70 protein-coding genes and 1 tRNA gene (1 of these 71 only partly in view) are annotated in these 53,165 nt (G+C 50.7%); 14 read left to right on the top strand and 57 right to left on the bottom strand.

The window, feature by feature from the left end; translation table 11 throughout:
• Nucleotides 1-164: 164 nt before the first annotated feature.
• The 49 genes from WMO44_RS04070 to prfB all read right to left on the bottom strand — a co-directional run bounded on the left by WMO44_RS04070 (nucleotide 165) and on the right by prfB (nucleotide 29,694).
• A complete protein-coding gene (locus WMO44_RS04070; RefSeq protein ID WP_349151837.1) occupies nucleotides 165-347 on the bottom strand; it encodes a hypothetical protein in 183 nt (60 codons plus the stop codon).
• A complete protein-coding gene (locus tag WMO44_RS04065; protein ID WP_349151836.1) occupies nucleotides 344-565 on the bottom strand; it encodes a hypothetical protein in 222 nt (73 codons plus the stop codon). Before WMO44_RS04065 ends, WMO44_RS04070 begins: the two co-directional genes overlap by 4 nt.
• 449 nt (nucleotides 566-1,014) lie before the next feature.
• A complete protein-coding gene (locus WMO44_RS04060) occupies nucleotides 1,015-1,215 on the bottom strand; it encodes a hypothetical protein (RefSeq protein WP_349151835.1) in 201 nt (66 codons plus the stop codon).
• Nucleotides 1,212-1,421 carry a hypothetical protein gene (locus tag WMO44_RS04055; protein WP_349151834.1) on the bottom strand — a complete coding sequence of 70 codons (210 nt, stop codon included), beginning with the start codon at nucleotides 1,419-1,421 and terminating at the stop codon, nucleotides 1,212-1,214. The genes WMO44_RS04060 and WMO44_RS04055 overlap by 4 nt, the downstream gene beginning before the upstream one ends.
• Nucleotides 1,402-1,779, bottom strand: coding sequence for a hypothetical protein (locus WMO44_RS04050; RefSeq protein WP_349151833.1), 378 nt, complete (start codon nucleotides 1,777-1,779; stop codon nucleotides 1,402-1,404). Before WMO44_RS04050 ends, WMO44_RS04055 begins: the two co-directional genes overlap by 20 nt.
• 545 nt (nucleotides 1,780-2,324) lie before the next feature.
• Nucleotides 2,325-2,804, bottom strand: coding sequence for an IS200/IS605 family transposase (gene tnpA, locus WMO44_RS04045; RefSeq protein ID WP_055185423.1), 480 nt, complete (start codon nucleotides 2,802-2,804; stop codon nucleotides 2,325-2,327).
• A 188-nt stretch (nucleotides 2,805-2,992) separates the two neighbouring features.
• Nucleotides 2,993-3,166 (bottom strand): hypothetical protein, encoded by a 174-nt coding sequence (locus WMO44_RS04040; protein WP_349151832.1) that lies wholly within the window; start codon nucleotides 3,164-3,166, stop codon nucleotides 2,993-2,995.
• A gap of 39 nt (nucleotides 3,167-3,205) precedes the next feature.
• Nucleotides 3,206-3,373 (bottom strand): hypothetical protein, encoded by a 168-nt coding sequence (locus tag WMO44_RS04035; RefSeq protein ID WP_349151831.1) that lies wholly within the window; start codon nucleotides 3,371-3,373, stop codon nucleotides 3,206-3,208.
• Nucleotides 3,370-4,089 (bottom strand): dATP/dGTP diphosphohydrolase domain-containing protein, encoded by a 720-nt coding sequence (locus tag WMO44_RS04030; RefSeq protein WP_349151830.1) that lies wholly within the window; start codon nucleotides 4,087-4,089, stop codon nucleotides 3,370-3,372. Before WMO44_RS04030 ends, WMO44_RS04035 begins: the two co-directional genes overlap by 4 nt.
• A 204-nt stretch (nucleotides 4,090-4,293) precedes the next feature.
• Nucleotides 4,294-4,602 carry a hypothetical protein gene (locus WMO44_RS04025; protein ID WP_349151829.1) on the bottom strand — a complete coding sequence of 103 codons (309 nt, stop codon included), beginning with the start codon at nucleotides 4,600-4,602 and terminating at the stop codon, nucleotides 4,294-4,296.
• Between the two features lie 5 nt (nucleotides 4,603-4,607).
• A complete protein-coding gene (locus tag WMO44_RS04020) occupies nucleotides 4,608-4,820 on the bottom strand; it encodes a hypothetical protein (RefSeq protein WP_349151828.1) in 213 nt (70 codons plus the stop codon).
• A 19-nt stretch (nucleotides 4,821-4,839) separates the two neighbouring features.
• On the bottom strand, nucleotides 4,840-5,088 hold the full coding sequence (locus WMO44_RS04015) for a hypothetical protein (protein WP_349151827.1): 249 nt from the start codon (nucleotides 5,086-5,088) through the stop codon (nucleotides 4,840-4,842).
• Nucleotides 5,088-5,342: a hypothetical protein gene (locus WMO44_RS04010; RefSeq protein WP_349151826.1), complete on the bottom strand. Its 255-nt coding sequence runs from the start codon at nucleotides 5,340-5,342 to the stop codon at nucleotides 5,088-5,090. Before WMO44_RS04010 ends, WMO44_RS04015 begins: the two co-directional genes overlap by 1 nt.
• On the bottom strand, nucleotides 5,332-6,546 hold the full coding sequence (locus WMO44_RS04005; RefSeq protein ID WP_349151825.1) for a hypothetical protein: 1,215 nt from the start codon (nucleotides 6,544-6,546) through the stop codon (nucleotides 5,332-5,334). The genes WMO44_RS04010 and WMO44_RS04005 overlap by 11 nt, the downstream gene beginning before the upstream one ends.
• An 8-nt stretch (nucleotides 6,547-6,554) precedes the next feature.
• Nucleotides 6,555-6,722, bottom strand: coding sequence for a hypothetical protein (locus tag WMO44_RS04000; protein WP_349151824.1), 168 nt, complete (start codon nucleotides 6,720-6,722; stop codon nucleotides 6,555-6,557).
• Between the two features lie 139 nt (nucleotides 6,723-6,861).
• On the bottom strand, nucleotides 6,862-7,236 hold the full coding sequence (locus WMO44_RS03995) for a DUF3846 domain-containing protein (protein ID WP_349151823.1): 375 nt from the start codon (nucleotides 7,234-7,236) through the stop codon (nucleotides 6,862-6,864).
• A gap of 124 nt (nucleotides 7,237-7,360) precedes the next feature.
• Nucleotides 7,361-7,744 carry a hypothetical protein gene (locus WMO44_RS03990; RefSeq protein ID WP_349151822.1) on the bottom strand — a complete coding sequence of 128 codons (384 nt, stop codon included), beginning with the start codon at nucleotides 7,742-7,744 and terminating at the stop codon, nucleotides 7,361-7,363.
• Between the two features lie 10 nt (nucleotides 7,745-7,754).
• Nucleotides 7,755-8,270: a hypothetical protein gene (locus tag WMO44_RS03985; RefSeq protein WP_349151821.1), complete on the bottom strand. Its 516-nt coding sequence runs from the start codon at nucleotides 8,268-8,270 to the stop codon at nucleotides 7,755-7,757.
• Nucleotides 8,271-8,296: 26 nt separating this feature from the next.
• The gene (locus tag WMO44_RS03980; RefSeq protein WP_349151820.1) at nucleotides 8,297-8,779 is read right to left on the bottom strand and encodes a hypothetical protein; all 483 of its coding nucleotides are present in this window, start codon (nucleotides 8,777-8,779) and stop codon (nucleotides 8,297-8,299) included.
• Nucleotides 8,780-12,781: a DUF5906 domain-containing protein gene (locus WMO44_RS03975; protein ID WP_349151819.1), complete on the bottom strand. Its 4,002-nt coding sequence runs from the start codon at nucleotides 12,779-12,781 to the stop codon at nucleotides 8,780-8,782.
• Between the two features lie 35 nt (nucleotides 12,782-12,816).
• Nucleotides 12,817-13,098, bottom strand: coding sequence for a hypothetical protein (locus WMO44_RS03970; protein ID WP_291010609.1), 282 nt, complete (start codon nucleotides 13,096-13,098; stop codon nucleotides 12,817-12,819).
• A 156-nt stretch (nucleotides 13,099-13,254) separates the two neighbouring features.
• A complete protein-coding gene (locus WMO44_RS03965) occupies nucleotides 13,255-13,806 on the bottom strand; it encodes a hypothetical protein (RefSeq protein WP_349151818.1) in 552 nt (183 codons plus the stop codon).
• Nucleotides 13,803-14,345, bottom strand: a complete 543-nt coding sequence (locus WMO44_RS03960; RefSeq protein ID WP_349151817.1) for a hypothetical protein — start codon at nucleotides 14,343-14,345, stop codon at nucleotides 13,803-13,805. The genes WMO44_RS03965 and WMO44_RS03960 overlap by 4 nt, the downstream gene beginning before the upstream one ends.
• On the bottom strand, nucleotides 14,326-14,496 hold the full coding sequence (locus tag WMO44_RS03955; RefSeq protein WP_291010616.1) for a histidine kinase: 171 nt from the start codon (nucleotides 14,494-14,496) through the stop codon (nucleotides 14,326-14,328). Before WMO44_RS03955 ends, WMO44_RS03960 begins: the two co-directional genes overlap by 20 nt.
• Before the next feature lie 347 nt (nucleotides 14,497-14,843).
• Nucleotides 14,844-15,812 (bottom strand): DUF6353 family protein, encoded by a 969-nt coding sequence (locus tag WMO44_RS03950; protein WP_349151816.1) that lies wholly within the window; start codon nucleotides 15,810-15,812, stop codon nucleotides 14,844-14,846.
• Between the two features lie 20 nt (nucleotides 15,813-15,832).
• A complete protein-coding gene (locus WMO44_RS03945) occupies nucleotides 15,833-16,438 on the bottom strand; it encodes a hypothetical protein (protein WP_349151815.1) in 606 nt (201 codons plus the stop codon).
• Nucleotides 16,431-16,757, bottom strand: a complete 327-nt coding sequence (locus WMO44_RS03940) for a hypothetical protein (RefSeq protein WP_349151814.1) — start codon at nucleotides 16,755-16,757, stop codon at nucleotides 16,431-16,433. The genes WMO44_RS03945 and WMO44_RS03940 overlap by 8 nt, the downstream gene beginning before the upstream one ends.
• Before the next feature lie 71 nt (nucleotides 16,758-16,828).
• Nucleotides 16,829-17,140, bottom strand: a complete 312-nt coding sequence (locus tag WMO44_RS03935; RefSeq protein WP_349151813.1) for a hypothetical protein — start codon at nucleotides 17,138-17,140, stop codon at nucleotides 16,829-16,831.
• Between the two features lie 71 nt (nucleotides 17,141-17,211).
• A complete protein-coding gene (locus WMO44_RS03930; RefSeq protein ID WP_349151812.1) occupies nucleotides 17,212-17,985 on the bottom strand; it encodes a DUF6353 family protein in 774 nt (257 codons plus the stop codon).
• Between the two features lie 62 nt (nucleotides 17,986-18,047).
• On the bottom strand, nucleotides 18,048-18,263 hold the full coding sequence (locus WMO44_RS03925; RefSeq protein WP_349151811.1) for a hypothetical protein: 216 nt from the start codon (nucleotides 18,261-18,263) through the stop codon (nucleotides 18,048-18,050).
• 58 nt (nucleotides 18,264-18,321) lie between these two features.
• Nucleotides 18,322-18,486 (bottom strand): hypothetical protein, encoded by a 165-nt coding sequence (locus WMO44_RS03920; protein WP_349151810.1) that lies wholly within the window; start codon nucleotides 18,484-18,486, stop codon nucleotides 18,322-18,324.
• Nucleotides 18,487-18,582: 96 nt separating this feature from the next.
• Nucleotides 18,583-19,014: a hypothetical protein gene (locus WMO44_RS03915; RefSeq protein WP_349151809.1), complete on the bottom strand. Its 432-nt coding sequence runs from the start codon at nucleotides 19,012-19,014 to the stop codon at nucleotides 18,583-18,585.
• 15 nt (nucleotides 19,015-19,029) lie between these two features.
• Complete coding sequence (locus WMO44_RS03910) at nucleotides 19,030-19,329, bottom strand: hypothetical protein (protein WP_349151808.1); 300 nt, start codon at nucleotides 19,327-19,329, stop codon at nucleotides 19,030-19,032.
• On the bottom strand, nucleotides 19,326-20,501 hold the full coding sequence (locus WMO44_RS03905; protein ID WP_349151807.1) for a hypothetical protein: 1,176 nt from the start codon (nucleotides 20,499-20,501) through the stop codon (nucleotides 19,326-19,328). The genes WMO44_RS03910 and WMO44_RS03905 overlap by 4 nt, the downstream gene beginning before the upstream one ends.
• A 151-nt stretch (nucleotides 20,502-20,652) precedes the next feature.
• Entirely contained in the window at nucleotides 20,653-21,420 is a 768-nt protein-coding gene (locus WMO44_RS03900) for a DUF6353 family protein (protein WP_349151806.1), read from the bottom strand.
• 65 nt (nucleotides 21,421-21,485) lie between these two features.
• Entirely contained in the window at nucleotides 21,486-21,734 is a 249-nt protein-coding gene (locus WMO44_RS03895; protein ID WP_349151805.1) for a hypothetical protein, read from the bottom strand.
• Between the two features lie 67 nt (nucleotides 21,735-21,801).
• Complete coding sequence (locus tag WMO44_RS03890; protein WP_349151804.1) at nucleotides 21,802-22,026, bottom strand: hypothetical protein; 225 nt, start codon at nucleotides 22,024-22,026, stop codon at nucleotides 21,802-21,804.
• Nucleotides 22,027-22,042: 16 nt separating this feature from the next.
• Nucleotides 22,043-22,309, bottom strand: coding sequence for a hypothetical protein (locus tag WMO44_RS03885; RefSeq protein WP_349151803.1), 267 nt, complete (start codon nucleotides 22,307-22,309; stop codon nucleotides 22,043-22,045).
• Between the two features lie 145 nt (nucleotides 22,310-22,454).
• The gene (locus WMO44_RS03880; protein ID WP_349151802.1) at nucleotides 22,455-22,880 is read right to left on the bottom strand and encodes a hypothetical protein; all 426 of its coding nucleotides are present in this window, start codon (nucleotides 22,878-22,880) and stop codon (nucleotides 22,455-22,457) included.
• 42 nt (nucleotides 22,881-22,922) lie between these two features.
• Nucleotides 22,923-23,177, bottom strand: coding sequence for a hypothetical protein (locus tag WMO44_RS03875; protein ID WP_349151801.1), 255 nt, complete (start codon nucleotides 23,175-23,177; stop codon nucleotides 22,923-22,925).
• 96 nt (nucleotides 23,178-23,273) lie between these two features.
• Nucleotides 23,274-23,507, bottom strand: coding sequence for a hypothetical protein (locus WMO44_RS03870; RefSeq protein WP_097779715.1), 234 nt, complete (start codon nucleotides 23,505-23,507; stop codon nucleotides 23,274-23,276).
• A gap of 84 nt (nucleotides 23,508-23,591) precedes the next feature.
• Nucleotides 23,592-23,661, bottom strand: a tRNA-OTHER gene (locus tag WMO44_RS03865).
• A 54-nt stretch (nucleotides 23,662-23,715) separates the two neighbouring features.
• On the bottom strand, nucleotides 23,716-23,889 hold the full coding sequence (locus WMO44_RS03860; protein WP_349151800.1) for a hypothetical protein: 174 nt from the start codon (nucleotides 23,887-23,889) through the stop codon (nucleotides 23,716-23,718).
• Nucleotides 23,890-24,265: 376 nt separating this feature from the next.
• Nucleotides 24,266-24,571: a hypothetical protein gene (locus tag WMO44_RS03855; RefSeq protein WP_349151799.1), complete on the bottom strand. Its 306-nt coding sequence runs from the start codon at nucleotides 24,569-24,571 to the stop codon at nucleotides 24,266-24,268.
• A gap of 66 nt (nucleotides 24,572-24,637) precedes the next feature.
• Nucleotides 24,638-25,060: a hypothetical protein gene (locus tag WMO44_RS03850; RefSeq protein WP_349151798.1), complete on the bottom strand. Its 423-nt coding sequence runs from the start codon at nucleotides 25,058-25,060 to the stop codon at nucleotides 24,638-24,640.
• Nucleotides 25,061-25,207: 147 nt separating this feature from the next.
• A complete protein-coding gene (locus WMO44_RS03845; RefSeq protein ID WP_349151797.1) occupies nucleotides 25,208-26,170 on the bottom strand; it encodes a tyrosine-type recombinase/integrase in 963 nt (320 codons plus the stop codon).
• 184 nt (nucleotides 26,171-26,354) lie between these two features.
• Nucleotides 26,355-27,113, bottom strand: a complete 759-nt coding sequence (gene spo0A, locus WMO44_RS03840) for a sporulation transcription factor Spo0A (protein ID WP_015538099.1) — start codon at nucleotides 27,111-27,113, stop codon at nucleotides 26,355-26,357.
• A 119-nt stretch (nucleotides 27,114-27,232) separates the two neighbouring features.
• Nucleotides 27,233-28,456: a SpoIVB peptidase gene (spoIVB, locus tag WMO44_RS03835; protein WP_349151796.1), complete on the bottom strand. Its 1,224-nt coding sequence runs from the start codon at nucleotides 28,454-28,456 to the stop codon at nucleotides 27,233-27,235.
• A 116-nt stretch (nucleotides 28,457-28,572) separates the two neighbouring features.
• The gene (gene prfB / locus WMO44_RS03830) at nucleotides 28,573-29,694 is read right to left on the bottom strand and encodes a peptide chain release factor 2 (RefSeq protein ID WP_055185158.1); all 1,122 of its coding nucleotides are present in this window, start codon (nucleotides 29,692-29,694) and stop codon (nucleotides 28,573-28,575) included.
• Nucleotides 29,695-29,953: 259 nt separating this feature from the next.
• On the opposite strand from prfB, the gene WMO44_RS03825 reads away from it, so the two are divergent.
• Both WMO44_RS03825 and WMO44_RS03820 read left to right on the top strand, forming a co-directional pair.
• The gene (locus WMO44_RS03825) at nucleotides 29,954-30,943 is read left to right on the top strand and encodes an RING finger protein (protein ID WP_349151795.1); all 990 of its coding nucleotides are present in this window, start codon (nucleotides 29,954-29,956) and stop codon (nucleotides 30,941-30,943) included.
• 77 nt (nucleotides 30,944-31,020) lie between these two features.
• Nucleotides 31,021-31,896 (top strand): UTP--glucose-1-phosphate uridylyltransferase, encoded by an 876-nt coding sequence (locus WMO44_RS03820; protein ID WP_055185157.1) that lies wholly within the window; start codon nucleotides 31,021-31,023, stop codon nucleotides 31,894-31,896.
• A gap of 137 nt (nucleotides 31,897-32,033) precedes the next feature.
• On the opposite strand, the gene WMO44_RS03815 is transcribed toward WMO44_RS03820, so the two are convergent.
• Nucleotides 32,034-33,227: a cation:proton antiporter gene (locus tag WMO44_RS03815; protein WP_097779707.1), complete on the bottom strand. Its 1,194-nt coding sequence runs from the start codon at nucleotides 33,225-33,227 to the stop codon at nucleotides 32,034-32,036.
• Nucleotides 33,228-33,508: 281 nt separating this feature from the next.
• Between WMO44_RS03815 and rpsF the strand changes: the two genes are divergently transcribed.
• The 3 genes from rpsF to rpsR are packed head-to-tail and all read left to right on the top strand — an operon-like array spanning nucleotide 33,509 to nucleotide 34,607.
• Entirely contained in the window at nucleotides 33,509-33,793 is a 285-nt protein-coding gene (gene rpsF, locus WMO44_RS03810) for a 30S ribosomal protein S6 (RefSeq protein ID WP_005923879.1), read from the top strand.
• Between the two features lie 30 nt (nucleotides 33,794-33,823).
• The gene (locus tag WMO44_RS03805) at nucleotides 33,824-34,303 is read left to right on the top strand and encodes a single-stranded DNA-binding protein (RefSeq protein ID WP_055185153.1); all 480 of its coding nucleotides are present in this window, start codon (nucleotides 33,824-33,826) and stop codon (nucleotides 34,301-34,303) included.
• A gap of 46 nt (nucleotides 34,304-34,349) precedes the next feature.
• The gene (rpsR, locus tag WMO44_RS03800; RefSeq protein ID WP_015538096.1) at nucleotides 34,350-34,607 is read left to right on the top strand and encodes a 30S ribosomal protein S18; all 258 of its coding nucleotides are present in this window, start codon (nucleotides 34,350-34,352) and stop codon (nucleotides 34,605-34,607) included.
• An 86-nt stretch (nucleotides 34,608-34,693) separates the two neighbouring features.
• Here the strand turns inward: rpsR and WMO44_RS03795 are convergent, their stop codons facing one another.
• Entirely contained in the window at nucleotides 34,694-35,287 is a 594-nt protein-coding gene (locus WMO44_RS03795) for a hypothetical protein (protein ID WP_349151794.1), read from the bottom strand.
• Between the two features lie 315 nt (nucleotides 35,288-35,602).
• Between WMO44_RS03795 and WMO44_RS03790 the strand changes: the two genes are divergently transcribed.
• The 7 genes from WMO44_RS03790 (at nucleotide 35,603) to WMO44_RS03760 (ending at nucleotide 42,518) form a co-directional block, all read left to right on the top strand.
• Nucleotides 35,603-36,610, top strand: a complete 1,008-nt coding sequence (locus WMO44_RS03790) for a LacI family DNA-binding transcriptional regulator (protein WP_118657329.1) — start codon at nucleotides 35,603-35,605, stop codon at nucleotides 36,608-36,610.
• 74 nt (nucleotides 36,611-36,684) lie between these two features.
• Entirely contained in the window at nucleotides 36,685-38,025 is a 1,341-nt protein-coding gene (locus WMO44_RS03785; RefSeq protein ID WP_055185147.1) for an ABC transporter substrate-binding protein, read from the top strand.
• A 102-nt stretch (nucleotides 38,026-38,127) separates the two neighbouring features.
• Nucleotides 38,128-38,979: a carbohydrate ABC transporter permease gene (locus WMO44_RS03780; protein WP_055185145.1), complete on the top strand. Its 852-nt coding sequence runs from the start codon at nucleotides 38,128-38,130 to the stop codon at nucleotides 38,977-38,979.
• Nucleotides 38,979-39,821 (top strand): carbohydrate ABC transporter permease, encoded by an 843-nt coding sequence (locus tag WMO44_RS03775; protein ID WP_349151793.1) that lies wholly within the window; start codon nucleotides 38,979-38,981, stop codon nucleotides 39,819-39,821. The genes WMO44_RS03780 and WMO44_RS03775 overlap by 1 nt, the downstream gene beginning before the upstream one ends.
• Nucleotides 39,822-39,834: 13 nt before the next feature.
• Nucleotides 39,835-41,307, top strand: coding sequence for a 4-alpha-glucanotransferase (gene malQ, locus WMO44_RS03770; RefSeq protein WP_055185141.1), 1,473 nt, complete (start codon nucleotides 39,835-39,837; stop codon nucleotides 41,305-41,307).
• Between the two features lie 343 nt (nucleotides 41,308-41,650).
• On the top strand, nucleotides 41,651-42,121 hold the full coding sequence (locus tag WMO44_RS03765) for a hypothetical protein (RefSeq protein ID WP_242852897.1): 471 nt from the start codon (nucleotides 41,651-41,653) through the stop codon (nucleotides 42,119-42,121).
• A 34-nt stretch (nucleotides 42,122-42,155) separates the two neighbouring features.
• The gene (locus tag WMO44_RS03760; RefSeq protein WP_055185137.1) at nucleotides 42,156-42,518 is read left to right on the top strand and encodes a hypothetical protein; all 363 of its coding nucleotides are present in this window, start codon (nucleotides 42,156-42,158) and stop codon (nucleotides 42,516-42,518) included.
• A gap of 60 nt (nucleotides 42,519-42,578) precedes the next feature.
• Here WMO44_RS03760 and WMO44_RS03755 read toward each other — a convergent pair whose 3' ends face one another.
• Nucleotides 42,579-43,871, bottom strand: a complete 1,293-nt coding sequence (locus WMO44_RS03755) for a galactokinase (protein ID WP_349151792.1) — start codon at nucleotides 43,869-43,871, stop codon at nucleotides 42,579-42,581.
• Nucleotides 43,872-44,071: 200 nt separating this feature from the next.
• On the opposite strand from WMO44_RS03755, the gene WMO44_RS03750 reads away from it, so the two are divergent.
• Both WMO44_RS03750 and rlmD read left to right on the top strand, forming a co-directional pair.
• Nucleotides 44,072-44,932, top strand: a complete 861-nt coding sequence (locus WMO44_RS03750) for an AraC family transcriptional regulator (protein ID WP_055185134.1) — start codon at nucleotides 44,072-44,074, stop codon at nucleotides 44,930-44,932.
• A 27-nt stretch (nucleotides 44,933-44,959) separates the two neighbouring features.
• Nucleotides 44,960-46,606 carry a 23S rRNA (uracil(1939)-C(5))-methyltransferase RlmD gene (gene rlmD, locus WMO44_RS03745; RefSeq protein ID WP_349151791.1) on the top strand — a complete coding sequence of 549 codons (1,647 nt, stop codon included), beginning with the start codon at nucleotides 44,960-44,962 and terminating at the stop codon, nucleotides 46,604-46,606.
• Between the two features lie 59 nt (nucleotides 46,607-46,665).
• On the opposite strand, the gene WMO44_RS03740 is transcribed toward rlmD, so the two are convergent.
• The 5 genes in view from WMO44_RS03740 to WMO44_RS03720 are tightly spaced (at most 24 nt apart) and all read right to left on the bottom strand, a layout consistent with a single transcriptional unit that may run on beyond the window.
• Nucleotides 46,666-49,803: a type I restriction endonuclease subunit R gene (locus WMO44_RS03740; protein WP_349151790.1), complete on the bottom strand. Its 3,138-nt coding sequence runs from the start codon at nucleotides 49,801-49,803 to the stop codon at nucleotides 46,666-46,668.
• 23 nt (nucleotides 49,804-49,826) lie between these two features.
• Nucleotides 49,827-50,603 (bottom strand): DUF1883 domain-containing protein, encoded by a 777-nt coding sequence (locus tag WMO44_RS03735; protein WP_097771751.1) that lies wholly within the window; start codon nucleotides 50,601-50,603, stop codon nucleotides 49,827-49,829.
• A 13-nt stretch (nucleotides 50,604-50,616) separates the two neighbouring features.
• Complete coding sequence (locus WMO44_RS03730) at nucleotides 50,617-50,976, bottom strand: hypothetical protein (RefSeq protein ID WP_349151789.1); 360 nt, start codon at nucleotides 50,974-50,976, stop codon at nucleotides 50,617-50,619.
• Nucleotides 50,977-51,000: 24 nt separating this feature from the next.
• Entirely contained in the window at nucleotides 51,001-52,140 is a 1,140-nt protein-coding gene (locus WMO44_RS03725) for a restriction endonuclease subunit S (protein ID WP_349151788.1), read from the bottom strand.
• Nucleotides 52,137-53,165, bottom strand: the 3' portion of a protein-coding gene (locus WMO44_RS03720; RefSeq protein ID WP_349151787.1) for a type I restriction-modification system subunit M. The gene runs 804 nt beyond the window's last position; 1,029 of the gene's 1,833 nt are visible here — the last part of the coding sequence; the start codon falls outside the window, past its right edge; its stop codon occupies nucleotides 52,137-52,139. Before WMO44_RS03720 ends, WMO44_RS03725 begins: the two co-directional genes overlap by 4 nt.

Here is a 53,165-nt window from a genome sequence, read left to right as displayed (position 1 = left end):
TTTCATCAGTGAATCCACTATTTCGAGCTGACTAAGGCTCTTTCCGTTACCCCTTTGTGGAACTATGTACCCGAGATGAGCCATTTGTTTATGGTCACAGGATTTCACTTTGGGACACTTCTGGCATTTTGGAGCAAGAATGGTGATCGCTCCAAAGTCTTCGTTCATAAACTATCCTCTCGCTTCAACTTACACTCCCAGTCACCGCAGATATCTCCGCAAGCGAACTTCTTCGCAATCTTCATGCCTTTACGGATGGCCTCCTGCTTGTCGATCGCCCTGACTTCAAAGATCTGATGCCCACCGCCATTGTCTATGCAGGAAAATATAAAGGTGTACTTTATCATGCTTCTTGCCTCTCAAAATTTAATGGATCATACACATACCCCATCGGCCAGTCCAGGCGTTCCAGCCAGCACGGATAATAGCGAAACGGAAGCTCCAATCCGAACCAGTTTGCGTTCAGAATCATAGCTTCTTCACGTACAGCAAGCACGAGATGGAACCTGAAATATTTTCTTGGTGCGGATTCCACTCGGTAAAATTCAAGTCCTGGATAGTACATAAATAATTCTCCTAGTCCTCTAATACCATAACGATAAAGTCAATAATGCTGTTCAAAGCACCGACGATTTTAAACAAAACATCTTTCGTGAGATTCTGTCGTTTTGGGGTTATTACAGGCGCTTCATGCCTCCAAATATCTACGCTCGGGCTTTTAACGACGTACTCTATCGGCGCATTATTTGCATACAATGTTTCCACTTTTGTGTATTTGTCAATCAAGGCCATGTATTCTCGTATCTCATTTGCGCTCACGCCGCCGTAGCGAATGCTTTGAAGTGCTTGATTATATAAGTATTCCTCCAATGCTTCTCACCTCACAGCAAAATCCGAAATAGTGTGAACCAAATCACCTTTAGCGTAACCACAACAATGATCAGCCACGCACAGATAACGATGGTCATGGCCAGCATATGCCCAAGAAATGTACCAACATTTTTCCAAAAGTTATCAGTCACCAATATCCACCCTTTCAAATCCGGTAAAAATGCCGACACCAATATGTCCATTATCACAGATGTGAACAGCTTTGTGGTACATCAATTCTTTTGCTTTATTAAGTGCTGCTTCTTGACTGTAACAGTTGTCGCCAGCCTCAAATTCTCGCTCGCAGAAATTGCAAAAATAAGTCGGGCTGTAGAAAGTCGTCATATCACACACCTCCTCATAGCAATCAATCGGCGCTCCGCAGCGTTCAGCTCAAAAATAGCCGCATCCACAAATTCCGGGTCGCAGTGATCAAAATGATTTCGGGCAATCTCCAACTCATGTATAGCTTCCCACATCGTATTGACCGCGGTAGGAATCGGCTTCACACGGAATATCTTTTTGACATACTCAGCGATTTTTCGCAGCATTTCTACACCTCCACATCTTCGTAACCTGACAAGCCGTAAGCCAGCCCTCAACATCATCATGACCAAGCAGCTGCGCACCCATCACCTCGATAAGCCCATGCTCAAAGCCATAGGAACCCCAACCCCAAATGCCATCCCAGATACGATTTCCAGCAGCATCATATGCAATAATTTGCTCACCACCATCATGCCGTCCGCCAGGAAGAAACTCCTGATTGTCCGGTCTGTCCATCTCTGGCCAACGGCGTCCATAAGTATGCAGAACCTTAGCGTGCTTCAGCAGAATATCAAGTTTCTGCATCTCGGTCATGTGGTTCCAAACCCGGAGCTTCCAGGTTTTCTTAGACATATTTCTCATTTCTGCATTTCCTTTCGTCAGCCTCCATGGTCTTTGCGATTTTATGCTGAATATAAAGCACACAGCCAGCCTGACTATCACACCCGAATGAAGCCAATAGTCCAGCAATAGCATTCAAAGAGTTCAAATCCTCTTCAGCAAATATCATTTAGCGTTCACCGTTCCTCCTGATACTCTACAATTTTGGTCACTTCACTCTGAACCTAGTGTAAGAAACCACACATATCCGAGTAACCGCATTCCGCCAATGTGTCCGCGATATCGCCCAAAATATCCATATCGGTTCTTGTGAGATTAACTTGAGGAATAACTTCAATATTCTCCTCTGTGATAAATGGGGTATAGTCTCCACAATGGCAACATTTAATGTTCATACGTTGCATGTAAGCATCTCCTCCGATGATAAAGTCAAAACCACCGGCTGAGCCGGTGGCTTGAGTAAGCCCTAGAAGGGCATAATACTAGCAAAGCCCCTTAAGGGGCCACGAATGGGTCTGCCAACTGCATTCCTGTCTCGTGGCAGGCCCCTCAAGGGGCCCTTTTATTTACGCCTTAGTTTCCTTGCTACCCGTAAACGGGTCCACGAACTCCTTAAGGCTCAACTGATCGGCAATCTGGTCCTGTTGCAGTTGATTTTTAATGTACTCTTGGATTTTCTTTTTGTTCTTTCCTACCGTATCCACGAAGTATCCCCTGGCCCAGAAATGCCGATTGCCATACTTGTACTTCAGATTTGCATGTCTGTCGAAAATCATGAGACTGCTCTTTCCCTTGAGATATCCCATGACATAGGAAATGCTGTACTTCGGCGAAAAACTTATCAGCATATGGATATGGTCAGGGCAGGCCTCCGCTTCAATGATTTCAATACCTTTTTGTTCGCACAACTGGCGCAGTATCTGCCCTATATCCTTTTTGATCTGACCGTAAATTACCATTCTCCGATATTTCGGTGCAAACACTACATGGTATTGACATCTCCACGTGGTATGGCTTAAACTATCTACGTCTTTGTTATCTTTCATTTCAAAGATAAACCTCCCTGTTCCTAGAATGTGGTTGGCAAACCCACACTCTATTCTACGGGGAGGTTTCTCTTTGTCTAGGGCTAAAGCCGTTTTTATTCCACCAGCAAAGCTGGTGGTTGTCGCTCGCTCAAGCTACCCAAGACAAAGAGCCGCAGATTTCTCCACGGCTCTGTGCCTTAATGATTTCACCAGATCGATCCAATAGTTTCCCACGTCCACTTGTAAATCCTGATAATGCACGCAATCGGGAATGCAACTGGCGTTATAATAATTCTCAACACCTTAGCTATAAATATCATCTTTTTTGCGCTCTCAGTAAGTTCAAGCTTAACGGGATGGAATTGTTTTCTTTCATCCATGCTAATCACCTCCATAATATGCGGAGATTTTTTCGCGCTTTACTTTGCCTTTTCCCTCTTATCCTTGAACTTTAGAGGTTTCACAGTCCCCTCCCGCGCACACTCCGTCAGGCACTCGTTGCAGGGCTCGTCCGTCTCCAGCACCTTGAAGTTCTTGCACTTCGGGCAGTAGGTCGCATAGTCCACTTCGCGCATCCAGTCATTCATACAATAATTCCTCCCATTTCGTCCCAGACAGGATGCAAAACCATAATTTCCTGGTCACAATCGGGGCATCTTAAAAATGCTGCGCCAGTTGCATCAAGTCTTACCTTTTCAGGATAGCAAAGCTTCAACCCACGAGAAGTCTCCTTAGCCAGTGTTTTTCCGCAATAGCAGTGCACATTTTCATCTTCTTTTTTCTGCCCTTCTTCGGCATTTGGACTTACAGGAGGAGTCCACCGCTCTATGCCGCCGCAATGGGGACAGGTAAAGGACACTTCATTTTCACCCGTCCAGTATCCTGCCGCTTCCGCAAATACGTGATGGCAGTATTTGCACCTCCACGGATACGCAACCCATTCCGACTTTTTCTTTTTCGCCTCTTTCTGCACTTTCACGCAAAACCTATCATCCAACTCCGGGTGCGTCACCCGCTGGTTCAGCGCCCAGAGCAGGTTCCAGCAGGCAGCTCGCAGGTGGTCCTCATCATCCATACCGACCATGTACTTTGCCAGATGCCGAGAAGCACTGTCCAGCAGCGAGTGCAGCGGGATACCCTTATCCACATTGTGCTCGCCATACTTCAGGGCACCTTCTTCGCAGTGCTTGCTGACCTCCATGATGCCATACCAGGGCAGAAGATCCATGCGGCCCTTTCCTGCATGCATATCACGCTTTGCGCCGGTTTCAAATTCTGTGCGGTCTCCAGAGTCTTTTATCATGCTAAAACCTCCTTCATTTGCTCCGGGGAGCAAATATCAAAATAATGATACACGTCAGCTTTCGTCAGTTCGGTCGCGATAAATAGACCTTTACGTGAAATATAAACCACGTTTTGCAGTCCCTGCTCGATTGGGTTTCTAAACAAATACACGGTGCTCGAGTCAGTCTTCACGGTTCTAGCGCATCGCGCCGTAAGCACCGTTTTAACTCTCTTTATCGTCTTCTTTGAAGGGTTGCACATCGTTCTGGCCTCCTTCGTATTTCAGAAAAACACCATACTCTTCCCTTACAAATAAGACCTTTCCTGTTTTTAGTGCCTCGATGTCTTTGTCCGTTATTATGAAGAAGCTATTGCCAAATACGGACTGTTGCGGGCATACATCAAGCAAGTCAATTGGCTTAAACGTTTCGTCGAACCAGCTTTCAATATCCTCTTTCACAACACGGCACGGTCGATCATTTCCCTTGCAGCATCCATTCTTCATATAGCCGGGACATTTTTCATATGCCATAAATATCACGCTCCACAAATATTCTTCTTCAGCAACACCTCCACACGGTCAACCAGATCACCGTATTCAGTGCCATAGATTCTTGCTGCGCTTTCGTTTTTGCGCCTATCATCTTCCTCGCTGCTGTCTGCACAAGGAATATCAATGTCCTTCTCATCCAGCAGATCCTCGAAGATGTCCACGTCATAGAACGCCAAGTCTCTTTCGGTATTTTTCATATCGTTGATTAGTCCTTTCTTACTTAATGAGATTCACATGATGCTGGTAAACCTCAACAACATCTCGTGGATGGTTCTTTTTTCCAAAGAACATTGCAATATGTGGATACTTATCTCGTCCATCGTTGCGGCAATACAATTTTGTGGGAACTTTGTAGCGAGGCAACGCTTCTTCGGTATACATGATTTTTATAAGTTGAATCTCATGATACGTTGTCTTCATCTTTTGAATAAGTTTCTTCTTGCTTTTTCGTGAGATATTTCCCATCAGCAGAACCTCCTGATTCTCCCCTGCATAACCTTGTTGGGAATATCCAGCCACCGGATTTTGCATTTGTCCTTGTAGTCAGGGCGTAGCTTCTGCAGAATCATCTTTAATGGCTGCCTCTTAATTTCTTCAATCAAGTCCATGAGACAAGCCGTTACTTTCTCGAAGCATTCTGCAATCGCATTTAAGACATCTGCTATTTTCTCACAGGTCGTCGCAGTAAGCCTTAAAGAATCATAAATATCATGCTCCATAGAATTTCCTTTCGTTGAACTGTTTCTTTTGCATCAATGCTCTGGAAATGGCCACATCGATACCGCTACGGCTCTTCAGGTGGTAGAACCAGAGATCCTTGAAAGGTGTGTTCAGCCGGTCAATCCGCCCAGAAGCCTGCTCCATGACCTTATAGGAGTAGTTCTGGCTATAAAAAATAATGGTATCCGTCTTGATACAGTTCCAACCTTCTGCTCCAGCGTTGTACTGTACAAGATAGACCCATTTATCCGTATCCGGTATCGGTTGATGCTTGTGTCCATTCCACTGAGCCACCTCCACACCGTTGTCATAGGGCAGATGCAGGAGAATATCCAACTCATAGTCAAAGTTATAGAAGATGATAACTCTCGGGTGTGTCATGCAAATATCAAGCACTTCCTGTTGCCGAGATTCATCCGCATTGACCACCCTCCGCAGGCTGGAACAGAACTCACTTGCTGTTTCAATAGGCCGCCCTTCCCATGGATTCCACCGGCTCATGCAAATATCTTTGTACTTGCGCTGGTCGAACTCGACGTAGATGTTCTCATGATGCGGTATCGTCTTCCGCTCAAAGTCCATATCAACCAGAATCCGTTCCCGCAGACGTATCAGCCTGCTAGTGTTCAAATATCTGTCAATTTTGGGATACTTTGAGAAGCGACTATAGACCACGTGCTCATTATTGAACTGTGTCCGGTTCCGGTAGAATCCATTTGCAATGAACACCGGAATATAATCGGTCCAGCAATCGCCAGGCGTGGCACTCAGAAGAATCCAGTCGTTTTCCCTCGTAATACGTAAGAAATCCTTCACCCACGAGCCATTGCCCACAACACGCTGTTCATCGAATATGAAGAACGCGCGTTTGATGCCAATGTACTTGCCGATGTTGTTCCAAGAATCAATTACGACTTTGTGGTTGTAAAGGTCAAGGCTCTCATCAGTAGACATGAAAAAGGGAGCGAGTTCTTCGTCCCACTCCCCTGTGTCACGTTTCCGTGCTGTTGTGATAATATAAAGGTCTTCGGGCTCAACCATCGGAACGTACTCTTCTGTGTTGAGCTTTCCATCGAACATCTGGTAATAAAATGCCAGCCCCGTTCTGCTTTTTCCGCTTCCCACCCCACCGCACAGAATACAGCCCAGTCTCATTTTCTGGACTGCTTCGAGCTGGTAGTCGTAAAGCTGAACTCCCGCCATCAGAGCAATCACCTCATTTCTTTGTGAACATGAATGGCTTCAGGATAGCAATGATTCTCGTAGGCCAACAGGGCAATTGTAGCTTCCTCTTCATCTGCGCCCTCGCCAAATATTGTGTATGCAAATATCTCTTTACCATTGTAAGTAAAGACTTTCCAACGTCGTTTTTCTTTCATCCTGATACTCCTTTGTTTTATATGTGTATTTTCGGACACTTGCAGGCCATACAGGATTCGAACCTGTCATGCTCGCCCTAGCGAATGACCCATATAAAAGGAGCCGCAGATTTCTCCACGGCTCCCGAAATTATTGCGATTACTGCTTCGGCTTCATACACACAATATATCTTTTACCGTCCTCGTCCTCAAGCAGACCATAGCAGCGGCGAAACATCCTGGTGTATTTCTCGATCATCTCATCCGAAAGAGAGCCAAAGTCATCTTCGGTCAAGCCCACAATCAGAAATGTACCAACCACATAGTCGTACATCTGAGCGTCAGCGTTATAAAGCGGCCGGTTGAACTCCAAGCCCATGAGTTTGCCCTCATCGTTGCAAATAAGAGCAACTTTGTCGTCCCACGGGTAGGTTGCTTGAATCAGGCCGCCAACCTCTTTCTGCAGAGATTCCAACGAGCCATCAATGTCGATGACCTCCGGTCGGCACATCGGTTTGATACGCAATACTTTCATAGTTCTTCTCCTTTATTAAAAATATAAGTCTGAGCTGCTGCCTCTGAGAACGCCATTTGCGACGTGGGCACTCACCGGCTGGACCATTCAACGGAAGACTAACTCCTGCACTCAGAAATATCATTTAATAAATTTCGAGGTTTGCGATGCGCGCATCGCGACGCTTCTGCTCGATGATGTCGGGAGCAACATAGCTGACATTCACCAGATAGGACGGGATGCCGTAGTTCTTTGCAGCGAGGTTCTCGATGATGCAGCCACGGTAGCCCTTATCCTCATCGTAAATGCCGATAAAGCGGTCGGCTTCCGACAGTTTCTTGATGCTCTCACCAAGATACCAAAGAGCCATGTTGGTGTTTTCAGGAGGATCATCCTCGAAATAAGTCGGGATAACTTCCAGTTCTTCACCAAAGACAGCCTCTGCAATCTTATGCATCTGCTCCATGGATGCTTTAATGGCGTATTCCGTGCGGTTGCGCATAGGAACACTGATAAACAGTCTCTTCATGTACTTCTCCTTAGTACGGCAAATCGTTCGGATCGTTAGGCTCAGCCATCTCGCGCTGCTCATACTTAGCAGCATACGGGTCGGCATCTGCATCCTGCTCCACGTAGAGAATATCCGCGTACAGCGTGTACTGGCCGGGGTTGTTCCGGTTCTCATACAGGTTAGCCTGCAGGTTCACGTTTTTCACACGGATATAATCCAGCTGACCGATGTTCTCAGCGTTGCAGGCAACCTTGCGGCCAGTGGTGGTGATCCAGAAAACCTGCGGAGGCCATTTGGAGTCCATGTTGACCGTCACCGGAACGTAGAAGGTCGGTACAAACGGCTCATCGTAGGTGTAGTTGGGGTTCGGCTTGGTCTGCTTGACGTTCAGCCCCATTTCGATGAGCTGCTGAGCCTGCTCCTCCGTAGGGATGACCACGTTCACACGCCGCCGGGACGAGCCGTAACGGTCGCGGTTCGGGTCGCCGGAGAAATTGGTGTCGAAAATAAACCGGGTATTGTCAATATTTACCTTTGCTTTCATAATAGAAACTCCTTTACTCTTTTTCTTTAGTGCATCGCCGCACTCATTTTTGCCAGCAGCCCCGCGATACCATCCTTGGTCTGCGCAGCCACCTGATTCAGCTCTTTCAACACCTTGGCATAAACGCCAGCATCATCGTTGGTTTCATCCGGCTTGCACCACTGTTTAAAGACCTTATGGAACCGGGTATCGTTGCCTGCCATTTTCTTCACAATAGCCATAGCGAGGCCCTTTTCCTTATCGAAAATATCATCAGGCCCACACTTTACCACGGTCTTAGTGCCATCCGACCACAGGACGACCGTTGCCGGATCATTGAAGATGACTTTGCGGATGTTGACATTGCACATACCAAACCGCACAATATCATTCTTTTCGGCACGCTCCGTAGACTTGCGGGAGTAGTCAATTGCCATCGCAGTATAAATAGCCCTGTCAATGTCAATTCCCAGGTTGTTTGCCGACACCTGAATCACGTCTTTGCTAGGATTCCAGGGAAGTTTTTCCATTTATCTCACCTCATAATTTCTTGCAGCTTCGTCCTGAATATCACCCCAGGGTAAATCAGGCTTCTGCCAAGGCGGCATTCCACCATCGTCTGATACAAACCATTCCAGATCGCCGTATTTTGCAATGGTATCAGCTGCATCGTCTACCATCTTGTCGAAATAAGAGCGGTCAATGCTATCCTCCAGATGGAGGTTATAGACCATCTCACTTTCCAACCAGCGGTAGTCTTTGGCTCCAGTGACCGAATTGTATTTCGTCTCACCATCGTCTCGGACACCCGCTTCACGCATCAGTAATGCTCCGCCGCATCCGGGTTTGATGGGGCAGAATTGACCAACGCGCCCCACGAAAATATAATTGTGCTCGTCTTCGGGCAGAGCCTCGTTTTTATCGAGGTAGATTGCGCCCTTAGAAACCGACTTGGTTTCACAAAGGTCGTCGAACACAATATCTTCGTGGGAGAAAAGCGTCTTGAACACATACGGCACCTGAAACTGAGCACCAGTCGCAGTCCAATGACCGCCCTTCTTCTCGTTCTTTTCAGGAATATAACCGTACTGTGCCTTTGCTGTATCTGCATCGAGGTACTTTGCGATATAAACGGCGTTATTCACAAGGCACATTTTTTCGTATGTAGCCTCATGCTCAAACGTGTACCCGTACTTTTTCGCAAAATCCATACAGAAGTCGATGATTTCAGGCGTGGCATCCGGAATCTTGATAGAGTCCGTTTTGATGTGCGCCACCGTGAAACCACGCTGCTGCACCTCGTCCTGCAAGGTACGCATAAATAAAGCCCCTCGAAGCGCCACAATATTATTGGCGTTCTTGGGGTTGCGGAATGGATTATCGAAGGTTGCACTGGTCAGACCGTAAACCGAGTTGATAGCGATTTTCAGAGCCTGCGCCAATGCTTTCGCCTGTGCGGGGTCATCCAAATATTTGGACAATTTACCGCCAAAGAGCTTCTTGGCCTTGTCGTACTCACCATGTTTTACATAGATACGTACATCCATTAGGTCATTGAAGTTCTTGGTGTAGTCGCCAAAGTAGTTCAGAGCGACGGCTGAGTGCGGGTGCAGAGAGGCAACATCCAGCAGGGCGATGTTGTAGTACATACCGGGTTCGGCATAGACATAACCGCCAAGGCCCAAATCAGTACCACGAAACATATTGTGCATCCGACCATCTTCGCCTCTGACCCACTCATAACCCGGGAAGGCGTTGATGATATTCTTGTCGGTCAGAATATCAGGCTCGACTTCTACCACCGAATCGGACTTACCCGTAGCTAAATCTGTATAGACTAGCTGAGGATGCTTTTCCTTGCCGAAAATAATGCGCGTGGTCAGGCTGTTCGTCGTATCGTTGACGGTCATCCCAGCAACATCTGCCAAAATCTCACGCGCAATAAAATCTGCCTGCCGCGCGTTAAACACTGCTTCGGTGGCGATAACGTCATTGTCGCAATACTCCGCGACCTGTTCCCATTTCTCTTCGGGCACCGGCTGGTTCCAAGGTAAGCCAAGCTCCTGATGATGGATACCCAACTCAATCTCGAACTTTTTCAGGCCCTGTTTCTTCGACGAAAAGTCGAAAATATCCGTGTAGGACAGGTTATAGGCCTCGCCAAAGAAGCCCATATGGTCATTGATAATACGGTTCGACAGTGCGTACAGCTGCTCCGTATTCCAGCCGAGCATGCAAGCCCAAAGCATGTGGTTATCGTATTTGCGGTTATTAAAGCCAATCAGACGATATTGTGTCAACTTCTCAATATCCGTAGGGCTAGGATTGATCAACCGATTCACCGGCTTGTCCTCACCGGCAAATTTCCAGTTGACCAAAAAGAGATTCGGAAACACCTCACAGTCGAAAAATACGATGGGTGCTTTCTCACCGTCATCAACCTGCGATTCAACATCCTCTCTTGACTTGAAGTGCATCTTTGCCGTAATCTTCAAGCAGGCATCGGCCTGATTCGTGCTGTTTACGGCAAAGGCTAGAATCGCATTGCGCATGTCGTCCACATTATAGGGAATTCCACTCTCGTAGGCTTCATCCATAATATGAGCGATAAAGTCAATGCTGGGTTTAGTATAGGGACTGATTTCTTTTGCGAGGGCTTTCTTAATGAGTACCCGCAGGTGCTTCTCATTTTGAATCTGCTTCACATCGACCATTGCTTTTTCTCCCTTCAACGGCAAGCCGCTGCTGATTTTGGCAACCGGAATATCATTGCACTTGGTCAGCATTCTTCTCAACGAAGAATTTCCGGTGAACACCTTGACCTCAATATGCTCATCGTATACACGGCTCAGTTTGCTTGCGTCCCCTGTGTAAATGTAGTGCAAGTGGATTCCTGCACCAGATTTACTCAGTTCTGCGTAGGTAGCAGGCCACTTGGACGCTGCCTCCAGATTTCGCTCAAAGCATTTCTTGCCATCGTCGCCCGGAATGTCAAAGTCAATGACGATGTGGGTTTCAGGGACTTTGACGTAGTGGAGCTTAGAAGTAAGAATATCTTTGAGCAGCGTTTTGACATTCTCCCACTTTTGTGTAGGAGTGCCATTTTCGTTCGCATACTGCGCAGGACAGTCCTTGCAAATATCATCAAAGAGAGAATGCTGTGGTTTCAGATCAATCCATGACTTGGATGGTTCCTCCTTTGAAGCTGCTTCTGCAGGTGCGGGGTCGGCAAATTCTTTGAACTTGTCTGCCTTGAATCCACTGTAGTAGCTTCGCACTCGTTCGCCATTCACATCTTCTGCACGTTCCTTGTAATCCGCAAAGTAGTTCATCAGCTCTTCACGGAATGCACGCATCGAATACGGATAGACAACCTTTGCTCGCTGGTTATACTCGTCATACATCGCCCATGCTCTCTTCAGGGAAATACCGTCTTCTTTCTTGAAAATGTAATACCGGTCGAGCATGAAGTTATAGAAGTCATTGGAAGCGCCAAGCATTCTTGTCGGAATATAATCGTCATAGCGATGTTTATTCCCCTCATAGACCTCCTTGCAGTGCCATGCAATACCGCCAAGCTCGAAATCGGTCTTGGCATAGAGTTCAGAATATCTTTTCTGAGGGACTTTCTCACCTGTGGGCACCACATCGATCAATCGGCGAATCAAACCGGACTTCGCATCGGTGATTTTGACAGGCTTGTTTGTGGCGAGAATCAGGAAGCTCTTGAATTGATTGGCATAAGCACTGCGGAACTTCTCATTGACCATCATGGTCTCATGAGACACCAATGAATTCAGACGAGTATTGTCCTCGATTTTGGACAGGTTACCTTCATGCTGAATTGCGATCAGAGGGTTCGCCTTGAAAGCTTCCAGTGAGAATGCATTGGATGCCGAGCCCAGTGCCTGAGAATCGAATGCTGCATAATATCCAGTAAAGAGCTTCTGGATGATGTTCAGCACTGTGGATTTACCACTACCGGGCGGACCATAGAGAACCATGAACTTCTGAATTGTCTTGGAATCGCCATTGACAATAGAACCGATACACCACTCGATTTTCTCTCGCTCCTCTGGAGAATAGAGTGTCTGCATTAGCTCATCATAGGCGTCAATGTTCCCCGGTTCCAGCACATAAGGGAGTCTCTTGGACGCATAGCTTTCCTTTTTGACCGGAGTGTTCGCAAATATCAGCTGTTCATCCAGCGTGTGGTAGTTATCCCGCATCTGACGCTGACAATACTTGTGCCAGTTGTCAATCATGCCAGACTCAGCGTCCCACATGTGGAGCACCCGGTAATTATCCAGATGCTCCTTGTGTTCGTTCGTGTAAATATCCAACTCATGGTCAATCAGTTGAAGTGCATCCTGTTCGTCAATGCTCCACAATCCTCGCTCTTCCAGCCAGATAGCGTAGAAATCAGAACCCCGAATCATCAAGTCCTTGGACTTTTTGATGATGAATTTGGGATAGATTTCGATTACACCGCGTTTTCCCGTGCGCGTTGCAATCATCAGGAAATCAATCATTGGTAACTGACTTCCTCCTTTCTACGAGGTCTGTATCAGACATCTTTTTTCGTGACACTCGCCTTGCCATCGCAGCAAATGTCCTTTTCAAACTGCATCTCTGCGAGTTCTGCTTCGGCAGCATCGGCGCGTTCCTTTTCAGCCTTGCGCTTCTTCTCGCTTTCATCCAGCATCTTGCAGGCAGTCCAGAACAGGCCAATGGTGCCTACCAGCAGCAGGTTCTTGCCGAAAAGCTTGCCCCTCTGGCGGCGAATCACCTTCTGGGCGGCATCCAGTGCCAGCTGAGTCTGTGCGAGTTCGTAATAAATGTTATTCATAGTCACTTTTCCTCCAATAATTAAGGTCTGCCAAAATCAGCCGACCAATGTGTTCGGTATTCCTACATGCTGTAATTCGCATCAAAACGACGGAATCATGGAGAACTTGCTCTATTACACCTTCCATCGGGATGCATATTTTCGATACGTACACCATCACATGTTGCTTTCGTTGAGATACGCCATCAGCTGATACCAAATATCTAACTGTCGCATATCCACGTTCGGGCTTATTAAAGTAAAGAGCCCACCAGCTCCATTCGGCTGATAGGCTCTCTGATTGAAACGGTCGATGATAAATTGAGCGCGACCCTCGTTGAACCGAGCATCATCCATAGCTGCCAGCCCAAGACTAACAACCATGTTCCAGAACCATTGCCCCACTCGGTTTCCTGCTTCAGAATCTGCCATGATATGCTCTTCGATGCGGATGGAAAGCCCCACCATCATCTCCAACATACTACATGGCATTCCGCTCGTTGCACTGTTCAACGCTGCATATGGGATACTTTTTTCCTGAGCGAATCGGTAGCGCAAGTCTCGCCCATCTTCAGCACGACTCGCATCCATCTCACAAGATGGAATAAAGTCTTGCTGAAATAAAAACGCAAGCAGCTTGTGGAAAGAAAGGTTTCTGGGTTCCCATCTTCCGCAAACCGTTTCACGCAGCCAGTCAAAATACTGACTGGTCATATCGTTGAATATCATTCATACTCCTCTCCGGAGTTAGGATACAAGTCCGCATACTTATTGCGCACCTTCAGAACTTCGTAGTCCTTCCGGTAGTTGTGATTGCGGACATGGACAAGATCAGGCTCTTCTGCTCCAAAATTATCCAGAGCCTTAGGGCCAATCACCTTTTCAATGTCCTCTACCCTGCTCCCATCACTATCATAAGTCAGGATGCCGTCTGCATAGTAGGTCAGGAAGCTGGTTTCGTAATCGTCCTCGTTACCGAACTCGTCGCTCGGAATAATCTCAATAGCCTCCATCGGCTCATGGGTCGGCTTCTCAGAATCTTCCTCCTGACGATACGGGCCGCTCACGAGATCGTACGCCTTTTCGTTTGCCCGCTGCTCGATGGTCGTATCCAGTTCCTGCTCACGCTGCTTAAAATGGTTCCGAGCGTCCTCGACCAGCACATCTGCCTGCTTCTTGTAAGTATCGCGCATCAGGAAGTGCATCGTGGCAACACCAGCAGCAAATCCGCCTACAAATATCAAGGCATCACGCATCAGTTTTTTCATTGGTTTCTTCTCCTTTAATCGTCATCATGGTGAAGGCCAGTCCTCCAAAAAAGAGTGAAACACTCATGAGGACCCCTCCAACCAGATGCCGCTTTCGTTTCGTGTCGGTCAAATAATCGAGGAATAAAAACACCGATTCCAAACCGTCCATATCTGCTCCTTACAACATTCTGGCAATTTCATCAACCATTTGACCCCACTCATGACCATAAATCATGCAACAAGTATCGAACATGCGCGGATTTTTCTTTTTTGCATCTTCCGTAGCAACTGGCACACTGCAATTAAGTTCAATCCCCCCTGTTCGCGAGTTTATCGTTAAGAAAATCGTCAAACACTTCAACGATTTCACGTGCTTTCGTATACTTATCGTCCATCTTGCTCCTCACTCAGAAAGGACTGCCAGACCGGATACGAAGCACACTCCGGCCATGGCTGCAAATACATAGGAAAGAGTCTTTACGTATCTGGTCATAGCTTGTCCCTCCAAAATATCAGTTAGATTTTGTCGATGATGATGCCGTCGCAGTTGAAGTGCAGAATGACAGAACGCTCCTCGCCACGGAGGAAGCTCTTCAGTGCCTCATCGCTCGATTCAAAGCTCGTGAGGCCGAAATCCACATGGTTGTGCAGCGAAGTGTCGTTCGGATTGTATACCCAGCCAACGACCTGACCAGTAGGAGTGCGCAGAGATTGACCGCCGTGCGTGCCAATCATGGTGAGCACCTCATTCAGGAACAGATGCCCCTGAGAACGCAGTTTCTTGTTCGCTGCAGACTCCATGAGGAGCAGATAGTTCCGATTCAGGTCGGCATCCCGCTCCCACGTGTCCACAGTTTCATCGAAAATCAGAGTGCACGGATCATCTGCCTGCTCAGCGATATCCTTGTACTCTTTGATGACCTCCTCTACACCGTTCTCATCGACCTTCTTGGTTTCAACCTCCACGGCCTTAACGTTCTGTTCCAGTTCATGCTGTACCCGCTCGCCAAAGCGGTCGGCGACGCGGTTCTTATAGCCGTTGAAAGACTGCTCCAGCGCGATGTAGGCGGCCGTCAGCGTTGCATTCCGCTTCGTCATGATATGATGACTGCCGAACATACAACCGAGAGATGCTGCGCCCAGACCAATCGCGGGTGCATACACCTTTGCGAGCTTCATGCCGGTCTTAATGTAAGTCGTGGTGATGTCCTTCGTCAGGTCTTCCTTAGTGTAAGTCTCACCTTCGGGCAGCTGAATTTCCCCGGCATCCACCTTATCCTTAGTCTCGTGGATTTTCTCCACATTGGCCTTATGCTCAGCCAGAATATACTGCGCCTTCAGGGTTGCTTTGCAGGCCAGAACGGTTGCGGTCACACCACCGATAGCAGCACCAACCACCATGATGGTCGGACTTGCCTTCTTCAGCTTGAATGCAGTCTTAGACAACATCTGCGTTGCCTTGGTCATGATTTCTTTCTTTTTCATAAAAATATCAGTCCTTTCAATTAGTTCAGAGGAACAGGTTTCGGAAATACGATAGTGTAGCCGCCCGGAACGCCCTTGATAGATGCAGGTCCAATGTCATACCAGCCATACTTGCAATCCTGATAGTCACGAGCATCACGGGTAATTCCCACAACATCGTAAAAATCAGCAATCGTGACCTGTCCATATTCGTGGAGCGCATGGCCCATCTCGTTCAAAACATCATTCGCATCGGCATAGCTATCGAAAGTGATGTTCTGCCAGTCCAGCCGGTTCGGGCGATAGTTGTTCTGCGGAGGACGGTTCTGATTTGCATTTGCGTAATAGCTGCTGTAACTGTTACGCTGCTGAGAATATCCGCTCGTATTGGTGCGGGAACGATCAACACCGAACAATGCGATATTGACCGCAGAGCACACCATGTTCTTGATGCCGGGCAGAATATAATCCGTCCACAGCTTTTCGCGAATCGTCTGCAGGTCTTCTGCGAGAAAGTTATGCGCCAGCTTCTGGATCTCGCTCTCCTGCTTGATGGTCACCTTACCGGTCGTGACCTTTTTCAACTGTTTCTTAGGCGGCTCGCCAGTGGAGTTGATGCTGCTGGAAGGCATTTCGATTTTAGCCATTAGTCAGCCCCTCCTCTGCATACTGGAGGATGAATTCCCCGATTTCCTTGGCATCGGCAGGAGACCACGTAGTACCGAACGTTTTTCCGGTCAGTTTATCAGTGATAGAAATGAAGACCTTTTTCACGACGTCCTTGTCATTGGCAACAGCGTCAACGTGGAGGCGGTACTCCTTCAGGACGGTCTTGTAGCCCTTCTCGACCATCAATTTGATAACGGCCTTATCGCCTGCAACGCCAACAGCCACACCCACAGCAAAGATGCCACCGATTACTGCAGCCTTTTTCCAGTTGAACTTTTTGTCGTTTTTCTTTTCCATGGTAATTCTCCTTTATAAAAATAAAAGGAGCCGCAGATTTCTCCACGGCTCCCTTGCGGCTGTCCAACAGATTATTCTTCGTCGGTTTCCACCACTTCGGTCACTTCTGCTTCGATGGGCTCGTCCTTCGCCTTCTTGCTGTCAATCCAGTTCTTTGCCTTGTAGCACAGCGGAACGAGTACGTGCTTGCAGAGCAGCTCAGCGCCCTTGTAAGCTGCGGCACCAGCCAGCATGAATACTGCCGTCTTGCCAAAGCTACCAGATGCGCTCGACATCTCCGCATGGTTCTCGTCCACACTGGGCACCAGGCTATCGACCTCCGGCATTGCATCCGTCAGGTTCTCAGTCATAGTGTCCATGTTGTTCATCATTTCGTTTTCCATAGTGATTCTCCTTTAATTAAAATATAAATGTTGGAGTATACCTCCATAACAGTCGATGAAATTTTCGCGAATCAATACCCCAGCCACTTCGGAGGAGTGCTGTAGTCCAGAACCATGCAAGGCATGCTGTCCTCGTCCAGCTTGGAACTGTAGAATGTTTCAATGGTCAGCGTGGAATCCGTATCCCAGCCCAAAAGGTCGCCGTTCTTGGTGTGCTCCAGTCCCAGATAATCAAACAGGTCATTCTGGGTCACACGAAAATCGCTCAAGAGCTGCTTATTCAGGCCGTTCATCGCCCGATCCAGCGCGTTTACGGTCGTCTTGAAATATCTTCCAGAGAAGCTTTCATAGCACTCGACCAGCTGGTCATAAGATGCGTCGCGGGCTGCCGGTACAATAACCGGCGTTTCTTCCGGCTGCTTTGCCATCTTATCAAGGGTGATGGTCTGGCGAAGCTCTTTCTCCTTCTCCTCGCCGATGGTTTCCACGACCTTCTCCTGATACTGCTTCAGGGCGCTTTCGCTCAGAGAATATGCGGCCGCCAGAGCCGCATTGCGCCGGTCGTTCTCGTTCATGGCACCAATCATGCAGCCTGCAGATGCTACCATGGAAATCGCCGTAGGAATATAAGCCGGAGCCGCTGTCTTCACGATGGTTTTTACATCCAGCTTCTCCGTGCCAAGTTCCTGCTTCTTCTCATCGAGCAGGATCATCGCCTTGGGAGTTGCCTTGACGGCGAAAATTACGCTCGTGACCATGCCTGCAATGCTGCCGCAGACCAGGATTTTGGGAAGGTTCTTTGCAATACCCTTTCCCACTTTCTTGCCAAATGTTTTCAGGTTCATTTTTCATACCTCCGTAAAATATAAAAGAAAGAGCCACAGATTTCTCCGCAGCTCTTCGCTTCTTAATAGAGCCTATCCTCCGCACAATGGCGGTTTTTGTATGCTCCTCTCCTTCTTACCGGAGCAGGGTCATCCGTCAACCAGCTGTAGAGCCGAATCGGCTGCAGGAGCAAATACCAGATCAGCGCATCAAGTGCGCTAAGCATCGCTCGTCCCAGCACCTTTAAGGCACCCAGCATCTCAGAATCCACCTGCTTGAAGTATTCGCGATCGAACATAATTTTTACCTCCAATTCTTTTAGGATTTCTCCATAATAGCGTTGGAAATTTTCGCGATTAGAGGTTCTTTTCTGACAACTGCTTGCGGACTTCTTCCTGAACCATATCCCGCAGGTCGTCCTCGGTCTTCTGGTCCTCGATCAGGTCATGCCCGAAGCCCATGATTGCGCTTGCCGCCAGCATTGCCATAGATGCAACTTTCCACCAGTTAATGTTCTTCATAAATATCATGCTCCTTTAACTTAAATCATTGTTTATTGGCAATAAAAAATCCCACCTTAACAATCCAATGCCAAGGTGGGAACGATTTTAAGTATATTATATTTTCTGGCCCGTTCGCTTTTTGTCAATCAATTTATAAATCGACTCCAACGAACTCTGTATATCTTGCCAAAACTTTTTCGGATCCGTGGAATGGTTTCCAGCCTCTACAACCATATCTTCAAGATTTCCAGATTGCTTTGTTAATTCCACAAAAAATTCATTATCATCATATTTATAGAACAGCGCTGAAACATTCATTTCACTTAGTACATTACAAAATTTATTACCATTTCGTAGATAGCCATCACCATCAAAATCAAGTGCCGTTCTAGCTTGTGGAATCTTTTTTATAAGATACTCGTCAAAAATTGTACTGCAATTAGCCGAACGAATGGCCGCAGCTGCGGATTTGTTCGCCGTGCTGGCGGCATAAATGGATACTAAAATTGCAACCCCTGATAAAATAGCAGAAATAACTTCAATCATCCATTTACACATCCTTCACATAAGCATTAGCCGATCCAAAATAGTTTTCTTCGGGTCGGAAATCTTGGGCACAATAACATCGAAGTTTTTTTCCATTCCTTCCCGGCCAATTTCGGTATAAATCTTTCCAAAAAAACCCTGGATAAACGAAGATGCCAAATAATCAATTTGTTCAGGAAAAACGATTGTAAACGGCTCCCTCAAATTGATATGACCATCGACTTGCGCATCAAACAGTTTTCTTCCATAACTGTTTCCTGCAAGCTTTGTCAAGCTCCTATCCTTTATTTCAAGAGCTATCATTTGTTTACTCATAATGTATCCTCCGTTTCCATCACGAAATTCAGATTGTATGCGGTTCCAGGAAAGTATATCGGGAATTGAAGAAAAACATTTTTGTCAGGAATACAGTGCTGAAAATCATGCACTCGATTCATTCCAATCCAATGATCCGAATCATATTCCAAAAGCGACTGTATGAATTGCATTTTTCGTCGTCCAGACAAGACATAACAATTGTTACTGTCTGCTTGAGCCTCTAACCATTTAATCAAGGCCGGAAGGCCAGTTCCGCCAGTCAAGTATTCGTTTGGTCTACCGGATATACGATCTTGGAAAGCACTCAGCATGAAAAATTCATCGTCACCATAGCCTTCCCTGAAAAATCTTCTATGATGCAAGTAAATTTCACGCAATCGCCAATACCGTGCACTATCATTTGTATTACTTATCTCACTATTAGTGCATAGCTTTGTTTGAATCTGGGACGAAAGTAGGGTTGGTGAAAAGTTTACAACGCAAATATTCACTCCATAATATTTCGGACCTGTTGGATTATTTCGACGAACATAATTGCGAGGAGTAACATCAATATCAAGGAAGCAATCCGTACAACTGTGCTCAATCGCATTTCCAACCAGTTCCACAGCAACTTCAGCAAGAGACTCGCTACGTTCCTTTGTGATGCCTAATCCCCTAAAGAAGAGACAGAGCGTCGTGAAAGCTGAAGACAATGTTTCATCATCGTTTTCATTCGCTGAAAAAAGTTTGCGATAATAGTTTTTTCCAACTCCAAATCTGAATTGTCGAACAAAATCCATCCCTGAACGATTTGGTTCTCCAAAAACGCACAGTGGAGAATGATCAATACCATCAGTGAATATGTTCTTTTCCTTCTTATTATAGAGCAACCTTACAGATATACCATGATCTGCAATAATGTGCTCCAAGTAACACTCTAGCAGAACATACGTAAACTTTTCGTCGAAAGTCCCATTCGGAAACGCAATGGTAATAGACGAAACTTGACTATTGTTGTGAACGGTAAAAAAGATACCTGCAATAAGCGCCGAAATCGTATCAATCGTTAGTAAGCTCTGGTTCCCATGAAACATACAAGATTCGCCATCTGGCGAAAAAACAGGAACAAGAGCACTAATTGAGGTTGCATTCCGAAGTTGCTTCTCAAGGAGGGTCACATTCTTCATATTAGCCACCAGCTATTAACTTTTTGCCTCTAATCATACTGACACACTATGATACCACCTACGATCATTATAGCACATATTATGTCCACTAACAACAAAAATCCCTGTATCTTTCCTATTTATTTTGAAATTTGACTTTTATTAGCAGATCTTAAAACGGTGTATCCTTGCTCGGATCATAGTTCAAATAGTCGTCGATGGGTTCCTGATAAGCCTCTACATAGCAGACTTCCAGCCCATCATCTGTTTTCTGTTTGAGATAGCTGAAGTCGATCCAGAAATATTCCCAATCGGCTGCAAGATAATCGGCACACCACCCCTTCAAATCACCTTCCGGAATATAATCCAGCCCAAGGTAATTGTAGAGGTCATTCATCGAGGCATATCCATTCAGGGCAAAGTCGCGGTTCAGGCTGTAAAATGCCTCCAGCAGGGCAGCCTCCGTGGCATGAAAATATCTTTTCGAGATAGGTTCGTAACAGAGCAGCTTATCTTCAACCATGTCTGAGGTAGGTTCTTTGAGTACCGATCGAGCATCCTTATAGATTTCTTTCTCATGCTCGGCACCAACATGTTCTGCAACTTCCCTGCGGTACTCCTGATATGCCTTTCCAAGTGCCATGTAGCCAGCGGTCAGGCTCGCAATCTGCTTCTTGTTCAGTGCATTAGAGCCGAGGATGCACGCGATGGTCCCCGCGCCAAGTGCCGCGGCAGGCAGATAAAACTTCCAGCAGTCCTGTACTTTTTCTTTCATGGTATACGCAGGTTCTGCAGAGTTCATCTCAATAAGCTTCTCTGCCTTGATACTCGCCTTACCCGTTTCGATGGCAGTCAACACCACTCCCACGGAAGCGCCAATTGCCAAGATTGTCCCGCCATTCTTTTTCAAGAACCGGGACACGGATTTCATGAGATTCATAGGCTTCTCCCTTCAAATATAAAAGACAAAGAGCCGCAGATTTCTCCACGGCTCTGAGTCTGTCATCAACAATTTCTCATCTTTTCGCCAGCCTTGGTGAAACAGTCTGTAAAGATTTCAAATATTTTCTGGTCACGCTTGCAATATTTGCTGTTGATTTTCGCATTGATCGCATCTGCGGCCGCATAATTCCCATCCAGAACCATGTCGTTCCAAATATGGGCTATAGCATACGGACCGGTAAAACGCGTAATTTGATCAATAGCACATAATATCGCCGTGCATACCAGAATCACTTTTACCATCTTTTTCATAATTTCATGCCTCCAAAATGTAATTTTGAGATTTCATATCTCCATAAGATGGCATGAATTTTTCGCGTCAGCAGATTCCTGCCTTTTTCAAAATATCCATGAGGTCGGCCTTCGGCATCTCAGCATCCAGTTCCAGATGAACCTTCACCTTCTGCTCCTTATCAGACCATTCGGCCCGAATATCATCCAGATTGACCGTGATACCGTACTTCTGCTTGGCAATCGCCTTGTTGATAGCCGAAGAAATGATTCGTCGCATAAAACTTGACCGGATAAGCATTAAGTCCTCCATAGGGTTCTTCTCCTTTTTAAATCAAACTTCTATCAAATACTGTCTCCCAACGTTCTTTTTTCAGTGGTTTCATGCGTAAGGCCCACATGATTTGACGGACTGTGACGGTGGGATAGCAGCCATTCACATCTTTTTTCTTTGCATGGTGGTCAAAATATTCCTTGAAACCAGCGTGCAGATAGATTTTGTCGTTCAGCCATGGGTCAATAGCGCTCCATGTGGTGGATTTCGTTTTCTCGTTAAAACGTTGTTGGATAACGCAAAGGCCTTTTTCGTGGTCCAAATATAATGTACTGATGCGATAGACCGGATGATTGCACCGGTACGTTTGACCATAGTAGTTCGTCCAATTTTCAGGTGGTAGATTATGGTATCTCATAAAAGAAAGAGAAGCTGCAGATTTCTCCGCAGCCTCTCCTGTCCCTCCTTTATACAGACTTTTTTCCGTAATCCTTGTAGATCGTCTTGCCGTCCCGATAGCGGTCGTCGAACACCTGCACACCGCCTGCCGAACAAATTGCCCAGAACCGGTCATGGTGAATCATCAGAAATGCCCCCAGAGCGGTCGATGCAATACCAGCTACGACTTTCGCCACTTCGGTTTTCCAAGCCTTCTCTGCCTTGTCTGCTTCGATTCTGAGTTCATTTGTCTTCATCTGAAGCTCATCCTCTCGTGCATTCTTGTCAGCCAGGTTTGTTTTCTCCTTAACGCGAATTTCGTAGAACTTTGCAGCGCACTCGTAGGCAGCCTTGTACTCATCGCTTCCCGGTGTCAGATCCTTAATTCGTTCAAGCTCGTGCTTAATTGTTTCGTCCATCAACTTTTCGTTCTGGACTGCATTCAGTTCTTCCATTTTGATTATCTCCTTTTAAGTCAATATTTGGAGTTTTCTCCATTAAACAGAATGTTTTTCTCGCGGCTTCAGTTTACTCACCTTGTTCACTTTGAGAATAACATACTGTTTATCGGCAAAGTCTACGGATTCCCCACCCAAGTTCAAGAATAGACTTGGGTTCTCGTTCTCGTCTGCCTGAGCAACGATAAGGGAGCCAATCGTTTCGGCCTCGTAGTCAATCTTCCACCGAACAGCAGAACCAACCACGAAGCCAATGGTCGCACAGATAAGCCCCAGACCAATGATGATGTACATTTTCAAATCTCCTTTGTAATAGAATAATGGATAAACCGGTCGTGTGCGTGATGAAAATAAAAGGAGCCGCAGATTTCTCCACGGCTCCCTTACGCCTTAAATGTCGTTTCTGATCAAGAACAGGTCGTTACGATTGCAAGCAGGTCTCACAATCCCTTTTGCCCGAATCAACGCGATTGCATTGGCATAAGCCGCGCGTGCACTTTGAGCGTTCTTGTACTCGCCTGTATCAATGTACATGACTTTCTGGTTGCTCTCGATGAATACGCGGATCTTGTCCATTGCGTTCACATAGCCTCGATCATAGGTAGTCTTTACTCGTTTGCTCATAATAAATTCTCCTTTCAATTTTCAGAAGACATCCTTCCATAATAGAATACGAAAAGTTCGCGTTGGCTAACCTAGAATAAAAAAGAAAGAGAACGGGAATCGAACCCGTAACCTCTGCATTCCAGCAGCGCTCTACCAATTGAGCTATCTCCTTCCATAAAAGAAGATGAAAATTTCGCGAACAAAAAGCAGAGGGCGTGTTTTTAATTTACTTATTGCCTTTTGCCTTGTCAGAATCCAAATTTTCTCTTGCCTTTTGCAGCTTGATGTATGCCACATATGCTTCCATGGTTGTCGCCACCAAGCAAATTGCAGCACTGCCAGCTTTCATAAAAGGTACAGTCCCTAAAAGTTTCTTTCCAATGACATATCTAGCTTTCATAGTATCATCCTCCAATATGCCCTCTACTTCCATAAAGGAAGATGAAAATTTCACGAACAGGCAAAAAATAAAGAGTCGTAGATTTCTCCACGGCTCTCTTTCCACTAGCAAGAAAGTTCTACCCAACAGTGGTACTGCCCACAAGGTAAAGCGTCATGCGAAGGATGCTTCATCTTATACGGACACGCCTCGCAATTCCTAATATTATCTGGGTCTGCGAGGAATTCTCGTATTAGTGCATTATCACTTCCATCACGTTTCCATTGTATATGCTTCCACTTTTCATTAGGCATAACTAATCACCTCCATAAAACACCCTGAATTTCTCGCGTCCAAAAAGTAAGAGCCGCAGATTTCCCCACGACTCTCGCCTTTCTTAGTAAACGAGATAATTCGTATACTGCTTCTTTTCTACTTGCTTGATCACACCTGCTTTTTTCAGCAGCTCAAAATCACGGATGATCCCGCCCATGCTGAATGCCTCAAATTCGACATTGAAGTCCGTGCGCTTCTTCTTTCCATCTTCGTAGGTTCTGATCGAATAGACCATCTGGCTAACCAGCCTCGGGTCCATCTTACAGTTCCGACGAACGACTTCCATCATCAGCTCACGTCCTTCATAGTCGTCATCTCTGACACCCTTCACGATAACGGTCATGTGATTTACTTTGCTATTAAACATATTGTGTTCTCCTTTGTATTTAAACAGTGAATATTTGTTCCATAAAGGAACCTGCAATTTTCGCGTTCACTGCCGTTCCTTGCTCAGGAGCCAGAAGAAATAATGGTAAAACTTATAGTATGTTTTTCTGCAGCATGGGCACCCATTGGCTCTCAGTGCATCATAGCACACCTCTTCCGTCACACCTCTTAATACGTATGGTGCAATAGCAGGTTCTAGCTTTGCTACACAGCGGTCGATAATATCAATGTGCATCGAATAGTAGGCTCGTATCATAGCCTGCCGCTCTGTCGAGCTTTCTGGGAGGCTTCCTCTTATAATTCCAGAAACCTCGTGGCTGCTCGATTCCCACCCGTTGACTTGTTCTAAAGCCTTTTTCCAGTCCGGGTACTGCAAGCAAAAGTTTTTCAGCTCGTAGTAGCGGTATTTAGTTATGTAGAAGGAGCTTTTCTTTGAGAGTTCTGGTTTTTCATTCCGCAATTTTTTCATGGACAGGGATTTCCTTTCTAATTTTGTTCAGAAAGGATAATACTGTCCAAAATGGTCGTGTGCGTGCCCCTTTTAATATTCTTACTGATGAATTATGCCAAGGCGAAGCAAATCGTTTAACCTAGAATAGAATTTGATTGGCAAAAATCAGATAATTTTGCTAAGAGGACTATGTTTTCGGTACATTTCGGCAAGGTCATTTTGAGTGATGTCCAGATATGCTTGTTCTGTTACAGTCACGCTACTATGTCCTAATAACCTACTAAGTGTGTAAATATCCCCACCACTCATAAGGAAGCGCTTTGCAAAGTTGTTTCGGAAAACATGCGGGTGAATGTCATTTAGCCCTATCCGCTGGGCATACTTGCGAACATTGGCCTCGAAATTGCTCACCTGTATTCTCTTACCTTTATTCGTGCAAAACAGGAAATCGCTATCACGGTAACGGTCTTTATACTTTATCCACCGTTGAAGCTGTGTTGCCATCTTATCCGAGAAAAACACATAGCGCGCTTTCTTGCCCTTTGTGTTGTCTGCTGGTAGGCTAATGCACCGCTTCACCATGTCTAAATCTGTCACTTCAATCAGCAAGCACTCATTTACTCTCATGCCTGTATCGAGTAGAAGCTGAATGATGATGGAATCGCGGTATTCGCTAAAGCTCGCACTATTCATGCTCTTCAGCAGTCGCTTGAAATCTTCATCCGAAACGAACTCCAATGGCTTTCGTTCTACTTTAACAAAGTCGCCTTTCTTCACAGGTGAACGGAGAATCAGTTCCTCTTCCACGCACCAATTGAAGAAAACTCGCAGGTTCCGCAGATAGTTGTTGATCGTTATGTCCGACACTCGCTTTCCAAAATCAACTCTCCGATCCGGATAGTTCCCGCTGTTCGGATTCGTAGTAACCGTGTACTTTCCGCGTTCCTTAATGCTCTTTATGTAGCCCTGTATCGCAAGATGGGTGATTTTCTCAGTCAGTAAAATCCCCTGCTCGTCCATATACTGCATGAAGAGCCTAAGTGTCTGTTCGTAGCTGTTGATGGTTTTCGTGCTCAGCCCTTTCAATCCACAGTGCTCAATGAACATTTCAATATCTCTTGCCAACATAAAAGAAAACCTCCTGTACACATCGGGCACTACACCCAATAAATACAGGAGATTTATCGTCATTCGTTTGACTTATTTATCGCTATGAGAGCATAATTCTACATTTTTTATAGCGATAAACAAAAGTCACGATTCCAAAAATTCCAATTTATGCCTTTAAATATCACCTATATACGTCGCTTACTTACCCCACCCGCTGCCGTTTATCCAGCCGCATTTTGTCAGCTATCATCGCAATGAACTCCGAGTTGGTGGGCTTACCGCGCAGGTTATGGATGGTATAGCCGAAGTAGCTGTTAAGGGTATCCACGTCTCCCCTATCCCATGCCACCTCGATGGCGTGGCGGATGGCCCGCTCCACCCGGCTGGCGGTAGTGCCGTTTTTCTTGGCAATTTCCGGGTACAGGCGCTTGGTCACTGCGTTGATGTACTCCGGCTCGTTCATGGTGAGCAGGATGGCATCCCGCAGGAACTGGTAGCCCTTGATATGGGCAGGCACGCCAATTTGGTGCAAAATTTCGGTGACGGTCAACTCGTCACTGTCCACGCTGGTATGGAGCAGGTGCTTTTCCTGTCCACTTGCCGCCTTGAGCACCCGGGCTGCAAGCACGCTTTCGTCAAAGGGCTTGACGAAATAGTAGGCAAAACCTTCGTCCAGCAGCTCCTGTACCATTTCCTCGCTCTGGAACGCGCCGGTGACGAAAAACGAGGTGTGGCGCTCCCCTGCGGCGTTGTAGCGCTGCTTGACCGCCAGCGCGTCCAGCCCGGGCATAAAGGCATCCAGCAGCACTACCTGCGGGCGAACGGCCAGCATCTTTTGCAAAACTTTATTTCCATCCTTTTCCACAACGGTCACTTCCACGCCCTTTTGCTCCAGCGCCTCACGACAGGCTTCTGTGATCTGAGCACCGGTATCCGACATCAAGAATCTCACTTTATCCATGGTTGTTTCCTCCAATGTGTGCAGTTCCCTTAACACCATGGATTTTACCATAATTTTCCAGATAGTTCAACGGTTTATTTTGGGAAATTATGGAAATTCTGCTCGAATGTCATACTTTTTTATGCTGCTGCGTCCGTTCCGGGCACGGAATGTGCCTGTTCCAGCATGGTTTGTGCAAAAATACCGTAGCCTCGTGTCGGGTCATTGACCAGCACATGGGTCACTGCACCCACCAGCCGTCCGTTTTGCAGGATAGGGCTGCCGCTCATCCCCTGCACGATGCCGCCGGTCTGCGCCAGCAGTGCCGGGTCGGTGACGCGCAGCACCATGTTGCGGTGCGGGTCGGCGTCGTTCACCTTTTCTATATAGACACGGTAGCTGCGGGGCGTTTCGCCGCTGGTAGTAGTCAGGATCTCTGCCGCACCGGGCAGCACCTCCTGCGCAAAGGCAAGCTCTGTCTGCTGCCCGGCAATGGCGGTGCTTACCGTTCCGTAGACGCCGTTTTCGCCGTTGATGCAGATCCTGCCAAGGGCATGGTCGCTGATAAATTTGCCCTTCAGCTCCCCGGGGCTTCCGGCGGTGCCGCCGGTGCAGCCCACGATCTGGCAAGTCACGATCTCGCCACTGCGCAGGGCAACCCGCTCGCCGGTGTCACTGTCGCTGATAGGGTGCCCCAGCCCGGCAAACACCCCGGCTTGCGCGTCCACAAAGGTCAGAGTACCCACCCCGGCGGAAGAGTCCCGCACCCACATCCCTGCCCGCCACTGGGCGTTCTGGGTATCCCACACCGGCAAAAGAGTGGTCTGCCGCTGCTCTCCTTTGCGGACGTAGACCACCTCCACCGCCGCACCGGCGGCGGCTTCCAGCGCGGCATGGACCTGCTCGTTGGTCTCGGTGACGGTGTTTCCCATGCGGATGACCCGGTCGCCCAGCCGCAGCCCCGCCTGCTTTGCGGGGTTCACCGTACCGACGGCAGTGTGCACCTCGGAAAAGCCCACCACAAGCGCTCCCTCTGAAAACATTTTCACCCCAAAGGGCGTACCGCATACCGTGACCGTGGGGCGCTGCATCACGGTGGCGCGGATGGTCTTGACCGGCAGCCAGCCGCCCAGTGCCAGCGTGGTCTGATAGCTGCCCGCTGCCCGGGTGCTGGCCACGTTGCGGCTGCCGTGTCCGCGCAGCGGTTCCACCCAGCCAAAGCGGGGCAGCGCAAGGGGCTGCTCCGGCTCCAGATAGACCTGCTCCGGCAGGGCGCACCACAGCCAGCCCAGCGCCGCCACGGCGGCCACCAGCAGATAGGCACCCATGATCTTCCCCCACCGGATGATGCTGTGCTTAGACATTTTACGGCCTCCCTGCGCATTTTTCAGATCTATTATGCGCCGAAAAGGACGAAAAAACCGCACCCGCATCCAAAAATGGACACAGGTGCGGTTATGATTTTTACAGAGACAGGCGCTTATGCGTCCTGCAGCTCGCCGCGGCTGGCGGCTTTGAGGTAGGCGAAGATGAATTCATCGATATCGCCATCCATCACGGCATCCACGTTGCCGGTCTCGTAGTTGGTGCGGTGATCCTTGACCATGGTGTAGGGCATGAACACATAGCTGCGGATCTGGTGGCCCCATGCGATCTCGTTCTGCACGCCCTTGATGTCATCGATCTTATCCATGTGCTGCTGTTTAGCGATCTGGTAGAGCTTGGCCTTCAGCATTTCCATGGCGTAGTCGCGGTTCTGGAACTGGCTGCGCTGGGTCTGGCAGTTGACCACGATGCCGGTGGGCTTGTGGATCAGACGGACAGCGGAAGAGGTCTTATTGATGTGCTGACCGCCAGCGCCGGAGGAGCGGTACACCTGCATTTCGATATCCTCGGGGCGGATGTCCACCTGAATGGTGTTGTCCAGTTCCGGCATGACTTCCAGAGAAGCAAAGCTGGTCTGGCGGCGGGCGTTGGCGTCAAAGGGAGAGACACGCACCAGACGGTGCACGCCGTTCTCGCTCTTGAGCAGGCCATAGGCGTTGGCACCCTTGACCATCATGGAAGCGCTCTTCAGACCGGCTTCGTCGCCGTCCTGATAATCCAGCACCTCCACGGTCATGCCGTGTGCCTGTGCCCACTTATTATACATACGATACAGCATCTCGGCCCAGTCCTGAGCCTCGGTGCCGCCGGTGCCTGCGTGGAAAGTAAGGATGGCGTTGCTGTGGTCGTACTCGCCGTTCAGCATGGTCATCAGCTGCAGTTCCTCCACAGCCTTGCCCACGGTGTTCACGGCTTCTTCGGCCTCGGGGATCATGGCGGGGTCGTACTCCTCGTCCAGCATCTCCAGCATGGTCTCGGCGTCATCGTACAGGCCCTGCAGCTTTTCAAAGCGGTTCAGCTTGCCCTTCAGGTCGCCGACTTCGTCAAAGACCTTCTTGCTCAGCTCTGTATCATCGTAAAAGCCGGGGCGGGACATGGTGTGCTCCAGCTCCTGCACGCGCTTGCGGCTTGCTTCAATGGCCAGTGCTTCTTCCAGGTCCTTAACGGCCTTGGCGTGCTCGGCCAGCTGCACTTTCAGTTCATCAATCGTGATCATTCTCTACGTTCCTCTCGTTCAAGGGTTTTCATCATAACAGATAACGTCCCCGGCAGGGTGCAAAACGCACGCACAGCGCACATTTTCTTCCCTGCCAAAAGACACAGTTTATACACAGATACTTCATTAGTATACCGAGAATCTGTGATAAAGTAAAGAGGAAAAATACTATCTTGCCGGAATTTTGAAGATTTTCACCTTTTCTTTTCATTCCCGGGGGAGTATAATACCAGTATGATCGATTTCACAGGAGGATATCATGCCGAAATATTATGGCTGTCCCTGTGAGGGCTGCGGCAAGCCGCTGACCCTTCAGGACGACATCGTGGTCTGCCCGGACTGCGGTGCACCCTATCACCGCACCTGTTATGAGAAGATGGGTCTGTGCATCCATGCCCCTGCCCATGGCGCAGGCTACGAGTGGAAGTTCCCTTATCAGGATGCACAGCTGCGCACCTGCCCCGCCTGTGGGGAGCGCACCCTGCGCAGCGAAAGCGTCTGCCGCTGCTGCGGCGCTGCCCTGCCCCCGGAGAGTGCAGAACAGCCCAACGACCGCGCTGCCGCCAGCGCCGAGCAGAACCGGGATTTCGATTACAGCGGGATGTACCGGGATGAAATGTACCGGAACTTTACGGAAAAGGTCGTTGACCCGGTGCACCGCAACGTGCGCGCCGCTTTTGGCAAGGATGAACTGATCGACGGCGTACCCTATCAGGACTGGGTGGATTTTATCGGCACAGCCGCGCCGGTCTACCTGAACGATTACAGCCAGATGCAGCTGCGCCACTCCAAGATCTCCTTGAGCTTTTCGGCGCTGCTGTTCGGTCCCTTCTACTTTTTCTATCGCAAGGCGTGGAAACCGGCCTTCGGCTTTCTGGCCGCAGAGCTGCTGCTGTTCGTCCCTACTCTAATCAGTATGATGCAGACCACCGGCAGCCCGCTGACTGCCGGCATCAGTGCTTCCGCACTGGTGGCGCTGAGCCGCATCATGTCCCTTCTCAGCTTTGCACTGATGCTGGTACGGGGACTATATGGCAAGTGGCTCTACCGCCGCAGCGCAGCTGCACGCATCCGCCGCATCCGTGCCGAGTTTCCGGACCCGGAGCAGCGCCGCGCCGTGCTGAACGCACAGGGCGGCGTCAGCATTGCAGCCTGCATCGGGGCGTTCATTCTGCTGATGATCGTAGGCAGCCTTTGTTCCATGCTGCTGGGGCCGGACCTGAATGCATTGGTAGGCACCTTTATTTGATATGTTTCACGCAGGATGGGGATCCTGCTGAAAAGCGCGGTTCGCCGTGCATAAAATGAGAACATGGGAGAATCATTATGAAAAAAGTCACCAAAGCCGTTATTCCGGCTGCGGGTCTTGGCACCCGCGTACTGCCCGCTACCAAGGCAATGCCCAAAGGTATGCTGCCCCTCGTGGACAAGCCCGCCATCCAGTATCTGGTGGAGGAGGCCGTTCGCTCCGGCATTACCGATATCCTGATCATTCTGGGCCGCAACCAGAGCATTATCGAGGATCACTTTGACCGCAGCCCCGAGTTGGAAGAAAAGCTGGCAAAGCCCGGCAAGGAAAAGATGCTGGAGGAGTGCTTGGGCATTGCCAATCTGGCCAATATCCTGTTCGTGCGCCAGAAGGAGACGCTGGGTCTGGGCCATGCAGTCAACACCGCCAAGGCCTTTACCGGCGATGATCCTTTTGTGGTCATCTACGGCGACGATGTGATCTGGGGCGAGGATCCGGTCTGTGCCCAGCTGATCCGCGCCTACGAGGAGTTTGGCCGTCCGGTCGCCGGTGTATCCGCTGTGCCTTGGGAGGATGTGAGCCGCTACTGCAGCTTAAAGACCACTCCCATCCACGACAACTACTTCTTTGTGGATGATATGATCGAGAAGCCCAAGAAGGGGCAGGAGTTCAGCAACTATTCCATTCTGGGCCGTGTGTTGCTGACCCCGGAGATCTACGAGATCCTTGCCCACACCAAGCCCGGTGCCGGCGGCGAGATCCAGCTGACCGATGCCATGGCAGAGTACGCCCGCACCCGCGGCGGCATGACTGCTGTGGAGTTTACCGGCAAGCACTACGATATGGGTAACAAGCTCAAGGTCGTGGAGGCTCAGGTGGAGCTGGCATTGCAGCACCCTGAGATCGGCGAGGAGTTCCGCGCCTACCTGAAGGAGTTCTGCAAAACGCTGTAAAGATGCTGTATAAACAATAAAAACGGGGCTGTTGCACGAAACAATGTGCAGCAGCCCCGTTTTTGCCTATATTCAGATGAAAAAAAGGGGTTCCGAAATGCCCGCAGGCGTTTCTGAACCCCAAATACAAACCTGATTTATTTTGCCTGACTGGGATGCGGCACGGGCGGGCGCTTGGTGAACATGGCCTTGAGTGCCAGCGGGGTAGCCACGCTGGACACCACGATCAGCAGGATCACGGCGGTAAAGTAGACCGGATCTACTACGCCGATGGCCAAGCCCTTTTGTGCCACGATCAGTGCCACCTCGCCGCGGGTCATCATACCGACGCCGACCTTCAGGGAATCGTCCCAGTTGAAGCGGCAGATCTTTGCAGCCAAACCGCAGCCGATAATCTTGGTGATCAGTGCCACCACCACGAAGCAGACGCAGAACAGTAAAATCTCCGGGGTCAGGCCGCTGATATCGGTCTTGAGGCCGATGGAGGCAAAGAAGATCGGCGCAAAGATAACATAGTTGCTGATATCCACCCGGCGCTCCACATAGGGTGCGTCATCCATGGTGCACAGCACGATGCCTGCAATGTAAGCACCGGTGATATCGGCGATGCCGAAGTATTCCTCAGCAATGTAGGCCATGGCAAAGCAGAACGCCATACTTACAATAGTGATACGCTGGGTGTGGGGGTTGCGCTGATCCAGCCACTTCATGGCGTAGTGCACCACAAGGCCAACGCCCAATGCGGTGGCAAAGAACAGCAGGGTGTTGAACAGCACCTTGCCCAGACCCGTACCGGTGCCGCTGCTGGCGCCCAGCACACAGGTAAGCACCACGATGCCGATGACGTCATCAATGACAGCGGCGCTGACGATGGTAGTGCCCAGAAAACTCTTCAGGTGCCCAAGCTCCTGCAAGGTAGCCACCGTGATGGACACGCTGGTAGCGGTCATAATGGTGCCGATGAACAGTGCTCGGTAGAACTCCGGGCTGCCAACTGCGGCAAAACCGTAGAACGCACCATATAATAAGGTGCCGCCCACCAGAGGCACAGCCACGCCAACGGTAGCAATCAGGGTGGCGATGGGGCCTGCCTTGATCAGCTCTTTCAGGTTGGTGCCGAGGCCGGTGGTGAACATGAGCATCACAACGCCGATCTCTGCAAAGACGGAGATGGAATCGCTGATCTGCACCAGATTCAGCACGCAGGGGCCGATCAGCAGACCGGCGATGATCTCACCCACCACCTGCGGAGCCTTGCACTTGCGCGCCACCAGTCCGAAGAATTTCGCGCTTAAGATGATGATTGCCAGATCTCGAAACAACGAATACATGGATTATCCTCCTTTAATTTTTCCCGCTTCCCTGCCACTGCCGGAGCCCCGGCCCTGCCATACTGCTGGGAAATCTTCTACATTATAGTCCTTTTCACCAAAAAATGCAAAACATTTTTTATCGTTCTTTTTGTCAAAAAAGCTTGACAGGAGCAGAGAAGCTTGCTATAATAAATTGCTGTCTGAACAGACACACCACACAGGCCGCGATACCGCAGCCTGTGTACCCTTGGCCTTGCAGATCCGCAGGGCCCTCAAGTCCAAAAGGAGGTGCTACAAAAATGGCAAAGTACGAAACCATGCTGATTACCAGCGCCGCTCTCGATGAGGAGGCTTCCGCCGCTCTGGTGGGTAAGTTCAAGTCCCTGATTGAGGCTAACGGTACGATCGATTCTATCGACGAGTGGGGCAAGCGCCGTCTGGCCTACCCCATCAACGACGAGGAAGAGGGCGTCTACACCGTGATCAACTTCACCAGCGAGCCCAGCTTCCCCGCTGAGCTGGACCGTGTGTACAAGATCACTGAAGGCGTTATGCGCAGCCTGATCATTGCTCACGAGGAGTAATTCTTCTGTGACAGAAAGGGAAACCGTACTATGTTGAATGTTGTTGCTATCATGGGTCGCCTTGCGCGTGACCCTGAAATGCGTCAGACCACTACCGGCAAGAACGTTGCTTCGTTCCGCATTGCCTGCGACCGCGGGCGCCGCGATGCCAATGGGCAGAGCGTGGCGGACTGGATCGATGTGGTTGCATGGGATCGGCAGGCCGAGTTTGTCTGCCGCTATTTCCAGAAAGGTTCCCTGATCGTTGTGGACGGCCGTTTGCAGTCCCGTCAGTATCAGGATAAGACCGGCGCAAACCGCACTGCCGTTGAGGTGGTTGCCAGCAACATCAACTTTGCAGGCCCCAAGAGCAGCAATGCAGGTGACGGAAACGGCTATCAGAATGCCGCTCCGTCCTACCAGAACGCAGCGCCTGCCCGCCCGGCTGCTGTGGAGGCAGCTCCCAGCTACTCTGCCGGTAATGCAGACGACTTCGCCGTCATTGATGACAGCGACGACCTGCCGTTCTGACACGAAACGGTCCATCCGTTAAAAATCCAATAGGAGGTAATAAGCAATGGCTTTTGAAAGAACCGAAGGCTCTCGCCCCGCACGCCCCATGCGTCGCGGCCGCAAGAAGGTTTGCAGCTTCTGTGTCGATCGCATCGACACCATCGATTACAAGGACGTGCCCCGTCTGCGTAAGTACGTCTCTGAGCGTGCTAAGATCATTCCCCGCCGTGTGACCGGCACCTGCGCTTACCATCAGCGCGCACTGACCATCGCCATCAAGCGTGCTCGTCACGTTGCTCTGATGCCCTACGTCAGCGACTAATTTTAAAAAACCAACCCGATCAAAATAATCAGCAATCAGCAAAGCGCTCTCACCGATGACAAGGTGAGAGCGCTTTTTTGCTTGCGTTAGATATACTGTTCACACCACTGTTTTGCCTTCTCCCCCACCTGCCGGGCTGTCAGCCCATCGGTAGAAAGAAACGTTACGTTTTTCTTTTCCCGGAACCATTCCCGTTTCAGCGGCAGAAGACGGTTCAGATAATACGCAAAGAATTCCCGGGAACGGGTGGTATCTCCCGCTTTACGGGCACGCAGGACGGATTCGGAAGCGTCCAGAAACAGAATATGCTCCGGCATACAAGCCTGCACTGCTGCAAGCTCCGGTGCTAAGGCTTGCCGAATTGCTTCGATCTCCCACTCCAGCCCCCTGCTTTTGGGGTAGTTCAAGGTGTAGAACTCAATCTCCTCCGCGCCGAAATCCATCACAGCGTGGGGGTATTTTTTTGCTTTCTGCCCGCGGCGCAGCTCATTGCGCAAAAAAAGCCGTTGGATCTCCAGATAGTCCGCATAACAGTTCTTATTCAGCCCACGCCGCTTTATCTCTGCAAGGACGGCAGCGTTGTCCTCAAAGCAGACCTGTACCTGCTGGCAGTGCTGTTCCAGATAGCGGGCCACCGTGGTCTTTCCCACTGCCATGCAGCCCTGCAAGGATAAGATCATAACATTTCACCCCTCTCTTTTTCACATAGTATAGCACATTCAGCTGCGTACCGGAAAGCGTTTTCCTCGCAAAAAGTTACAAACCGGTACGATTGTCCCGGGTGTTTCTGACTTGTACCGGGAATTATCGGTATTTTCAGTTTTGCTGCTTTGTCCGCAAATCAAACTGCACAAATGCGAGGGGCAGCATTGCACACCTTGTACAAAGTTGAATTAACCTTATTGATTTTTTATACAGAATGTGCCATACTAATGTCACTGGGAACGTTCCCGACAACGTTCCCGAAACACTTTCAGAAAGCGAGGCTCGCCGACATGGCAAATCTGACCATCAAGGATATTGCACGGATCAGCGGCTGCTCCGTCAGCACCATCTCCCGTGTGATTAACGACAGGCCGGATGTTCGCCCGGAGACCAAGGAGCACGTTCTGAAAGTGATGCGGGAGGCCGGGTTCGTGCCCAACACCAACGCCCGACAGCTGAAGATCCAGCAGTCCCGCAGTCTGGTGTTCGTAGTTAAAGGCACCCGGAACATCTTCTTTTCCGATTTTCTGGTGCAGCTCCAGCGCGCCGCCACCCTGTACGGGTACAACGGCATCGTCTCTTATCTGGACGAGAACGCCAACGAGATCGACGCCGCCGAAAAGATCCTACGGGAGATCAAACCCAAAGGCATCATCTTTCTGGGCGGCAGCGTGGCCAACTTCCAACGGGGCTTTGACAGCATCAATGTCCCCTCCGTGCTCACCACGCTGGTCACGGACGAGCTGGACTTTCCCAACCTTTCCATGGTGGGTGTGGATGATCGGGCAGCGGCCTATACCGCTGTGGACTATCTCATCCGGCAGGGACACCGCAAGATCGCTGTTCTGGGCGGTCCGGTGACCAGCTACCCCAGTGTGATGCGCCGCAAGGGCGCACAGGAGGCCATGGAGGATGCGGGCATCCTGTTCAACGACAAGCTGTACGGTCTGTCCAACTACGATTTCGAGTCCGCCTACCACGCCATGAACAGCCTGCTGGCCCGTCGGGCAGATTTCACCGCCTTATTTGCCATGAGCGACGTTATCGCCTTTGGTGCTATCCGGGCGCTGGTGAGCGCCGGGTTCCGAGTGCCGGAAGATGTTTCGGTGATCGGCTTTGACGGCATCACGATGTCCCGCTACTGCGTGCCGGTGATGACCACCATTGTTCAGCCCAGCGAGCAGATCGCGCTGCAAAGCATCGAGCTGCTGGTACGGCAGATCGAGCATGGCTCCCCTGCCCAGACCGTGACCTTGCAGCCGGAATTGCAGCAGGGCGAAAGCGTAAGGGCAATTTAAATTTTGTATTCCCTCCGTCGAAGGACGGAGAGTATATAGTTGATCTGTAATTTTAATAAGAAGGAGAACTTATTATGAAAAAGATGATCACTCGTCGTAACTTCCTGAAGGCCGCTGGCGTTTCTGCCGCTGCTCTGGGTCTGGCTGCCTGCGGCGGCTCTTCCAGCAGCACCGCTTCCTCTGCTGCCAGTTCTACCGCTGCTTCCAGCACCGCTGCAAAGGCAGACGGCAAGGTCTACTATCTGAACTTCAAGCCCGAGCAGGATCAGGATTGGCAGGATCTGGCCGCTGAGTACACCAAGGAGACCGGCGTGCCTGTGACCGTTGTCACCGCCGCTTCCGGCCAGTATGAGACCACCCTGATGAGCGAGATGGAGAAGAGCGAGGCTCCCACCCTGTTCCAGGTGAACGGCCCTGTTGGTCTGGCAAACTGGAAGGATTACTGCTACGATCTGTCCGGCAGCCAGCTGTACGGCGAGCTGACCAGCGACTCCTTTGCACTGAAGGACGGCGACGCTGTTACCAGCATTGCATACGTCATTGAGACCTACGGCATCATCTACAACAAGGAACTGCTGACCGCTGCCGGTTACAAGCAGGAGGACATCAAGGGCTTTGCCGACCTGAAGAAGGTCGCTGATGACATTCAGGCCCGTAAGGCTGAGCTGGGCGTGGACGGTGCTTTCACCTCCGCCGGCATGGATGGTTCTTCTGACTGGCGTTTCAAGACCCATCTGGCAAACCTGCCCATCTACTACGAGTACAAGGCAGACGGCATTGGCTCCACCGACGCCATCAAGGGCACCTATCTGGACAACTACAAGCAGATCTGGGATCTGTACATCACCGATTCCACCTGCGATCCCAAGCTGCTGGCTTCCAAGACCGGCAACGACGCTGTGGCTGAGTTTGTGGGCAAGAAGGCTGTGTTCTACCAGAACGGCACTTGGGCTTACAATGATGTGAAGGATCTGGGCGACGACAATCTGGGTATGCTGCCCATTTACATCGGCGTGGACGGCGAGGAAAATCAGGGTCTGTGCACCGGTTCTGAGAACTTCTGGTGTGTCAACAACACCTCTTCCGAGGCCGACATTCAGGCTACTCTGGACTTCCTGTACTGGTGCGTCACCTCTGAGGCCGGCACCAGCGCGATGGCTGACAAGATGGGCTTCGTTATCCCCTTCAAGAAGGCTAAGGACTCCACCAACCCCCTGATCACCATTGCAAACCAGTATGTGGCCGACGGCAAGACCAGTGTTGACTGGTGCTTCTCCACCATGCCTTCCGAGGAGTGGAAGAACGGCGTGGGCAGCGCTCTGACTGCATACGCAGCAGGCACCGGCAAGTGGGACGACGTTGTCACCGCATTTGTGGATGGCTGGGCCAAGGAGTACAAGCTGGCCAACGGCTAAGCCTTTGACCGGAGATCTCCCTAGGAATTAAAAAGGGAGGCGGGCGAAAAGTTCGCCCGCCTCCTTTCCTTTTTATCAGACAGCTCCCTCAGGAGGTATATCATGCAAAAAGCCATTAGTAAATACTGGCCGATATTTGTGCTTCCTACTCTGGTCGCCTTTATCATCGGCTTCATCTGGCCCTTTATCTGGGGCGTTTACCTGTCCTTCCAGCGGTTCACTACCGTTTCCAAGACCACCTTTGTGGGCATCCAGAACTACCTCTCGGTATTTCAGGATTCCACCTTTCTGCACGCCTTTGGCTTTACGGCGGCGTTTACCGTGGTAAGCACTGTACTTATCAATGTGTGTGCTTTTGCCATTGCACTGGTGCTGACCCGCGGCATCAAGGGCACCAACATCTTCCGTACCGTGTTCTTTATGCCCAACCTGATCGGCGGCATCCTGCTGGGCTACATCTGGCAGATCCTGCTCAACGGTGTGCTGGCGAACCTGCAGAAGCCCCTGCTTGCTTTGGATGCCAAGGCCGGTTTTGTCGGTCTGGTCATCCTGATGTGCTGGCAGCAGATCGGCTACATGATGATCATCTATGTGGCTGGTCTGCAAAGCGTGCCCGGCGACCTGATTGAGGCCGCTAAGATCGACGGTGCCAACGACCGCGAGATCCTGTTCAAGATCAAGATTCCCATGGTCATGCCCAGCGTGACCATCTGCACCTTCCTGACCCTGACCAACAGCTTCAAGCTGTTCGACCAGAACGTTGCCCTGACCGCAGGCGAGCCTGCCAACGCCAGCGAAATGCTTGCGCTGAACATCTACAACACCTTCTACGGCCGCTCCGGTGCGCAGTGGAAGGGCATTGGTCAGGCAAAGGCCGTAGTGTTCTTCCTGATCGTGGTGGTCATCTCGCTGATCCAGCTCCACTTTACCCGCTCTAAGGAGGTGCAGCAGTAATGTCGAAACAGAAAAGAACCTGGGATGTCATCCTTATTGTTGTAATGGTGCTTCTCTGCCTGCTGTGGATCTACCCCATCGTGCTGATCCTGCTGAACAGCTTGAAAACCGAGGGTAGCTTTACCACCTCTACGGTGTTCCGTCTGCCCACCGCCGAAACCTTTGCCGGTCTGCGCAACTACGTTTACGGCGTGACCAAGATGGACTTCCTCTCCAGCATGGGCTACAGCCTTCTGATCACCATCACCAGTGTGGTGCTGATCCTGCTGTGCTGCTCCATGACCGGTTGGTATCTGACCCGCGTGAACAACAAGCTGAGCAAGTTCATGAACTTGCTGATCGTGTTTTCCATGGTCGTCCCCTTCCAGATGGTCATGTTCACCCTGTCCAAGACCGCTGACCGGCTGAAGCTGAACAACCCTTGGAACATCTGCATCATCTATCTGGGCTTCGGCGCTGGTCTGGCCGTGTTCATGTTTACCGGCTTTATGAAGAGTGTGCCCATGGAGATTGAGGAAGCCGCCATGATCGACGGCTGCAACCCCATCCAGATCTTCTTCAAGGTCGTGTTCCCCATCCTGAAGCCTACCATGATCTCCACCGCTATTCTGGAGACCATGTGGGTATGGAACGACTATCTGCTGCCCACGCTGGTGCTGGATATCAAGAAGTACCGCACCATCCCCATGGCGATTCAGTATTTCCGCGGCGGCTACGGCCGTGTGGAGCTGGCTCCCATGATGGCCTGCATCATCATTGCGATCATCCCCATCATTATCCTCTACATGACCTGCCAGAAGTACATCATCGAGGGTGTCGTGGCCGGTGCTGTAAAGGGCTAAGGAGGTGCACGGTATGCGTGCAAGCGGCATTTTGATGCCGGTGTTCAGTCTGCCGGGGCCTTTTGGCATCGGTACGCTGGGCAGTGAAGCGACCGCATTCGTTGATTTTCTGGCCGAGGCAAAGCAGACCTATTGGCAGATTTTGCCCATCGGCCCTACCGGCTATGGCGACAGCCCCTACCAGAGCTTTTCCGCCTTTGCCGGAAACCCCTACTTTATTGATTTTCGTCTGCTGGCGGCAGATGGCTATCTGACCGCCGAAGAGATCCCCGCCGCGCAGCCGGTGAGCACCGTTGACTACGGTGCGCTGTACAACCAGCGCCCGGTGCTGCTGAAAAAGGCCGCCGACCGGCTGCTGGCTGCCCCCTCCCCTGCTTACGAAGCCTTCTGCACAGCACAGAGCTTCTGGCTGGAGGACTACGCCCTGTTCATGGCCGTAAAGGCAGAGCAGGGGCAGGCAGGCCTTGCCGACTGGCCGGACGCCCTGCGCTGCCGGGAGCCGGAGGTCATTGCCGCCGCAAAAGCACGGCTGGCTGACCAGATCTGCTACCACAAGGCAGTGCAATTCTTCTTCTATACCCAGTGGAACGCACTGAAAGCCTATGCCAACCGCAAGGGTGTCCTGTTGGTGGGTGATATCCCCATCTACGTCAGCCCGGATTCCAGCGACCTGTGGACTCACCCGGAGTTGTTCCAGACCGATGGACAGATGCACCTGACCCATGTAGCCGGCTGTCCGCCGGATGCCTTTGCGGCAGACGGCCAGCTGTGGGGCAACCCGCTGTACGACTGGCCTGCCCACAAGGCCACTGGCTTTGACTGGTGGAAGCAGCGCATGAAGCACGCCACCTCCATCTATGATGTGGTGCGCATCGACCACTTCCGGGGCTTTGAGAGCTACTATTCCATCCCTGCCGGAAGCACCACGGCTGCGGGCGGTCACTGGGAAAAAGGCCCCGACCGGGACTTTATCCACGCCATGCAGCAGGCGCTGGGCAGTGGCAATATCATCGCCGAAGATCTGGGCTACTTGACCCCGGAGGTGAAGGCGATGCTGGCCGAGAGCGGTTACCCGGGCATGAAGATCATGCAGTTCGCCTTCGACAGCCGGGAGTCGGGCAACTACCTGCCCCACACCTACCCCCGCAACAGCGTGGTGTACACCGGCACCCACGACAACGTGACCACTGAGGGCTGGCGCAACAACGCCAGCGCCGAGGATGTGGCATACGCCTGCCGGTATCTGCGCTGCACACCGGAGACCCTGACCGAAGGCATGATCTGCGCATGCCTTGCCAGTGTTTCGGATACCGCCATCATCCCGCTGGCAGACTGGCTGCATCTGGGCAGCGAGGCCCGCATCAACACCCCCAGCACACAGGGCGCAAACTGGCACTGGCGGCTGGCGCAGCCCCTACCCGCAACATTGGCCGGGCATATCGCCGAGCTGACCACGCTGTATGAGCGTGTGCCGGAAAGGCTTTAAATGCCCGTTTCCCTTTCGTCTGACAACCTGTAAAATACACAAGGCATCTGCTTTGCCCGCTGCTGCGTCCTGCGCAGCACAGCGGGTACGGGCAGATGCCTTTGTTGTCCTCTTTTTCAGCACGTTTTTGCTACAACATTTTTTCGCCGTAAAAAAAGCAGGCGCTTTGCGTGTTTACAGCGTATTCAGGTCAGTTTTTCAGCATTCCGTCACAATATATTCACAAATGTATCATGGTTTTCAAACCCGCGCTCTCTTGTCATTTTTGTGCAGATATGCTACAATTCAGTTACTAGATGAACTGCCCCTTGGGGAGTTCTGTGTACGAAAGGAGTTTTCCATCATGGATCATACATATCAGCGCCCGCTGCAGCTGCCTGCCGGCTACTCTGTGCTCTCTGCCGAGGAGATGACCTACACCGAGGGCGGTGCCTTTTCCATCAACATCACCCCGCAGCAGGTCATGGCCTTTGGCATCAATGTTACGGTAAATCTGCTGGGCTTGATGGGGCGCTATGCGTTCCAGGGCGCAGTCTCCGGTATGCAGAATGCCCTGAACGATGGTTTGAGCGTTGGTGATGCCATAGGGCACTACTGGGGCAAGCTGAACACATGGAGCAAGGTTGCCACGATCGGTATGGCTGGTCTGGGCGGTTATTATGCCTATTGTCAGGCACGCAGCATCTATCTCTCCATCAAAAATCTTGTGGACGCCTTTAAGAATACGTACAACGAAATTCAGGCCAAAAAGAAGGCAGAACAGGAGGCCGCCGAGCAGCAGAATTGTCTGCCTACTCTGGTAGCTCTGTGCTGATCTTTCATCGACCCGGAAAGGAGTGTTCTTATTTATGAAAAAGCTTCAGCTGCCCTCTTCCTACGCAGCCCTCTCCCCCGAGGAGCAGCGTGCTGCCTTTGGTGGCAGTGAATTCGGCGATGCCGTCGGCAGCTTTTTTGATAATCTGCACTTTGGTGATTTCTTCTGGGAAGGTGGGCTGATCTCGTTTTCCTTTACCTTTGTGCCTATGCTGCTTTTCCGCATGATCAAGGCAGGTGTGCAGACCGGGATCAAGCTCTCTCAGCAGATCGGCCGCCTGCTTGGCATCACCCGCGAGACTGCCGTCACTGCCGTCCAGTATCTGGATAATGTTCAGCAGAGAGGTGCCAAACCGGTCGAGAATTCTCTCCCCCAGCCTTTTTCGCTGCAACAGTAAGCCATAAAAATAAGCCGTGCATCCCGGAGCATTCCGGTCATGCACGGCTTTTTGTTTTGTTCAGATCACCCGGACTGCGCCCTGCTCCCGCAGGCGCAGCACATAGCAGCTGCCCTGCCCGAACACCCGCTCAATGGCTGTATGGTACCGCCCGAGCAGCCGCCCGGGCACATAGGCTTGGATGGTGCCTGCAAAGCCGCCGCCCTGCATCCTCCACGCGCCCTCGGTGCCTTCCAGAATGCTCTGGCTCAAGGCCAGCGCCACCGACAGCCCCTGATGCCGCACATCCGCTGTGCAGTACACGTTCTGGCACAGCGCAAAGGAAGCCTGTCCGCTCTGCTTCACCAGCCCCGCAAACACCGGAAACTGCTTTGCATAAAGCGCATCCCGCTGCGCCAGCGTGCGTGCGTTTTCCTCAAAATAATGGATCGCCCGCAGCACCGCACGGTCTCCGCAGCGGCTGCGCAAGGCAGGCAGTGCCGCCCAGAATGCCGTCTCCTGTACCTGCCCCAGCAGTGGCTTACCGAAGCAGGCGGCCACCTGCTCCATCTCCTGCCGGATGGCTGCAAACTCTCCGGTCAGCTCGCTGTGGCTGCCCCGGGTATCGGTGACGCAGAGGAACATTCCCTCCGGCAGCAGACCGTCTGCGTGGAGTTTTTCAATCTTTGGGGTGCGCGGATCGGCAAAATCTGCAAAGATAATACCGCCCACCGCACTGGTCAGCTGATCCAGCAGGCCGCTGGGCTTGCCGAAATAGGTATTTTCCGCATACTGGCAAATGCCGGCCAGCTCTGCCGGGGTCAGCCCGGTACTGTATTCCTCGTTCCAGATGGAGGCCATGCCCATCTCGAACGCCGCCGAACTGGACAGCCCGGAGCCGCGCAGCACATCGCTGGCGGTATAGGCATCAAAGCCGCCGATCTGCTTGCCCACTGCGCGGAATCCCTCGGCAATGCCGCGGATCAGACTGGCCGAGTGGGTGCTCTCCACTGCCTGCGGCTCTGCGGTAGCAAGATCAATGACATCCAGTTTGTTGAAGCCCCGGGACTTGACCCGCACATAGCCATCCGTGTTGCGGGCCGCCACCGCCACCAGATCCAGCGTGACCGCCGCCGCAAGGCCATAGCCGCCCTGATGATCCGTGTGGTTGCCGCCCAGCTCTGCCCGCCCCGGTGCAGAGTACACCTGCACCTGCCGCCCGGGGCCGAAATACAGCTCGAACTGTTCCAGCGCCGCCGCATAGCGCCCGCGCTGCCGTTGCAGCACCGCCGGGTCCGCCCCATAAAGTGCAGCAAGTGCGTCGTCCCAGCTGCCCTGCAGGATCTGTTTTCTGAGTTGTGCACTGGTGGCCATGACAGCTCCTCCCCTCCAGAATGAACGATTCTGCTCTTTTTGCTTATTGTAATGCATTTCGGGCTTTTTTTCAATTTATTTGACCCAAAAATCCAAATTTCGGCGTCAGTTGCAAAGAATAAGATGTACTTTTGTTGAATTTGCAGGGCGTTCTATGGTATACTGGGTGCAGAATGTGACAGGACGGAGGTAAAGCTGCCATGCCAGACGTTTATAAGCAATCCTTTAAGCAGAATTACACCAACAACATTGAATTGTCCATCTTCAACTGCGGCTTGGAGCGGTGCGCTCCGGGTCAGACATGGGGTCCCGGCATCCGCGACCACTACCTGATCCATCTGGTGGTATCCGGCAAGGGCATCTTTGAGGTGGGCGGCCGCACCTGGGAGGTGAGCGAGGGTGATCTTTTCTTCGCCCGCCCCAGCCAGCTGATCCGCTATACCGCCGACGAACAGCAGCCGTGGGAGTACAGCTGGGTGGGCTTTAACGGTGCCTGTGCCCACAAGCTTGCCGCGCAGCTGCCCTTTACAGACGATGCACCCGTGCACCACACCAGCGACCCGGACGGGATGCGGGCAGCCCTGAACAACATCTACTCTTCCCGTGGGCTGCAGCCGCAGGACGAGGCTGCCATGGTGGGGTATCTGTACCTGTTCATCGCCGCTTTGATGCGGGAGACCAGCGCAGGCAAACCCCACACGGCCTCCTCTTCCAGTCAGTATGTGCTGAACGCCATCAAGTACATCCAGTTCAACTACTCTCACGACATCTCCATTGACGACGTAGCCAAGAGCGTGGGGGTTTCCCGCAGCCACCTGTACCGGGTGTTCATGCTGAATGTGGGCAAGAGTCCCATCGACTACCTGACTGAGTACCGCATCAACGAAGCCTGCAAACTGTTGCGTGCCGGCAGCCTTTCCATTGCAGAGGTGGCGGTGTCAGTAGGCTTCTTTGACCAGTTCTACTTTTCGCGGGTGTTCAAGCGCGCCAAGGGCGTGCCGCCCAGCAAGTATTTTGCCGCCCAGCAGGACGCCGACCCGGCAAGCCCTGCCCAACTGTAACCTGAGCCAATCACACAAGGAGAAACCATGCCTTTACAGAAAAACCAGATCCTGACCCTGCGCATCGAGCGCCTTTCCAGCGACGGCAGCGGCGTTGCCCACAGTGCCGATGGCGAGGCCGTGTTCGTGCCCGGCACTGCCCCAGGGGACGAAGCCCGGGTGCGCATTGTAAAGGACTGCGGTCGGTATGCCTTTGGCATTCTGGACGAACTGCTCACCCCCTCGCCGGACCGCATTCCGGTGGACTGCCCGGTAGCAGGCCCCTGCGGCGGGTGCAGCCTGCGGCATCTGGACTACGCCGCAGAGCTGCGCGCCAAACAGGATAGCGTGCTGGACGCCTTCCGCCGCATCGGCGGGCTGGAGGTTCCGGTGCTGGATATCCTGCCCTCCCCGGAGGTGGACCGCTACCGCAACAAGGTGCAGTTCCCTGTGGGCGTGGACAAGAACGGTGCGCCTTGCATCGGCTTTTACGCCGGACGTACCCACCGCATCGTCCCCTGCCCGGACTGCAAACTGCAGCCCGGCGTGCTGAACGAGATCGGCAACGCACTGTGCGCCTTTTTTTCGCAGCAGGGCATCCGTCCCTACGACGAGCAGAGCGGCAAGGGGCTGGTACGGCACATCTTCCTGCGGCGCGGCGCGCACAGCGGGCAGATCATGGTGTGTCTGGTATGCACCCGGGCAAAGCTGCCCCACGCAGAGCAGCTTTGCACCGCGCTGCGGGAACAGTTCCCGGCCATCAGCACCATTCTGCTCAACGTCAACGCCAAAAATACCAACGTCATTCTGGGCGGCGAGAACCATATCCTGTACGGCCCGGGCTACATTGAGGACACTCTCTGCGGCGTACCGGTGCGTCTGGGGCCACTGTCCTTCTATCAGGTCAACACACTGGCCGCCGAGCGGCTGTACGGGGTTGCCGCGCAGTACGCGCAGCTGACCCCGGACGACGCACTGCTGGATCTCTACTGCGGCATGGGCACCATCGGCCTTTCCATGGCCGACCAATGCAGGGAGCTGATTGGTGTAGAGATCGTGCCGGAGGCCATCGAGAGCGCCAAGGCCAACGCTGCCCGCATGGGCAAGGCCGTAGCTGCCAAGAGCCGCTTTTTCTGCGCCGATGCCGGTCAGGCTGCCACCCAGCTCGCCGCCGAGGGCCTGCACCCGGACATCGTCATGCTGGACCCGCCCCGCAAGGGCTGCGATGAAGCCACTCTCTCTGCCGTGGTGCGCATGGCCCCCCGCCGGGTGGTGTATGTCAGCTGCAACCCCGCCACCGCCGCCCGAGACGCCGCATGGCTGGAGAAGAATGGGTACCATGCAGAAAAGGTGCAGCCGGTGGATCTGTTCCCGAGGACGAAGCATGTCGAAGCGGTTCTCCTTTTGACCAAAATCCATGTCGAGCGGCACATCGAAGTGGACGTTAACATGGAGGAGTTGGATGTGACTGCTGCGGAGAGCAAGGCGACTTACGATCAGATTCGGGATTATGTGTGGGAGCACTATCAACTCAAGGTTTCTAATCTCTATATTGCACAGGTGAAGCAGAAGTACGGCATCATCGAGCGGGAAAATTACCATAAAGCGAAAAATGAAAATGCGAAGCAGCCCAAGTGTCCGAAGGAAAAAGAGGATGCGATTGTGGAAGCATTGAAGCATTTTCAGATGATTTGATACGCAATCACCCCAGAGAGAATAGCCTCTTGCGCGTTCTCTCTGGGGTGATTTTTGCGTTATGCTACTTCCGGGTAGCGCATATATACATACTCGTAGATTTTCTTTTGGTAGGTCTGGATATCGCTTACATCATAGCTATTGGGAAGTTCTTGCCAAAGGGTCTTACGGATCAGGTTATCCACAATCGCCTTAGTTTCCTGCTTGTCCGTCCAATGGTCGAGTTTGGCAATCTGCTGTTTGATTTTTGTCAACAAGTCCACAGACACCTTCTTGATCGTTTCAATTTCCTGCTTCGTGAGGTTCTCCGAAAACAGCAAATCGTACACTGAAAGTTCCTCATCGCTGGAAAAGCCCTCACGCATATAGCGCTGCTGCTCCGTGTCCAGTGAACTTGCAAGCTCCATCAGATCCATGAAGGTTTTCTCGATGGTCGCACGGTTCTGCTCCGCATTGTAGGCATCGATAATCTCCTGATAGCGGTCATAATAATCAATGCGCTGCGGGTTTGCAAACAGCATTTTCGCCAATTGCTGATTCACCAGTTCATCCAGATCGCGCAGCAAAAGGTTCTTCCGCCGGGTGTGGGCGAACTCCCGACTCAACAGGTCAAAGTCAATTTTGCTGATGTCAAACTGCCGGGAAGGTACAGCCTCCTGATCCGGCTTTTCCACATGGATGTACTCGTTGACGATGCCGTTGATCTGCACCATCAGGTCGGTATTGTCCGCGTGTTTCCGCTTCTGCTGCAAGCCCTCGTAGATGGCGAGAATTGCGTTTTTCCGGGCGCGCACGGCATCGTCCACATCGTCACGGTCTGCGTAGCGGAACAGCCGTGCCAGTTCAGACGCATAGGTCTGGAAGGTTTTCTTGGTTTCCAACGTCTCGCACATCGCGTTGACTGCATCCTGTACAAGGTTCATCTTCTCAAAGTCCTGTGCGTCCACCAATTCCTGCAGCCGGAACCCGTGTTCTGCCAGAAAGCCGTCCGTTTTTCCGATGACCGTGCAAATACGCTGAATCAGCTCCGTTTTATCCACCGTTGGATCAACGCCCGCCGGGCTGTTCTTGCTGACTGTATAATCTGCCAGAGCCTTGCGCAGCGCCTTTACGATACCAATATAGTCCACGATCAGGCCATTGCTCTTGCCCTCCGAAACACGGTTTGCACGAGCAATAGTCTGCATCAGGGTATGGGCTTTCAACGGCTTGTCCAGATACAGACAGGACAGACACTTTACATCAAAGCCCGTCAACCACATGGCACAGACGAACACCACCCGGAACGGATTCTTGCTGTCCTTGAATTCTTTATCCAGCTCCCGCTTTTCCATTTTGGCACGGTGCGGCAGAATATCCAGCCCCCACTTTTTGAAGGTCTGCACCTCGTTCTGCTCCTGACTGATCACCACTGCCATTTCGGTTTCTTTCATCCATGCCAGTTTGCGGGCAAGCTCCTGTGCTTCCTGCTGGGTCGCTGTGCCCTGCCGGGCTTCCAGTTCCCTGATCTTTGCCCGCCAGTATTCCTGCACATAGTTGTACATCCGCACACAGGTGACCTTATTCAGGCAGACAAACATCGCCTTGCCGCTGGTCCAAAGGTCAGAGTAATGCTCCACAAAATCCTTTGCAATGGAGCGCAGCCGTTCATCTGCGGTGAGAATATGGATCTCCTTTGCAAACTCGCGTTCCAGCTTTTCCTCCTGCGAAGGATCAAGGTCGGCTGCTTCAATGGCGTCCAAAATCCGCCCGGTGATCTCCGGCTTGTCCAACTGGGCGATCTTATCCGCACGGTTCTCATAGTACAGCGGCACCGTTGCGCCGTCCTCCACCGCCCGCTTGAAATCATACACCGACAGATACCCGCCAAAGGTGCGCTCGGTGATATGGTCATCTGCCAGAAGCGGCGTACCGGTAAAGCCGATGCGGGACGCCGTGGGCAGCAGGTGCATCATGTTGTCTGCAAAAATGCCGTACTGGCTGCGATGGGCTTCATCCGACAAAATCAGAATGTCGTGATCCGGGTAGATGGGCGGCTCCTTGGGCAGATTGAACTTCTGGATCAGGGTAAACACAAAGCTAGGGTTGCCCCGCAGCTTTTTTACAAGGTCTGTACCGCTGGATGCAATAAACTGCGAAGCCTTTGTCTTGCCCAGCAGACCGCAGTTTTCAAAGGTATCGCTGATCTGCCGGTTCAGCTCGTCACGGTCGGTCAGCACCACAATGGTGGGCGAGCCTGCAAACTTGCGCCGGATCTTCTGCGCCAGAAAGACCATGGAGTAGCTTTTGCCTGACCCCTGCGTGTGCCAGAACACACCCAGCCTGCCGTCTTTCAGCTTGCGGTTCTCGTAAGCACTGACGGCCTCGTTGACGCCGAGATACTGGTGGTTGCGCGCCAGAATCTTGGTGGTGCGCCCACCGGAATGGTCGTAAAGGATGAAGTTTTCCAGCAGATCGAGGAAGGTCTTTTTCTCGCAGATGCCCCGCAGCATGGTTTTCAGTTCCACGCTGCCTGCATCGCTTTCCTTCAGACGCTTCCACTCGTGGAAAAACTCGTACTTGCTGCCAAGCGTACCCACCTTGGCTTCCAATCCATTGGACAGCATGAGAAAGGCATTGTAATAGAACAACTGTGGAATGGTATCGAGGTAATCCCGATAATTGTCTATGTAGGCGTTCTGCACATCCACGGTGGGCTTTTTCAGCTCGATGAACAGCAGCGGAATGCCATTGACAAAGCCCACGATGTCCGTTCTGCAGCGGTACAGCTGCGAGTGGATCTTCATTTCTTTTACGGCGAGGAAGTGGTTGTTTTCCGGGTTTTTGAAGTCGATCACCGCCGCGCTTCGGATTTCGGTGCGGCCATCCGGCCGCTTGACCGTCACCGGGATGCCATCCCGCAGCAGAAAATACTTTTCCTCATTGATCTGCATCAGGGATGCGGTGGAAACGTGCGCCGTGAATTTCTTCTGCACCTCGTCCAGCTGGTTCGGGGTGAGCCATGGGTTCAACCGCAAAAGCGCCTGCCGAAAATACCGGGTCAGCAGCACTTCCCCATAGCTGGTGCGACCCAACGTCCCGTCCGGCCCCAGCTTTTCGGAGTTGTAAGCCAGCACGACCTCCCAGCCCAGAACATTTTGCAGCAGGTTGCCTGCGCTGTTCTGGACAAGGACATTTTCGGAGTATTCGCGGCTCATAGGATCACCTCTTCATCGTAATTTCAACGATTCGTTTTTATTACATCTGCAATTTCTTTAGCAATATCCTCCACGGTATCGATTGCCGTATTTCTTGCTAATTTATCTGCCAAAGAAGGACTATAATCTATAACTTCCTTCTTCGTAATATTATGCCAAATGGGGAGTATGATTTGCTCACCTGATACAGCCTTTGTTATAATGCCGTCCAACTCATAATTTGTCCAGCCCTTTTTTATGAAATCACGTGATACCACAACGATTCCAAATCGACTGTTTGCTAATCCCTTATCAATTTTTCTTCTCAGACTATCTCCTATTCTCATTTCAAATTCGTCATACCAAACTTTTATACCAAGATTTTTAAGTGCATTTGCAAGTGGCCTGACAACCTCATCTTTATCTTCAGATGCATGAGAAATAAAAACGTCATACTCTGGTTCAATTCCAGCGTCTTCATTCATAATCAAGCCGTTATTATGGACAAGCGATGGAACCTCTGCAAGCGGACGATTTTCGATTTGCGGTAACGGTGCTGGTAAAACCCGAACTGAACTTTGAACTCTTCCACCCAATCCCGCCAAATCGATTGCAACATACCAATGCGCCGAGTGCGTCGTCTGCAATCTAACTGGTGATTTCTTTGCAAGCCCTCCAATATATCGATGATTTCGTCCATTTCTGTAATTGTTGAAATTGCTACTGTCCATCAATCGGACATTTGCAGCATTTCCCTTTAAAATAATTTCTACAACACGTCCCTTATCCAGTTGCCCCAAATCGTATTTTGTAAATTGCATTGTGTGCCTCTTTTCATTTTCTAATCATTTGTTCATTAAAAGCTTTTTCACCTATTTTAGCAATACAATGGAGTCTCAATCCTCGTTCATACTGTCCTAGGAGTGTGTACAGCGTACTATCTGATGCCTCTGAAAACGGCACCCAATTTGTCGCCCCCTGTGCCATTTCCAAGGCCGAAATTTCCATCAACGCACTTATTTTTGCATCTCGCAACGCTTTGATCATTCCATCTCTGGTCGGATTCTTCATTTGAGCACGAAGTTTTTGAATATTATCCATCGCGTCTTTTACGTCCTTAAGATCATTTGCTTCAGCGCAATATTCATTAAGAGAATCTGACATATTATGAACACCCCTTTCATCAAAGTTCAAGCTATTTTATTGCTATCGATAGTGTCACACCTCCACTTCCCCGCTCATCAACTTCGCTAGCAGCAAATCTCTTGCTATCTTTAACCGCTCATTTTGTCCTTGCAACGTCTTTATTTTATTAAAATATGTTTTTGTGAGTTTGTCAAACTTTTCCAGAGTTTCTTTATCGGGAATTACCACATCCATCGCGTCCAGAATCTTTGCCGTCATGCTGGGTACTGCTGCGCCAATATTCATGGAGTACATATCAAATGCTTTGACAAAGAAATATACAAAAACGACTGTATGTGGTTGTTTCATCGTAGCATAGAACATTGTGTCCACTGTCCAAAATGTTTCATCCACATACATGATATTATTCAAAGAGCCTTTTCGAGGAATCAGGACTGCCTCACCAGAAAACAGCGATTTATTACATTTTCGCATTAAACCGCCAGAGCCATAAACAGGGATATTTCCATCATCAGGAGCTTTTTTATGGTCTTTTCCATAATTAACACTAATGAGTTCCTTTAACAGTCCTCTGCTCCACCCCTCCGGTACGCCGTCCACAATTTTCGTGTTTTCATGCCCCGGAAAGCGCAAATCCACAAACCACTCTTTATAAATCCGCTGGGCTGCTTCTTCCAGCAGTTTGATTTGTTTCTGGTTGTTTTCAATCAGATTGTCATAGGAAGAGAGAATATCAGCAATATACCGCTGTGTTTTTAAAGGTGGAAGTTTAATCTCAATACTTTTAATTATCGCTGCATTCAAATTTGGCTGTGCTCCACCATTCTTTAATGAAACCATTTTTTCATACAGCGTAACCAATTGATAATATACAAACTCATAGTATGCCTTAGTTTCATCTATGATAAGATTACAGCACGCCTGATTTGTTGTTAGTGGAATTTTGTTTATCGCTACTCTTCCAGCTGTATCACCTTGTCCGTACATCGCAACAATCACTGAATTTTGTGGAATCATCTTTGCGCTAGAATTATCTAATCCGTCTTTTGAAATATACGACTCTGTTTCATAAATTCGGCAATAATTGACTTCTTTAGTTTTTAACCATGGAATTTGCTTAGGCTCATAATATTCTTTTATAGAGCTTTTGGGCGTTCCTCCTGAGGTCACATACTTGCAAATATCCCCCAGTTTCACTTTTTCCCACTTCATACCTCCATCTCCTCCAGATTCTTCGAGATGGTTTCCATCAGGCGGTTGGACTCTGCCTGCAATTCCAGCAGCTCCTTGTGGATTTCCTTCATCCGCTGGGCAAAATCCACGCCGTCGTCCTCCACGGGTGCAACGCCCACATAGGCACCGGGCGTCAGGGATGCGCCTTTTTCGTTGAGGATGGTGTCGCGGCTGGCCACCTTGCACAGACCGGGGATATCCTGATAAACGCCCTCGCCAAACTTTTCGGTGAGCCAGACGGCCTCCTTGGCAACGGTCAGCTTCTCGTTGAGGGCTTCCAGCTCCTTGTCGAACTTTTCCTGCGTGGTCTTGCGCTCCTTGCGGGGCGCTGCATCCACAGCGGCTTTGGCTTCTTCCCGCTTGGCCTGCACGTTTTGTTCCATTGCAGCCTGAATCTCTGCAAAGGGGCGGTCGTCCGCCAGCTCTGCGTGATACTCCGCCAGAAGCACCTTGTACTTGTCCACCTCGCTACGATAGAGCCAGACAATGGCGTTGAGGTTCTTCAGCTGCCAGTCGCTCCACTCGTTCTGAGTACGGTCCACCACGGTATAATAGTTGCGGGCGTCGATGAACAGTACGGTGTCCAGCAGATGTTCCGGTTTGCCCTTATCCAGAAACCACAGCGAACAGGGCAGGCTCTTGGTGTAGAAGAAGTTGTTGCCCACGCTCATCATCACGTCCACATGGCCGGTCTGGATGAGCTTTTCACGGATATCCTTGTCTTTGCCCTGACTGTCGGTAGCCGAGGACGCCATCACAAAACCCGCACGGCCATGCTCGTTCAGGTAGGAGTAGAAATAGGACACCCACAGATAGTTTGCGTTGCCGATTTCCTTGGCCTTGTTCACGCCGGGCAGGCCAAAGGGCAACCGCCCGGCACTCTGCGCCGACTCCGACTTGACCTTGTCCACGTTAAACGGCGGATTTGCCATCACATAGTCGCAGCAGCCGTTCAGGTTGTGGGCATCGTGATAGAAGGTATTGGCTTCATCGCCGGACTTGAT

The organism is Faecalibacterium tardum (assembly GCF_040096515.1).
In the GTDB taxonomy this organism is placed as follows: Bacteria; Bacillota; Clostridia; order Oscillospirales; family Ruminococcaceae; genus Faecalibacterium; species Faecalibacterium tardum.
The sequence above is the reverse complement of the archived record's forward strand: the minus strand, read 5'-3'. Positions and strand labels throughout refer to the sequence as shown.

Bases quoted from the DNA above. Each gene is read 5' to 3' on its own strand.
- WMO44_RS03765 (WP_242852897.1), top strand. From the start codon at position 41,651: ATGGATCATACATATCAGCGCCCGCTGCAGCTGCCTGCCGGCTACTCT.
- WMO44_RS04055 (WP_349151834.1), bottom strand. From the start codon at position 1,421: ATGCTGCGAAAAATCGCTGAGTATGTCAAAAAGATATTCCGTGTGAAG.
- WMO44_RS03955 (WP_291010616.1), bottom strand. From the start codon at position 14,496: ATGGACGGTTTGGAATCGGTGTTTTTATTCCTCGATTATTTGACCGAC.
- WMO44_RS03735 (WP_097771751.1), bottom strand. From the start codon at position 50,603: ATGCAATTTACAAAATACGATTTGGGGCAACTGGATAAGGGACGTGTT.
- spo0A (WP_015538099.1), bottom strand. From the start codon at position 27,113: ATGGATAAAGTGAGATTCTTGATGTCGGATACCGGTGCTCAGATCACA.
- WMO44_RS03920 (WP_349151810.1), bottom strand. From the start codon at position 18,486: ATGAAGAACATTAACTGGTGGAAAGTTGCATCTATGGCAATGCTGGCG.
- tnpA (WP_055185423.1), bottom strand. From the start codon at position 2,804: ATGAAAGATAACAAAGACGTAGATAGTTTAAGCCATACCACGTGGAGA.
- WMO44_RS04030 (WP_349151830.1), bottom strand. From the start codon at position 4,089: ATGATAAAAGACTCTGGAGACCGCACAGAATTTGAAACCGGCGCAAAG.
- WMO44_RS03910 (WP_349151808.1), bottom strand. From the start codon at position 19,329: ATGAGTAAACAAATGATAGCTCTTGAAATAAAGGATAGGAGCTTGACA.
- WMO44_RS03860 (WP_349151800.1), bottom strand. From the start codon at position 23,889: ATGAAAGCTAGATATGTCATTGGAAAGAAACTTTTAGGGACTGTACCT.
- WMO44_RS04040 (WP_349151832.1), bottom strand. From the start codon at position 3,166: ATGGATGAAAGAAAACAATTCCATCCCGTTAAGCTTGAACTTACTGAG.
- WMO44_RS03785 (WP_055185147.1), top strand. From the start codon at position 36,685: ATGAAAAAGATGATCACTCGTCGTAACTTCCTGAAGGCCGCTGGCGTT.
- WMO44_RS03940 (WP_349151814.1), bottom strand. From the start codon at position 16,757: ATGGAAAAGAAAAACGACAAAAAGTTCAACTGGAAAAAGGCTGCAGTA.
- WMO44_RS03915 (WP_349151809.1), bottom strand. From the start codon at position 19,014: ATGATTGAAGTTATTTCTGCTATTTTATCAGGGGTTGCAATTTTAGTA.
- WMO44_RS03780 (WP_055185145.1), top strand. From the start codon at position 38,128: ATGCAAAAAGCCATTAGTAAATACTGGCCGATATTTGTGCTTCCTACT.
- WMO44_RS04065 (WP_349151836.1), bottom strand. From the start codon at position 565: ATGTACTATCCAGGACTTGAATTTTACCGAGTGGAATCCGCACCAAGA.
- WMO44_RS04050 (WP_349151833.1), bottom strand. From the start codon at position 1,779: ATGAGAAATATGTCTAAGAAAACCTGGAAGCTCCGGGTTTGGAACCAC.
- WMO44_RS04010 (WP_349151826.1), bottom strand. From the start codon at position 5,342: ATGGAGCATGATATTTATGATTCTTTAAGGCTTACTGCGACGACCTGT.
- WMO44_RS03775 (WP_349151793.1), top strand. From the start codon at position 38,979: ATGTCGAAACAGAAAAGAACCTGGGATGTCATCCTTATTGTTGTAATG.
- WMO44_RS03750 (WP_055185134.1), top strand. From the start codon at position 44,072: ATGCCAGACGTTTATAAGCAATCCTTTAAGCAGAATTACACCAACAAC.
- WMO44_RS03975 (WP_349151819.1), bottom strand. From the start codon at position 12,781: ATGATTGATTTCCTGATGATTGCAACGCGCACGGGAAAACGCGGTGTA.
- WMO44_RS03980 (WP_349151820.1), bottom strand. From the start codon at position 8,779: ATGGAAAAACTTCCCTGGAATCCTAGCAAAGACGTGATTCAGGTGTCG.
- WMO44_RS03935 (WP_349151813.1), bottom strand. From the start codon at position 17,140: ATGGAAAACGAAATGATGAACAACATGGACACTATGACTGAGAACCTG.
- WMO44_RS04025 (WP_349151829.1), bottom strand. From the start codon at position 4,602: ATGGCATATGAAAAATGTCCCGGCTATATGAAGAATGGATGCTGCAAG.
- WMO44_RS03985 (WP_349151821.1), bottom strand. From the start codon at position 8,270: ATGAAAGCAAAGGTAAATATTGACAATACCCGGTTTATTTTCGACACC.
- spoIVB (WP_349151796.1), bottom strand. From the start codon at position 28,456: ATGTCTAAGCACAGCATCATCCGGTGGGGGAAGATCATGGGTGCCTAT.
- WMO44_RS04000 (WP_349151824.1), bottom strand. From the start codon at position 6,722: ATGAAAGAAAAACGACGTTGGAAAGTCTTTACTTACAATGGTAAAGAG.
- WMO44_RS04020 (WP_349151828.1), bottom strand. From the start codon at position 4,820: ATGAAAAATACCGAAAGAGACTTGGCGTTCTATGACGTGGACATCTTC.
- WMO44_RS03880 (WP_349151802.1), bottom strand. From the start codon at position 22,880: ATGGAAGAACTGAATGCAGTCCAGAACGAAAAGTTGATGGACGAAACA.
- WMO44_RS03825 (WP_349151795.1), top strand. From the start codon at position 29,954: ATGCCGAAATATTATGGCTGTCCCTGTGAGGGCTGCGGCAAGCCGCTG.
- WMO44_RS03895 (WP_349151805.1), bottom strand. From the start codon at position 21,734: ATGAAAAAGATGGTAAAAGTGATTCTGGTATGCACGGCGATATTATGT.
- WMO44_RS03925 (WP_349151811.1), bottom strand. From the start codon at position 18,263: ATGTTCGATCGCGAATACTTCAAGCAGGTGGATTCTGAGATGCTGGGT.
- WMO44_RS03755 (WP_349151792.1), bottom strand. From the start codon at position 43,871: ATGGCCACCAGTGCACAACTCAGAAAACAGATCCTGCAGGGCAGCTGG.
- rpsF (WP_005923879.1), top strand. From the start codon at position 33,509: ATGGCAAAGTACGAAACCATGCTGATTACCAGCGCCGCTCTCGATGAG.
- WMO44_RS03905 (WP_349151807.1), bottom strand. From the start codon at position 20,501: ATGAAGAATGTGACCCTCCTTGAGAAGCAACTTCGGAATGCAACCTCA.
- WMO44_RS03870 (WP_097779715.1), bottom strand. From the start codon at position 23,507: ATGAGCAAACGAGTAAAGACTACCTATGATCGAGGCTATGTGAACGCA.
- WMO44_RS04035 (WP_349151831.1), bottom strand. From the start codon at position 3,373: ATGAATGACTGGATGCGCGAAGTGGACTATGCGACCTACTGCCCGAAG.
- WMO44_RS03965 (WP_349151818.1), bottom strand. From the start codon at position 13,806: ATGATATTCAACGATATGACCAGTCAGTATTTTGACTGGCTGCGTGAA.
- WMO44_RS03845 (WP_349151797.1), bottom strand. From the start codon at position 26,170: ATGTTGGCAAGAGATATTGAAATGTTCATTGAGCACTGTGGATTGAAA.
- WMO44_RS03855 (WP_349151799.1), bottom strand. From the start codon at position 24,571: ATGTTTAATAGCAAAGTAAATCACATGACCGTTATCGTGAAGGGTGTC.
- WMO44_RS04070 (WP_349151837.1), bottom strand. From the start codon at position 347: ATGATAAAGTACACCTTTATATTTTCCTGCATAGACAATGGCGGTGGG.
- WMO44_RS03900 (WP_349151806.1), bottom strand. From the start codon at position 21,420: ATGAATCTCATGAAATCCGTGTCCCGGTTCTTGAAAAAGAATGGCGGG.
- WMO44_RS03875 (WP_349151801.1), bottom strand. From the start codon at position 23,177: ATGTACATCATCATTGGTCTGGGGCTTATCTGTGCGACCATTGGCTTC.
- WMO44_RS03820 (WP_055185157.1), top strand. From the start codon at position 31,021: ATGAAAAAAGTCACCAAAGCCGTTATTCCGGCTGCGGGTCTTGGCACC.
- WMO44_RS03945 (WP_349151815.1), bottom strand. From the start codon at position 16,438: ATGGCTAAAATCGAAATGCCTTCCAGCAGCATCAACTCCACTGGCGAG.
- WMO44_RS03850 (WP_349151798.1), bottom strand. From the start codon at position 25,060: ATGAAAAAATTGCGGAATGAAAAACCAGAACTCTCAAAGAAAAGCTCC.
- WMO44_RS03725 (WP_349151788.1), bottom strand. From the start codon at position 52,140: ATGAAGTGGGAAAAAGTGAAACTGGGGGATATTTGCAAGTATGTGACC.
- rlmD (WP_349151791.1), top strand. From the start codon at position 44,960: ATGCCTTTACAGAAAAACCAGATCCTGACCCTGCGCATCGAGCGCCTT.
- WMO44_RS03805 (WP_055185153.1), top strand. From the start codon at position 33,824: ATGTTGAATGTTGTTGCTATCATGGGTCGCCTTGCGCGTGACCCTGAA.
- rpsR (WP_015538096.1), top strand. From the start codon at position 34,350: ATGGCTTTTGAAAGAACCGAAGGCTCTCGCCCCGCACGCCCCATGCGT.
- WMO44_RS03815 (WP_097779707.1), bottom strand. From the start codon at position 33,227: ATGTATTCGTTGTTTCGAGATCTGGCAATCATCATCTTAAGCGCGAAA.
- malQ (WP_055185141.1), top strand. From the start codon at position 39,835: ATGCGTGCAAGCGGCATTTTGATGCCGGTGTTCAGTCTGCCGGGGCCT.
- WMO44_RS03890 (WP_349151804.1), bottom strand. From the start codon at position 22,026: ATGGAGGACTTAATGCTTATCCGGTCAAGTTTTATGCGACGAATCATT.
- WMO44_RS03950 (WP_349151816.1), bottom strand. From the start codon at position 15,812: ATGAAAAAGAAAGAAATCATGACCAAGGCAACGCAGATGTTGTCTAAG.
- WMO44_RS03740 (WP_349151790.1), bottom strand. From the start codon at position 49,803: ATGAGCCGCGAATACTCCGAAAATGTCCTTGTCCAGAACAGCGCAGGC.
- prfB (WP_055185158.1), bottom strand. From the start codon at position 29,694: ATGATCACGATTGATGAACTGAAAGTGCAGCTGGCCGAGCACGCCAAG.
- WMO44_RS03960 (WP_349151817.1), bottom strand. From the start codon at position 14,345: ATGAAAAAACTGATGCGTGATGCCTTGATATTTGTAGGCGGATTTGCT.
- WMO44_RS04060 (WP_349151835.1), bottom strand. From the start codon at position 1,215: ATGACGACTTTCTACAGCCCGACTTATTTTTGCAATTTCTGCGAGCGA.
- WMO44_RS03760 (WP_055185137.1), top strand. From the start codon at position 42,156: ATGAAAAAGCTTCAGCTGCCCTCTTCCTACGCAGCCCTCTCCCCCGAG.
- WMO44_RS04015 (WP_349151827.1), bottom strand. From the start codon at position 5,088: ATGGGAAATATCTCACGAAAAAGCAAGAAGAAACTTATTCAAAAGATG.
- WMO44_RS03970 (WP_291010609.1), bottom strand. From the start codon at position 13,098: ATGAATAACATTTATTACGAACTCGCACAGACTCAGCTGGCACTGGAT.
- WMO44_RS03930 (WP_349151812.1), bottom strand. From the start codon at position 17,985: ATGAACCTGAAAACATTTGGCAAGAAAGTGGGAAAGGGTATTGCAAAG.
- WMO44_RS03990 (WP_349151822.1), bottom strand. From the start codon at position 7,744: ATGAAGAGACTGTTTATCAGTGTTCCTATGCGCAACCGCACGGAATAC.
- WMO44_RS03795 (WP_349151794.1), bottom strand. From the start codon at position 35,287: ATGATCTTATCCTTGCAGGGCTGCATGGCAGTGGGAAAGACCACGGTG.
- WMO44_RS03790 (WP_118657329.1), top strand. From the start codon at position 35,603: ATGGCAAATCTGACCATCAAGGATATTGCACGGATCAGCGGCTGCTCC.
- WMO44_RS04005 (WP_349151825.1), bottom strand. From the start codon at position 6,546: ATGGCGGGAGTTCAGCTTTACGACTACCAGCTCGAAGCAGTCCAGAAA.
- WMO44_RS03995 (WP_349151823.1), bottom strand. From the start codon at position 7,236: ATGAAAGTATTGCGTATCAAACCGATGTGCCGACCGGAGGTCATCGAC.